This window comes from Kocuria sp., assembly GCF_030530945.1.
GTDB lineage: Bacteria > Actinomycetota > Actinomycetes > Actinomycetales > Micrococcaceae > Kocuria.
Window position 1 is genome coordinate 1 of record NZ_JAUMTZ010000003.1, and the last position, 56380, is coordinate 56380.

Below are 56380 nucleotides of genomic sequence, written 5' to 3' on the forward strand. Positions count from 1 at the left end.
ACCTCAACGCCAACGACATCGACGCCGCCGCGAAGATCATCGCCGGCACCGCCCGCTCCATGGGCATCGAGGTCAACTGAACCCTCCCGGGTTCACCCGCACGACATTCACCGTGGCAGGGCCGAGCGCGGTCCGCTGACCACAACTGCACAAGGAGAAGAAGCAGATGGCAAAGCGCAGCAAGGCATACCGGGCGGCTGCCGAGAAGATCGAGGCGGGCAGGTTCTACGCTCCCGCCGAGGCAGTGGCCCTGGCGAAGGAACTGGCCGAGGGCAGCAAGTCCGACCCCACCGTGGAGGTCTCCATGCGTCTCGGCGTGGATCCCCGCAAGGCGGACCAGATGGTCCGCGGCACCGTGAACCTGCCCAACGGCACCGGCAAGACCGCCCGCGTGGTCGTCTTCGCCGTGGGTGACAAGGCCGCCGCGGCCGAGGCCGCCGGCGCCGACTTCGTGGGCTCCGACGACCTGATCGCCAAGATCCAGGGCGGCTGGACCGACTTCGACGCCGCCGTGGCCACCCCGGACATGATGGGCAAGGTCGGTCGCCTGGGCAAGATCCTGGGCCCCCGCAACCTCATGCCGAACCCGAAGACCGGCACGGTGACCATGGACGTCACCAAGGCCGTGAACGACATCAAGGGCGGCAAGATCGACTTCCGCGTGGACAAGCACTCCAACCTGCACTTCATCATCGGCAAGGCGTCCTTCGACGCCCAGAAGCTTGCCGAGAACTACGGTGCAGCGCTGGAGGAGGTGCTTCGTCTGAAGCCCTCCGCGTCCAAGGGCCGCTACGTCACCAAGGCCACCGTGGCCACCACGTTCGGCCCGGGCATCCCCGTGGACCCGAACGCCACCGAGGTCGTGCCCCAGGCGTGATCCGGAGCTCTCACGGCGACCCCCGGGTCCCGTGAGCCCGTGGACGAGGAAGAGGGTCCGTGCCGTGCAGGCCGGGCCCTCTTCCCGTGTCCGGAACCGGAGCACGTCCGGGCATCCGTGGTGTACTGGACGCCGGACCCCGGTGCGGGTCCCTCGACGCGGTGCCGCCCGGGCTGAGGGCGGCACGGAAGGAGAGCACTGTGACGCAGTCGTCACCGGTACGGATCCAGCTGCTGCGCATCCCGGAAGCGTTCGACGAGCACGCCCAGCGCGTTCTCGGGGGCGTGGCGGACGTGGTGAAGGCCTCGCGGCGCCACGTGTGGGGCACGGACCAGCTCAGCAACGAGGCGGACGACATCTTCCGCGACCTGAAGGACCCGTACGAGCGCGTCAACATCCTGTGCGCGAGCGTGGACGGGCGCGTGGTGGGTCGCGCCGAGGTGCGCATGCCTCTGCTCGCGGACACCGACGCCGCCCAGGTGCTGGTGCACGTGGCGCCCGCGGAGACCTCCGAGGGCATTGGCCGCTCCCTGCTGGAGGCCGCCGAGCAGCTCGCCCACGGGGAGTCCCGCCGGTTCCTGCGGCTCGTCACGGAGCACCCGGCCTCCGAGGCGCGGGATCCCTCGGGGCCCGGCGACGGCAGCGTGGACGGCAGCGGCGGTGCCGCCGCGCCGGTGCAGTGGCTGGACGCCTCGGACGGCTCCGGTCGTCTTCCCGCGAGCCATCGGCAGACCCGTTTCGCGCAGCACGCGGGGTACTCGCTGCGAACGGTGAGCAGCTTCGCGCTGCTGCCCGTACCCCTGGATCCCGAGCGCAGGGAGCGGATCGAGGAGTCTCTGGCCGCCACCCCCTTCGCGGAGCACTACCGGATGCACACCTGGGTGGGGGAGGCGCCCGGGGAGCTGCTGGAACCGCTGGCGCGGCTGCACTCCAAGCTGCCCACGGACTCCTTCGTGCGCCCCGCCGTGACGGATCCCGACCCGTGGGACGGTGCGCGGGTGCGCCGCACGGAGCAGCTGCGCCAGGAGGACGGCGACCGCTCCCTCATGGCGGTGGTCCAGGACGTCCGTACGGGGGAGCTCGTGGGTATGACAGAACTGATCGTCGCGCAGCACCGCGCCACGCTCGCCCTGCAGGACGAGACACTGGTGGTGCGGGAGCACCGCGGCCACAGGCTGGGCATGCGGCTGAAACTCGCCAACCTGGACCAGCTGGCGCGGGAGGTGCCGGAGGCGCACACGGTCTACTCGTGGACCCACAGCGGCAACGACCGGATGAACTGGGTCAACGCGCGGCTGGGCTTCCGGGACGCGGGACAGTCCGCCATCTGGGAGCAGGACTTCAGCACGCCCTGACCCGGTGGTCCTCGCGGAAACGGCCTGGCGCCCCCCCCCGGCCGCAGAGACCATTCCCACGGGGGGTCTCCGCGCCGGGGCTTCCCGGTCACCAGGGCAGCGCGAGGACCACCGAGCTCTCCCCGGCCCTCAGCCCGGCGGGCGGGACCGCCAGCAGGGCATCCGCGGCAGTGAGCCCGCGCAGCATGTTGGAGCCCACCGCTCGGCACGGCTGCCACAGCCCGTCGTGCCGCCGCGCCGGGACCAGCCGCTCGGCACGTCCACCGGCCACGTCCGCGCCGAGAACGGCCGGGCGGAACGGGGCGGGGGCCAGGCCCAGGAACCCTGCCGTGAACGCCCCGCCGAGCAGTATCAGGGCCACCACGGCACCCAGCGGGTTTCCGGGCAGCGCCAGTACCGCGCCCTGCTCGCCCGCCCCGAGCAGCGTGGGGTGCCCCGGCTGCAGGTCCAGCTGGTCCACCAGCAGCCGGGTGCGCCGGTGCACGAGGGGACGCACGAGGTCCGCCCGGGAGCGCGCGGTGCCCCCCGTGGTGAGCACGAGGTCGTGCTCCGTGGCGGCCTCCTCGAAGGCGTCGCGCAGGGACCGCGCGTGGTCGGGGACCCGGCGCACGGTGCCCACACTCCCGCCCTGGGCCGTGACCACGTGGGGCAGGGACATGCTGAACGCGTCCCGCACCCGACCCGGCCCGGGGATCCCCTCGGTGAGCACCTCGGAACCGGTCAGCAGGACCGCGACGCGCGGGGCGCGGCGCACCGCCAGGACGTCTGCCCCCGCGACCGCGGCGAAGGCCGCACCGGCGGGGGAGACCACGGTCCCGGAGGGGAGCAGCACCTCACCGGCGGCACACTCGGTTCCGGCGGGTCGGATGTGGCGCCCGGCCAGCTCCGTGCGGGGTGCACCGGCGGCGAGCTCCACCAGATCCCCGCAGCGCGCGGCGAACTCCTCGCGGACCACGGTGGTCGTGCCCCGGGGGATCACACCTCCGGTGACCACGGGGACAGCCGTTCCGGGGGCCAGGGGCACGTCCGATGCCGTGCTGGGCAGGTCGTCGGCGGCTGCGTCTCCCGGGGACAGCCGCCACGGTCCGGGCCCGCTGACCGCGTAGCCGTCCATGGCGCTGGAGGCGTAGTGCGGAACGGCGCACGCGGCCTGCACGTCCCGGGCGGTGACCCTGCCCACCGCGGCGGTGAGGGAGACCTCCTGGCAGGTGTCGCCGCGCGCGGCCGCAAGGGCGGATCCCGCGCGGTGGGCGAGCTCCACGGCCCGTCCACGGGGGACGTGCTCCTCCCCGGGCAGCTCCCGTGCCCAGCCCGGTCCGGCTGCGGGGAAGATCCGCTCTCCCACCTCAGCCGCCCGCGAACGGGGGCAGGACGTCCACAGTGGCACCCGGCGCGAGCGGCGCCGAGGGATCCCGTGTGGCTACGCCGTCCACCAGCAGGGAGCACTGCGGCAGCACCTGCGCGAGCGTCCTCTCGCCCGCGGGGGCCACGGGGTGCCGGGTGACGAGCAGCTGCTCGAGGTCGGTGCGGGTCACCACGGTGGTGGTCTCCACGTGCTCCTCGTCGATCCCGGTGGCGGCCGCGGCGGCCGCGAAGTACCTCACGAGCACCGTCTCAGCCTCCGATCGCGCTCATGCTGCGGTCCGGCTGGACGTAGTCCCCGGAGTCCAGGCCCGTGTGCTCCATCCCGTGGGCGCGTGGCTTGACCCACATGGCGTCCCGCCAGCGCTGCGCGACGTCCTCGTCCGAGGCCCCCGAGCGCAGCAGGTGCATGAGATCGGTCTCGTGGTGGGAGAACAGGCACGAGCGCACGTGGCCCTCGGCGGTGATGCGGGTGCGGGTGCAGTCCTCGCAGAACGGTTCGGTGACCGAGGCGATGATGCCCACGGTGCCGAGCACGCGGTGCTCCCCGCGCTCGCGCACGAGGTACTTCTCGGCCGGCGCTCCGGCACGGGGCGCGGCGTCCGGGGTGATGTCGAAGTGCTGGGAGAGGCTGGCCCGGATGTCCTGGGCGGTCACCATGTTCTCGCGGGTCCACCCGTGGTCCGCGTCCAGGGGCATCTGCTCGATGAAGCGCAGGTCGCACCCGTTCTCCAGGGACCAGCGCAGCAGCTGAGGGGCCTCGTGGTCGTTCACGCCCCGCATCAGCACGGCGTTGAGCTTCACGGGGCTCATGCCCACCCGCTGCGCGGCCGCCACGCCCTCCAGCGCCTGTCCGAGCCGCCCGCGCCGGGCCAGGCGGGCGTAGGTCTCCGCGCACAGCGTGTCCAGGGAGATGTTCACGCGGGTCATCCCAGCGTCCTTCAGCCCCTGGGCGCGCGCCGCGAGCCCGATCCCGTTGCTGGTCATGGACACGGGGATCCCGGGCAGCCGCGTGCTCAGCTCGGACACGAGCTCCTCCAGGTCCGGGCGGATCAGCGGTTCACCGCCCGTGAGCCGGACCTCCCGCACCCCGAAGTCCGTGACCGCGATCCGCGCCAGGCGCACGATCTCGGCGACGCTCAGCAGGGACTCGCGGGGCAGCCACTGCATCCCCTCCGCGGGCATGCAGTACGTGCAGCGCAGGTTGCACTTGTCGGTGAGGGAGATCCGCAGGTCCGTGGCGGTGCGCCCGAAACGGTCCGTCAGCGGACCCTGGGTGGGGGCTCCCCGCGCGGGGAGCACCTGGGGATTACCGAGGAAGACGGGCATGGCACCCACTCTAGGCCCGATCTCCGACGCCCTCCCGGCTCCGGTGCGGTGGCTACCCTGGACGCATGTCCCGCAGCATCGAGGCCCACGTCCGCGCGCTCCGCGAGCTGCTCCGCGCCCACCGTCCGGACGACGCCGCCCGCGCCCTCCCGCTGTCCCGTGCCGGTGGCCGGGTGCTCGCGCGGGACGTGGTGGCACCGCTGGACCTGCCCCCCGAGACGAACTCCCAGATGGACGGCTTCGCCGTGCGCGCGGTGGACCTCGAGCCCGCGCTCACCCACGGCGCGGTCGAGCTGCCCGTCGCGGCCACCCGGGCCGCGGGCTCAGTCCCCTCCCGCCACGAACCGGGCACCGCCACGGCCGTGATGACCGGAGCCGCGCTGCCCGCGGGCGCGGACACCGTGGTCCCCGTGGAGCGTGTGCTCCCCGCCCGCTTCGACACCCCCGCGGTCACCGTGGCCGCAGAGACGGCCCGTGCGCACCCCGCGGGGACATTCGTGCGGGAGGCCGGCAGCGACGTCGCCCGCGGAGCGGTGGCCCTGCCGGCCGGGACCGTGCTGGGCCCCGCGGCTGTCGGGGCCTGCGCGGCCCTGGGGCTGCCGCCCGAGCACGAGGTGACCGTGCACCGGGGACCGCGGGTGCTCGTGGTCAGTGGAGGGGACGAGGTCCTGCCCGCGGGCGAGCCGCTGCGGCCCGGGACCGTGCACGACGCCAACGCCCCGCTGCTGCACGAGTGGCTGGTGGGCGCCGGGGCCGAGCGGGTGACGCACCTGCGCGTGGACGACGACCCACGGGCGTTCGTGCGCGGCCTCGGCGCGGCCGTGGAGCGCGACCGCCCGGAGCTGGTGCTCACGAGCGGCGGGATCAGCGCCGGGGCGTTCGAGGTGGTGCGCCAGGGCCTGGGGGCCGCGGGGACGGCCACGTGGTTCGGCCACGTGGCGATGCAGCCGGGCGGGCCCCAGGGGTGCGGTACAGTCCAGGGCGTTCCGGTGGTGTGCCTGCCGGGCAACCCCGTGAGCACCTGGGTCTCGTGCGAGGTGCTCGTGCGCCCCGCGCTCGCCGCGGTCTGGGGGTGCTGCGCGCCGCCGCGGCGGCTCACCGCCGTGCTGGTCCGGACCGCGACGCCCCTCGCGGACCGCACGCAGCTGCGCCGGGGTGCGCTGGCGGGGCAGGACACGGCCGCGCCGCGGGTGGTACTGGTGGGCGGGGCTTCCTCGCACCTGCTCACCGCCGCGGCTGGAGCGGATGTCCTGGTGGTGATCCCACCGGGGGAACGGCCCCTGGCGGCGGGCACGCCCGTCACGGTGCTGCCCGTGGCGGGGGGAGTGCTCACACCGCGTGCCGGTGAGGCCCCCGGGTGAGGGGCCCGGCAAACGCCGAACAGGCCGTCGCGCGGCGACCCACGAGCACGCCACGCAGCAACCGACGGACCGCGGGTCCGCGGACCAGGCAAGCAGACCAGGCAAGGAGAACCACGGTGACCCACGACCAGGACGAGCCCGCACCGCAGCGGCTCACGCACGTGCGCGAGGACGGCACCGCCCACATGGTGGACGTCAGCGAGAAGGCGGTGACGTCCCGCGAGGCCACCGCGGAGTCGGTGCTGCTCACCCGCCCGGACGTCATCGCGATGCTGAGCACCGGGGACCTGCCCAAGGGGGATGCCCTGGCGGTCGCGCGCGTGGCCGGGATCATGGCCGCCAAGCGCACCCCCGACCTCGTGCCGCTGTGCCACCCGCTGCCCCTCAGCAAGGTCAGCGTGGACCTCACGCCGCAGCAGGACCGCGTGGTCGTCCGGGCCACCGTCCGCACCCGCGGTGTGACGGGCGTGGAGATGGAGGCCCTGACGGCGGCGAGCGTGGCGGCGCTGACCCTCTACGACATGATCAAGGCCGTGGACAAGGCGGCCACCATCGAGCGGACGCGGGTGCTGGCCAAGTCCGGCGGCAAGAGCGGGGAGTGGAGCAGGCCATGACGCAGGGCACGCACAGGCACGCGGGCACCGAGCGCCCGCCCCACCGGGACGAGGTGGGGGACTACCACCTGACGAACCGCCGGGCGGAGGTCGTGGTCGTCTCCAGCTCCGCCGCACGGGGCGAGGCCGAGGACCGGTGCGGGCCCCTGCTGCGCGAGTGGCTCGAGCGCCGCGGAATGCGTGTCACGGTCCGCGTGGTCCCGGACGGGCCCGAGGTGCTCACGCTGCTGCGCGAGCTCACCGCGGACGCGGAGCGCGAGAGCGCCCCGCGCTTCGTGGTCACCTCCGGCGGCACGGGCCTGAACTCGGACGACGTGACCCCCGAGTCCACCGCCCGGGTGGTCGCGCGCGAGGCCCCGGGCATCATGCACGCGCTCTGGGCCACGGGCCTGGAGAAGACCCCCACGGCCGTGATGAGCCGCGGGGTGGCAGGTCACGTGGGCCGCACGTTCCTGGTGAACCTCCCCGGCTCCCGCGGGGGCGTCAAGGACGGCATCGCCGTGCTGGATCCGCTGCTGGACCACATCAGCGCGCAGCTCGAGGACGTCCACGGCCACGGCGAGGACCGCTCCGTGACACGCTCCGGGGAAGAGACGGTCCCCGCGGGTGGCACCCCGGCCGACGCCGCCGGGCCACCCCGGGCGGGCCCGGCGGCGTCGTCCGGGGGAGGAGAGGCGGCGCACGCGGGGCGCGAAAGCCCCGGTGAGGTCCTGCACGCCGGGACCACTGAGGGCCCCCTGGACGCCGCGCGGGCGCGGCTCGCGGTCTCCCACCCGAGCTGCGGTGCGGTGGTGGGGTTCAGCGGCGTGATCCGCGACCACGACGGCGGGAGGGAGGGTGTCACCGCCCTGGAGTACTCCGCGCACCCGAGCGCCGGGCAGGTGCTGGCGGACGTGGCGCAGGAGGTGGCCCGTGAGCACCCCGGCACGCGACTGTGGGCGGCGCACCGCACCGGCGCGCTCGCCGTGGGAGACAGCGCCCTGGAGGTGGCCGTGGCGGCCGCACACCGCCGGGAGGCGTTCGAGGCGTGCGCGCTGCTCGTGGACCGGATCAAGGAGCGGGTGCCCATCTGGAAGCGCGAGAGCTTCGACGACGGCGGCCACACCTGGGTGGGGCTGGACGCCTGAGATGCCCGCACGGATCATCGTTCCCGCGCGCGTGCGCACCTTCGACGCCCACGGCGAGGTGCGGGCCGGCCCGGACCGGCTCGCGGGGGAGGAGCCCCTGGAGATCCGCCTGGACGGCCAGCAGTTCACCGTGACCATGCGCACCCCGGGGGACGACTTCGAGCTCGTGACCGGCCTTCTGCTGAGCGAGGCCGTGATCACGGAGGTCTCCCACGTGGTGAAGATGGACTACCGCTCCGGCGTGGACCGGGACGGCCACCGCACCTACAACGTGGTGGACGTCCGCCTGGCGCCCGGCGCCCCCGGCCCCGACCGCGGCGCGCAGCGGCAGGTCTTCACCTCGTCCTCGTGCGGGGTGTGCGGCACCCCATCCCTGGACGCGGTCGTGAAGCCCTCCGCCCACCCGGTGGCACCGCCGCGTCCCCTGGTGCCGGCCGCGCGGCTGGTGGCGCTGCCGGACGAGCTGCGCGGGCACCAGCGGGTCTTCGACGCCACGGGCGGGGTCCACGCCGCGGCCCTCTTCCCGGTGGGCAGCGCGGAGCCGCTCGTGGTGCGCGAGGACGTGGGCCGGCACAACGCCGTGGACAAGGTGGTGGGCTGGGCCGTGCAGCGTGGGCTGCTGCCGCTGCACGAGGTGGTCCTCCAGGTCTCTGCACGCGCATCGTTCGAACTGGTGAACAAGGCCGCGATGGCCGGGATCCCCGTCCTCTCCGCGGTCAGCGCCCCCTCTGCCCTGGCCGTGACCCGCGGTCGGGAGAGCGGCGTGACCGTGGTGGGCTTCAACCGCCGGGGCCGGTGCAACGTCTACACCCACCCGGAGCGGATCACCGCGTAGCGGGTACCGCCACCGGTCCGGCCGGCGGGTCGGCCCCGCCGGACGGGACGGCCACCCCCACGGGCTCCACTGAGGAGGGGATTTGGCGTGCCGCGGCGGTCCGGGGTACGGTGTGATCACCAAAGACCGCCGGTCATCATGCGCGCCCCGGTGCGCGTGGTCGAAGAGGTCCTCGGAAACGAGGGCCGTCCAGCGCAGGTGAACCAGCACGAATCCTTCCCTCGGGAGCACGCACCTCGGTGCAACTCTCCCGTGGTGGTCGAGCCCCGGGCATCTGCGCGGGGCTTTTGTCGTTTCTCCTCGCGGGGACGCGGAGCCGGCATCCACATGTAAGGAAGGAGCACCATGGCGAATCCTGAAAAGGCTGCCGCGGTCGCGGAGTTGAAGGACTTGTTCTCCAACTCGCACGCTGCTGTCCTGACGGAGTACCGCGGGCTCACCGTGGCTCAGCTGAAGACGCTGCGCCGCACGCTGGGTGAGAACGCCGAATACGCCGTGGTGAAGAACACGCTCACCGCCATTGCGGCGCGCGAATCCGGCATCGACGCGTTCGAGGGGCAGCTCCAGGGCCCCTCCGCCATCGCGTTCGTCTCCGGTGACGCCGTTGCGACGGCCAAGACCCTGCGTGACTTCGCCAAGGACAACCCCCAGCTGATCGTCAAGGGCGGTTACCTGGACGGCGTCGCGATGGACGAGGCCGAGATCAAGAAGCTCGCGGACCTCGAGTCCCGCGAGGTTCTGCTGGCCAAGGTTGCCGGCGCCGCCAAGGCGTCGCTCTCCAAGGCCGCCGCGCTGTTCCAGGCCCCGCTGTCCAAGACCGTGCGCACCGCGGACGCGCTGCGCGCCAAGCTGGACGAGCAGGGCGAGAGCGCAGCCTGATCCCTTCCCGGGGCATCCCGGGTCGCGGGTGGTCGTTCCGCTCGTCGGAACCGCACCCGTGTTCTTCTCACCACGCACACCTCGCCGGAGCCACCCGCACCGGCGCCACGTAGAAGTAAGGAGCCAACACCATGGCTAAGCTGACCACCGAAGAGCTCATCGAGGCCTTCAAGGAACTGTCCCTCATCGAGCTCTCCGAGTTCGTGAAGGCGTTCGAGGAGACCTTCGACGTCACCGCTGCCGCCCCCGTGGCCGTGGCCGGTGCCGCCCCCGCCGGCGGCGACGCCGGTGCCGCCGAGGAGGAGAAGACGGAGTTCGACGTCGTCCTCGAGTCCGCCGGTGACAAGAAGATCCAGGTCATCAAGGAGGTCCGCGGTCTGACCTCGCTGGGTCTGAAGGAGGCCAAGGACCTCGTGGACAGCGCCCCCAAGGCCGTCCTGGAAGGCGCCACCAAGGAAGCCGCTGACAAGGCGAAGGAAGCCCTCGAGGGCGCCGGCGCCACCGTCACCGTCAAGTGACTCCGGGCGCCTCGCGCGCCCCCGGCTCCGCGTGAGCGTCCCCGGACGCCACGCGCGGGTTGCCACCGCAGGACCCCGCACCGCCAGGTGCGGGGTCCTGCGCGTTCCCGGGGACGGCGGCGCCATCAGTCCGGCTCTGCGGCCGGGGGCGTTCACGGTGTCAGTGTGATGTGCGAAACTATGAGCGACCATCTGGCCGCCACGGTGCGGCGGGAGAGCATGGCGGGTTCAGGAGCACGTGCCGGACCGCGTCATCGCCGAAGGAGCAAACCCTCCCCGGGAACCTCTCAGGCACCCGTACCGCCGCACCAGGCCACTCTGGAGAGTTCCCCGTCCGCGCGGCGGGAAACACCGTCGGGGCAGGTCGGGAGGCGCGAGCTGCTGCGCCCACCGGCGAAATCTCTCAGGTTCGGAACAGAGCGGGGAGGACACACCGGGCCCTCACGCGCCCACAAGCAGCCCAGGAGACCCTCGCATGTCCTTCCTGTCCCGACACATCGGCCCGGACGCCGATGAGATCGCCACCATGCTCAGCGCCGTGGGCGCCGAGAGCCTGGACGCGCTCATCGACCGGGCCGTCCCGGAGAGCATCCGCCTCCGCGGCACCCTCGATCTCCCAGAGCCGCTGGACGAGCCGGAGGCGCTGTCCACACTGCGCCGGATCGCATCACGCAACACGGTGATGCGCCAGATGATCGGCCAGGGGTACCACGAGACCGTCACGCCCGCCGCCATCCGACGCAACATCCTGGAGAACCCCGGCTTCTACACCTCCTACACGCCGTACCAGCCGGAGATCTCCCAGGGGCGGCTCGAGCTGCTGCTCACGTTCCAGAACGCGGTGATCGACCTCACCGGCCTGGAGGTCGCGAACGCGTCCCTGCTGGACGAGTCCTCCGCCGTGGCCGAGGCCGTGCTGATGATGCGCCGCGCCAACCGCCGGTCCAAGAGCACCCGGGTGCTCGTGGACAGCCGCAGCCTGCCGCAGACCCTCGCCGTGCTCACCGGGCGCACCCGTGCCGCGGGCATCGAGCTGGTCCTCGCCGACCTCGGCGACCCAGAGACCGCCGCGAAGGCGGTCGCGGACGGCGACTACTACGGCGTCGTGGTGGCGCAGATCGGCGCGGACGGGGACGTGACGGATCCCACCGCGGTGATCGACGCCGCCCACGAGTCCGGTGCCCTGGTGACCGTGAGCACCGACCTGCTCGCGCTGACCCTGCTGCGCAGCCCGGGTGAGATGGGCGCGGACATCGCCGTGGGCTCCGCCCAGCGCTTTGGCGTGCCCCTGTTCTTCGGCGGCCCGCACGCGGCGTTCATGGCGTCCCGCAAGGGCACCGAGCGCTCCCTGCCCGGGCGCATCGTGGGCGTGTCCACGGACTCCTCCGGGGCTCCCGCCTACCGACTGGCCCTGCAGACGCGCGAGCAGCACATCCGCCGCGAGAAGGCCACCTCCAACATCTGCACCGCCCAGGCGCTGCTGGCGATCGTCGCCGCCGCGTACGCGGTGCACCACGGCCCTGCGGCACTGCGCGCGCTGGCCGAGCGGCTGCACGGGCTCGCCGCCGAGTTCGCCGTCGGGCTGCGCGCCCGCGGCATCGAGGTGGCCCACGAGCGCTTCTTCGACACGGTGACCTTCACGGTCCCGGGCCGGGCCGACGCCGTCGTGGCGGCCGCCGCCGACCGCGGGATCAACCTGCGCCGCGTGGACGCGGACACCGTGGGCGCGAGCTTCGGCGAGCCGCACACCGAGCGCGACGTCGCCGAGGTCCTCACGGCCGTCGGCGAGGCGTGCGACGCCGCGGAGTCCGGGACCGCCGCGGACGCCTCGGTGTTCGAGCTGCCGCAGGACGCGCTGCGCACCGACGAGTACATGACCCACCCGGTGTTCCACACGCACCGCTCCGAGACCTCCCTCATGCGGTGGCTGCGCGAGCTCTCCGACAAGGACCTCGCCCTGGACCGCACCATGATCCCGCTGGGCTCGTGCACCATGAAGCTCAACGCCGCCGCGGAGATGGAGCCCATCTCCTGGCCGGAGTTCGCGAGCATCCACCCCCTGGCCCCCGAGGACCAGACCCGCGGCTGGCTCGAGCTGATCGAGCAGCTGCAGCAGTGGCTCGCCGAGATCACCGGCTACGCTGCCGTGTCCCTGCAGCCCAACGCGGGCTCCCAGGGCGAGCTGGCCGGGCTGCTGGCCATCCGGCGCTACCAGATGGACCGCGGGGAGTCCCAGCGCAAGACCATCCTGATCCCGTCCTCCGCCCACGGCACCAACGCGGCGTCGGCCGTGCTCGCGGACCTGAAGGTCGTGGTGGTGGCCACCGCCCAGGACGGCACGATCGACCAGGAGGACCTCGCGGCCAAGATCGAGACCGTGGGGGACGAGCTCGCGGGCATCATGGTCACCTACCCCTCCACCCACGGCGTGTACGACACCGACATCACGCAGGTCTGCGCGGCGGTGCACGACGCCGGCGGGCAGGTCTACGTGGACGGCGCCAACCTGAACGCGCTCATGGGCCTGGCCCGGCCCGGCCGCTTCGGCGGGGACGTCTCCCACCTGAACCTGCACAAGACGTTCTGCATCCCCCACGGCGGCGGCGGGCCCGGTGTGGGCCCCGTGGCCGTGGCGGAGCACCTCGCCCCGTACCTGCCCGGCAACCCGGTCACCGCTGACCTCGAGGAGAGCGGCGCGGGCTTCCCCGTGGCCGAGGCCCCGCACGGCTCCGCCGGGGTGCTGCCCATCACGTGGATGTACATCGCGATGACCGGCGCGCAGGGGCTCACCGAGTCCTCCCGCACCGCGGTGCTCGGCGCCAACTACATCTCCCGGCAGCTCTCCGACGTGTTCCCCACGCTCTACACCGGGGACGGCGGCCTGGTGGCGCACGAGTGCATCCTGGACCTGCGCCCCATGACCAAGGCGTCCGGGGTCACCGCGGAAGACGTCTGCAAGCGTCTCGTGGACTACGGCTTCCACGCGCCCACGCTCGCGTTCCCCGTGGCCGGCACCCTCATGGTGGAGCCCACGGAGTCCGAGGGGCTCCAGGAGCTGGACCGTTTCATCGAGGCCATGCGCACCATCCACGCGGAGATGCAGGAGATCGCGGACGGCACGGTGGCCCTCGAGGACTCCGTGATCCGCCACGCCCCGCACACCGCACAGGTGCTCACCGCGGACCAGTGGGACCGCTCCTACGCCCGCTCCCAGGCCGGCTATCCCGTGGCCACGCTGCGCCGCGTCAAGTACTGGCCGCCGGTGGGCCGCGTGGACAACGCCGCCGGTGACCGCAACCTGGTGTGCGAGTGCCCGCCGATCGAGGCGTTCGACGCCGCGTACTCCGCTGCCGCGGGGGAGGAGAACTGATGAGCGAGAAGCAGACCGCACTGCACGGGGCGCACGAGAAGCTCGGCGCCCGCTTCACGGACTTCGGCGGCTGGTCGATGCCCGTGCGCTACGACAGCGACACCGCCGAGCACCACGCCGTGCGCCGGGGAGCGGGGATCTTCGACCTCTCCCACATGGGCGAGGTGGAGGTCACCGGGGCCCAGGCCGGGGCGTTCCTGGACCACGCGCTCGTGGGCGTGCTGTCCTCGATCGGCGTGGGCCGTGCCAAGTACTCGGTGATCGTGGACGAGCAGGCACGCGTCCTGGACGACCTCATCACCTACCGCCTCGCGGAGGACCGCTACCTCGTGGTGCCCAACGCGGGCAACCAGGAGACCGTGGTCCGGGCCCTGCAGGAGCGCGCCGAGGGCTTCGACGTCACGGTCACGGACCGGGGCGCGGAGACCTCGCTGATCGCCGTGCAGGGGCCCCGCGCGCTCGAGGTCCTGGAGGCCACGGGACTGGAACCGGCCGAGGACGTCGCGGGCCTGAAGTACTACGCCTGCACCCCCGCCCGCTGCGGCGGCGTGGACGTGCTCGCGGCACGCACCGGGTACACCGGCGAGGACGGTTTCGAGCTCTACTGCCCCAACGGGGACGCCGTGCGGCTGTGGGACGCCCTGCTCGCCACCGCGGCGGAGCTCGGCACGGAGGACGCCCCGGTGCGGCCCGCGGGCCTGGCGGCCCGCGACTCCCTCCGTCTGGAGGCCGGCATGCCCCTCTACGGCCACGAGCTCTCCACGGAGATCACCCCCGCGGAGGCCGGGCTCGGCAAGCTCGTGGAGGTGGCCCTGCGCAAGAAGGACGAGGCGGGCACCCGCACGGTGGGCCACGACGCGCTCGCGGCGCTGCTGCGTGAGGAGCCGCGACGCACCCTGATCGGCCTGCAGGGGCTCGGACGCAAGCCGGTGCGCGCGGGCTACACCGTGCTGGTGGGCGAGCGTCCCGTCGGCGAGGTCACGAGCGGTCTGCCCTCCCCGACCCTGGGCAAGCCCGTGGCCATGGCCCTCGTGGCCACGGACGCCCTCGAGGAGATCGCCGCCGGCAACGTGGGCGTCCAGGACCCCCGCGGCCGCGGCGTGGAGGTCGCCCAGACCCCCATGCCGTTCTACAAGCGGGGCTGAGCGCCCCGGGAACGACCCCCAGGGGTGGTGCCGAGAGCGGACCTGCCGGACGTATTCTTCCGGCAGGCCCGCTCTTTCGTGTCCTGGCCGGGACCCGGCAGACCGCGCGGGCCCGCCGGGACCCGGGCCACGGGTGCCGGGCCCGGTCCGAGAAGGAGAGAGCCGTGTTCCTGCGAGATGTCGCCCCCGGGATCCACATGATCCAGAGCCACGGGGTGAACTGCTACCTGCTCGAGGGCCGGGAGGGTCTCACGCTCGTGGACGCGGGGCTGCCACGGGCGTGGAACGAGCTGGGGTGGGCGGTCCGCGAGCTGGGCCGCACCCCGCAGGACCTCAAGGCCCTCGTGCTGACCCACGCGCACTTCGACCACGTGGGGGTCGCCGCGAAGCTGGTGACCCGGCTGGGCCTGCCGGTGTACGCGCACCGCAGCGAGCGCCACCTGGCCGCCCACCCGTACAGCTACGCCCACGAGAACCCCGCGGCGCTCTATCCCCTGCGCCACCCCCGGGCGGTCCCCGTGCTTGCGGCCATGCTCGCCGGCGGCGCAGCCGCGGTGCGCGGCGTGAGCGTGACCCGGGAGCTCGTGGCGGGGGAGACGGTGCCGGTGCCCGGAGCGCCCCGCGTGGTGTTCACCGCGGGCCACACGTGGGGCCACTGCGCGCTGCACGTCCCGGCCGCCGACGCCGTGCTGTCCGGGGACGCGCTCGTCACCCTCGACCCCTACACCGGTCTGACCGGCCCGCGCATCGTGGCCGGTGCGGCCACCGCCGATGCCCAGATGGCGGTGGCCTCGCTGGACGCGATCGCCGCCACCGGGGCCACCACCGTCCTGCCGGGCCACGGGGACCCCTGGCGGCTGGGAGCCGAGCGGGCGGCGTCGCGAGCCCGGGTGAACGGGGTCGCCTGAGCGGCGGACGCGCATATTACGTCGCGGACGGGGATTCGTCCAGCACAGGTGTGGACAACGGGGCAGATCTGGCCTAAGCTAGTGCTTTGCGTTGTCCCTTATGCATGCGTGCCTTCATATAGCGGTGGGCGCCGCAGGGGCGGTCGGCGAGTCTCCTCGTGACCGGCCCCTTTTTCTCTCCCCGGGAACCTCGCGTATTCACTGCATGTCTGTGGAAGGATCACATCTTGGTCGCCTCGAGCACCGATACGAACGTCTCCGCCAACCACCCCACCAGCGACAACATCCCTCGCCGCGTCTCCTTCGCGAAGATCCACGAGCCGCTGGACGTCCCCAACCTGCTGGCCCTGCAGACCGACAGCTTCGACCGCCTGGTGGGCAACGAGCGCTGGCAGGCCCGCGTGGTCGAGGCCCAGGAGACCGGGGACACGAGCGTGTCCACCACGTCCGGGCTCTCCGACATCTTCGAGGAGATCTCCCCGATCGAGGACTTCCAGGGGACCATGTCCCTCTCGTTCTCCGAGCCGGAGTTCTACGACCCCAAGTACACGACGGACGAGTGCAAGGACCGTGACGCCACCTACTCGGCGCCGCTGTACGTCAAGGCCGAGTTCATGAACAACAACACGGGGGAGATCAAGCAGCAGACCGTGTTCATGGGTGACTTCCCGCTGATGACCGACAAGGGCACGTTCGTGATCAACGGGTCCGAGCGCGTCGTCGTCTCCCAGCTCGTGCGTTCCCCCGGTGCCTACTTCGAGAAGGGCCAGGACCGGACCTCCGACAAGGACATCTACTCCGCCAAGATCATCCCCTCGCGCGGTGCGTGGTTCGAGCTGGAGATCGACAAGCGCGACCAGGTGGGCGTGCGTCTGGACCGCAAGCGCAAGCAGTCCGTGACGGTCCTGCTCAAGGCGCTGGGCTGGTCCGAGGCCAAGATCCTCGAGGAGTTCGGCGAGTTCGACTCCATCCGCGCCACCCTGGAGAAGGACGGCACGGAGACCCGCGAGGAGGCGCTGCTGGACATCTACCGCAAGCTGCGCCCGGGGGAGCCCCCCACGGTGGATGCCGCCCAGTCCCTGCTGGACAACATGTACTTCAACCCCAAGCGCTACGACCTCGCCAAGGTGGGCCGCTACAAGCTCAACCGCAAGCTGGGTCTGGACAAGCCGTTCACGGACCCGGACGCCTCCGTGCTGTCCCTGGACGACATCGTGGCCATGATCCGCTACCTCGTCACCCTGCACGACGGCGGCTCCACCATGCCCGGCATCCGGGACGGCCAGGAGCGCGAGATCCACGTGGCCGTGGACGACATCGACCACTTCGGCAACCGTCGCATCCGCGCCGTGGGCGAGCTGATCGAGAACCAGATCCGCACGGGTCTCTCCCGCATGGAGCGCGTGGTCCGCGAGCGGATGACCACCCAGGACGTCGAGGCGATCACGCCCCAGACCCTGATCAACATCCGTCCCGTGGTCGCCGCGATCAAGGAGTTCTTCGGAACGTCCCAGCTCTCGCAGTTCATGGACCAGAACAACCCGCTCGCGGGCCTGACCCACAAGCGCCGCCTGTCCGCGCTGGGCCCCGGCGGCCTGTCCCGTGACCGCGCGGGCATGGAGGTCCGTGACGTCCACCCGTCGCACTACGGCCGCATGTGCCCCATCGAGACCCCCGAGGGCTCGAACATCGGCCTGATCGGCTCGCTCGCCACGTACGCGCGCATCAACCCGTTCGGGTTCATCGAGACGCCCTACCGCAAGGTCGTGGACGGCACCGTCACCGACGACGTCGTCTACCTCACCGCGGACGACGAGCGCGGGCTCACCATCGCCCAGGCCAACGCGCCGCTGACCGACGACGGCCACTTCGCCGAGGACGCCGTGCTGGCCCGTGCCTCCGACGGCTCCGGCGAGGCCGTGCTCGTGGCCCCCACGGACATCGAGTTCATGGACGTCTCCCCGCGCCAGATGGTGTCGGTGGCCACGGCCCTGATCCCGTACCTCGAGCACGACGACGCCAACCGCGCGCTCATGGGTGCGAACATGCAGCGTCAGGCCGTGCCGCTGCTGACCTCCGAGGCCCCTCTCGTGGGCACCGGCATGGAGCGCTACGCCGCCCTGGACGCCGGCGACTCCGTCCTGGCCACCAAGCCGGGCGTGGTCGAGGAGGTCTCCGCGGACCTCGTCTCCGTGCTCAACGACGACGGCACCACCACGCTCTACCCGATCAACAAGTTCGTGCGCTCCAACCCGGGCAACACGTACAACCAGCGCGTGATCGTGTCCGAGGGCCAGCGCGTCGAGCCCCGCACCGTGATCGCCGACGGCCCCTCCACGGACCACGGCGAGCTGGCGCTGGGCAAGAACCTGCTGATCGCCTACATGTCCTGGGAGGGCCTCAACTACGAGGACGCCATCATTCTCTCCCAGCGCATGGTCTCGGAGGATGTCCTGACGTCCATCCACATCGAGGAGCACGAGATCGACGCCCGCGACACCAAGCTCGGTGCCGAGGAGATCACGCGCGACATCCCGAACGTGTCCGAGGAGGTGCTCTCCGCCCTAGACGAGCGCGGCATCATCCACATCGGTGCCGAGGTCCAGGCGGGCGACATCCTGGTGGGCAAGGTCACGCCCAAGGGCGAGACCGAGCTGACCCCGGAGGAGCGCCTGCTGCGCGCCATCTTCGGCGAGAAGTCCCGCGAGGTGCGCGACACCTCCCTGAAGGTGCCCCACGGAGAGTCCGGCACCGTGATCGGCGTGCGCGTGTTCGACCGCGAGGACGAGGACGACGACCTTCCCGCCGGTGTGAACCAGGTGGTGCGCGTGTACGTGGCGCAGAAGCGCAAGATCACGGACGGCGACAAGCTCGCCGGCCGCCACGGCAACAAGGGTGTCATCTCCAAGATCCTGCCCATCGAGGACATGCCGTTCATGGAGGACGGCACCCCAGTGGACGTGATCCTGAACCCGCTGGGTGTGCCCGGCCGCATGAACCTGGGCCAGGTGCTCGAGGTCCACACCGGCTGGCTCGCCAAGCAGGGCTGGAACATCGAGGGCGACCCCGAGTGGCTGCACGGGCTGAGCAACTTCCCGAAGAGCACCGGCCCCACGAACGTGGCCACCCCGGTGTTCGACGGCGCCCGCGAGGACGAGATCTTCGACCTGCTGGACCACACCAACCCCACCCGGGACGGCGACCGCCTGATCGGGCGCTCCGGCAAGGCCAAGCTGTACGACGGCCGCTCCGGCCAGCCGTTCCCGGACCCGGTGTCCGTGGGCTACCAGTACATCCTGAAGCTCCACCACCTCGTGGACGACAAGATCCACGCGCGCTCCACCGGACCGTACTCCATGATCACCCAGCAGCCGCTGGGCGGTAAGGCGCAGTTCGGCGGCCAGCGCTTCGGTGAGATGGAGGTGTGGGCGCTGGAGGCGTACGGCGCCGCGTACACCCTCCAGGAGCTGCTCACGGTGAAGTCCGACGACGTCCACGGCCGCGTGAAGGTGTACGAGGCCATCGTCAAGGGCGAGAACATCCCCGAGCCGGGGGTGCCCGAGTCCTTCAAGGTGCTCATCAAGGAGATGCAGTCCCTGTGCCTGAACGTGGAGGTCCTCTCCGCGGACGGCAACACGGTGGAGATGCGTGACTCCGAGGACGACAGCTTCCGGGCTGCCGACGAGCTCGGCATCGACCTCTCCCACTCCGAGCCCAGCTCGGTCGAAGAGGTCTGAGACCGCTCTCGTTCCCAGTTCAGCCCGTCAGATTTCAGGATTTTACGAAAGAGGGACAGGACCTTATGTCCAACGATTCTTCATTGGGCCTCATGCGCATCGGCCTCGCCACCGCGGATCAGATCCGCGGCTGGTCCTACGGTGAGGTCAAGAAGCCGGAAACCATCAACTACCGCACGCTCAAGCCCGAGAAGGACGGCTTGTTCTGCGAGAAGATCTTCGGTCCCACCCGGGACTGGGAGTGCTACTGCGGCAAGTACAAGCGCGTGCGCTACAAGGGCATCATCTGCGAGCGCTGCGGCGTGGAGGTCACCCGCGCCAAGGTGCGCCGTGAGCGGATGGGCCACATCGAGCTCGCCGCTCCCGTGACCCACATCTGGTACTTCAAGGGCGTCCCCTCGCGCTTGGGCTACCTGCTGGACCTCGCCCCGAAGGACCTCGAGAAGGTCATCTACTTCGCGGCGTACATGATCACGTCCGTGGACGAGCAGGCCCGTCACGACGACCTGCCCAACCTGCAGGCCGCGATCGACCGTGAGAAGAAGCAGCTCGAGGACACCCGGGACGCGGACATCAACGCGATCGCCCGTGACCTCGAGAACGACCTGGCCCGCGTGGAGGAGGAGGGCGGCAAGGCCGCCGAGAAGCGCAAGCTGCGTGACTCCGCCGACCGCCAGATGGCGAACGTGCGCAAGCGCGCGGACCGCGAGATCGACTACCTGGAGAAGGTCTGGGACCGCTTCAAGAACCTCAAGGTCAACGACCTCGAGGGTGACGAGGCCCTGTACCGCCAGATGGTGGACCGCTACGGGATGTACTTCGAGGGCTCCATGGGCGCGGAGTCCATCAAGAAGCGTCTGGAGACCTTCGACCTCGCGGCCGAGGCCGAGGCGCTGCGCGAGACCATCGCCACGGGCAAGGGCCAGCGCAAGACCCGCGCCCTGAAGCGGCTGAAGGTGGTCAACGCGTTCCTGACCACCGACAACTCGCCGCTGGGCATGGTCCTGGACGCCGTGCCGGTGATCCCGCCGGAGCTGCGTCCCATGGTGCAGCTGGACGGTGGGCGCTTCGCGACCTCTGACCTCAACGACCTCTACCGTCGTGTGATCAACCGCAACAACCGCCTGAAGCGCCTGCTGGACCTCGGTGCCCCCGAGATCATCGTGAACAACGAGAAGCGCATGCTGCAGGAGGCCGTGGACTCCCTGTTCGACAACGGCCGTCGTGGCCGTCCGGTCACGGGTCCGGGCAACCGCGCCCTGAAGTCCCTCTCGGACATGCTCAAGGGCAAGCAGGGCCGCTTCCGCCAGAACCTGCTGGGCAAGCGTGTGGACTACTCCGGTCGTTCCGTGATCGTGGTGGGCCCGCAGCTGAAGCTGCACCAGTGCGGTCTGCCCAAGCAGATGGCCCTGGAGCTGTTCAAGCCGTTCGTGATGAAGCGCCTGGTGGACCTGAACCACGCGCAGAACATCAAGTCCGCCAAGCGCATGGTGGAGCGCTACCGCCCGCAGGTGTGGGACGTCCTGGAAGAGGTCATCACCGAGCACCCGGTGCTGCTGAACCGTGCCCCCACCCTGCACCGCCTGGGCATCCAGGCGTTCGAGCCGCAGCTCGTGGAGGGCAAGGCCATCCAGCTGCACCCGCTGGTGTGCGGTGCGTTCAACGCCGACTTCGACGGTGACCAGATGGCGGTGCACCTGCCGCTGTCGCCGGAGGCCCAGGCCGAGGCGCGCGTGCTGATGCTGTCCTCGAACAACATCCTCAAGCCCTCGGACGGCAAGCCGATCGCCCTGCCCTCGCAGGACATGATCATCGGCCTGTTCCACCTCACCACCGTGCGTGAGGGCTGGGCCGGGGAGGGCAACAGCTACTCGTCCGTGGCCGAGGCCATCATGGCCAACGACTCCGGCGAGCTGCACCTGAACGCCAAGTGCAAGATCCGCCTCGAGGACTTCGTGCCGTACGCCGGCTGGGAGGCTCCCGAGGGCTGGGAGCTGGGTCAGCCCGCCGTCGTGGAGACCACCCTGGGTCGCGTGCTGTTCAACGAGACCCTGCCCGAGGACTACCCGTGGGACGAGAACGTCGCGGACAAGAAGCACCTGTCCGCGCTCGTGAACGACCTCGCGGAGCGCTACCCCATGACCCGGGTGGCCCGGACCCTGGACAACCTCAAGGACGCCGGCTTCCACTGGGCCTCGCGCTCGGGCGTCACGGTGGCCATCTCGGACATCGCGACCCCGCCGGAGAAGCCCGCCATCATGGAGGGCTACGAGGCGCAGGCCGCGCGCATCCAGGGCCAGTACGACAAGGGTCTGATCGACGACGACGAGCGCCGCTCGGAGCTCATCGACATCTGGTCCAAGGCCACGGACGAGGTGGCGCAGGCCATGCGCGACAACCTCGCACCCACGAACACCATCAACCGCATGGTGTCCTCCGGTGCCCGAGGCAACTGGATGCAGGTCCGTCAGATCGCGGGCATCCGCGGTCTCGTGGCGAACCCCAAGGGCGAGATCATGCCCCGCCCCATCAAGTCCTCCTACCGTGAGGGCCTGTCGGTGCTGGAGTACTTCATCGCCACCCACGGTGCCCGCAAGGGTCTCGCGGACACCGCGCTGCGTACGGCCAACTCGGGCTACCTGACCCGTCGTCTGGTGGACGTCTCGCAGGACGTGATCGTGCGCGAGTCCGACTGCCAGACCGTGCGCGGTCTGACCCTCCCGCTCGCGGACGTCACCGACACCGGTGTGCGCACGCTGCAGGAGGACGTGGAGAACACGGTGCACGGCCGCGTGCTGGCCAGTGCCGTGGCGGATGAGAACGGCGAGGTGCTGGCCGAGGCCGGTGCGGACATGTCCGACGCCATGATCGAGAAGCTCTACGCCGCGGGTGTGGACCAGGTGCGTGTGCGCTCGGTGCTCACGTGCGAGTCCGCCGTGGGCGTGTGCGCCGCGTGCTACGGCCGCTCCCTGGCCACCAACCAGCTGGTGGACATCGGCGAGGCCGTGGGCATCGTGGCCGCGCAGTCCATCGGCGAGCCCGGCACGCAGCTGACCATGCGCACGTTCCACACCGGTGGTGTCGCGTCCTCGGACGGTGACATCACGCAGGGTCTGCCCCGTATCCAGGAGCTCTTCGAGGCCCGCACCCCCAAGGGTGTGGCCCCGATCTCCGAGGTGGCCGGCCGGGTCCGCATCGAGGACACGGACAAGTCCCTCAAGATCGTCGTGGTCCCGGACAACGGCGACGAGGAGTTCGCGTACCCCGTGCTGCGGCGCGCCAAGCTGCTCGTGGCGGACGGCGACCACGTGGACGTGGGACAGCAGCTCGTCACCGGTGCGGTGGACCCCAAGGAGGTGCTGCGCATCCGCGGTCCCCGCGAGGCGCAGAAGCACCTCGTGGACGAGGTCCAGGGCGTGTACCGCTCGCAGGGCGTGGGCATCCACGACAAGCACGTGGAGGTCATCGTCCGGCAGATGCTGCGTCGCGTGACCATCATCGAGTCCGGCGACACCGCGCTGCTGCCGGGTGAGCTGGTGGACAACGTGCGCTTCCTCGAGGCCAACCGCGGTGCGGTGGCCGAGGGCAAGCGTCCTGCCGCCGGTCGTCCGGAGCTCATGGGCATCACCAAGGCCTCGCTCGCCACGGACTCGTGGCTGTCCGCCGCGTCCTTCCAGGAGACCACGCGTGTTCTCACGCAGGCCGCCATGGAGGGCAAGTCGGACCCGCTGCTGGGCCTGAAGGAGAACGTCATCATCGGCAAGCTCATCCCCGCGGGCACCGGTCTGGACCGGTACAACAGCGTGGACGTGGAGCCCACCGAGGAGGCGAAGGCCCAGATGTTCACGGATCCGTCCGCGTTCGCCGACTTCAGCTACGCCGAGGAGAACGCCGGCGGACTCGGTTCCGAGTTCCAGGCGATTCCGCTCGACGACTACGACTTCGGCGGCAACTGAGTCGTTGTGGTTGACCTCTCACCGCAGGGGCCGGACCCGGCGTCCGGGCCCCGCGGTGAGCGCTGAGTGACCCCCGGAGCCCGGGCGCGTCCTCCCCTCGGGGGACCACGCCCGGGCTCCGTCTCGTCCGGCCCGGCCCGCTACGACGACGTCGTCGGGCCCGGTCAGCGGGTCCGTCTTCACGTGCGGGTCCACAGCTGATATGCTGGGGCAGAATTGCTCGATTCCGGGCAGTTTGCAACGAGATGGCAAATCGGACTCCGTCCTGTGGTACGCACCTTGTACCTAGATGCCATCTTTAGTCATGCTCTGCACCAGGTTCTGCGTCACCCGCCGTCCTGGAGCTCCCGGGATCACCGTTCCGTCATCGGCGGGGTCGGCATCCACCGGCCGCCGCCCCAACAGGAGGCACCGTGCCAACTATCCAGCAACTGGTCCGCAAGGGCCGGCACTCCAAGGTCGTGAAGACCAAGGCTCCCGCGCTCAAGGGCAACCCCATGAAGCGCGGCGTCTGCACCCGCGTGTTCACCACCACCCCCAAGAAGCCGAACTCGGCGCTGCGCAAGGTTGCCCGCGTGAAGCTCAACGGTGGCGTGGAGGTTACGGCCTACATCCCCGGCGAGGGCCACAACCTCCAGGAGCACTCCATCGTGCTCGTGCGCGGCGGTCGCGTGAAAGACCTGCCGGGTGTCCGCTACAAGATCGTGCGCGGCGCCCTCGACACCCAGGGTGTCAAGGGCCGCCAGCAGGCCCGCTCCCGCTACGGCGCCAAGAAGGAGAAGAAGTAATGCCTCGTAAAGGTCCCGCTCCCAAGCGCCCCCTGGTCGTCGATCCCGTCTACGGCTCGCCCGTGGTCACGCAGCTGATCAACAAGGTCCTGCAGGACGGCAAGAAGTCCACCGCCGAGCGCATCGTCTACGGTGCTCTCGAGGGTGTGCGCAACAAGACCAACTCCGATCCCGTGGCCACCCTGAAGAAGGCCCTCGAGAACGTGAAGCCGGCCCTCGAGGTCCGCTCCCGTCGCGTGGGCGGTGCCACCTACCAGGTGCCGGTCGAGGTCAAGGCCGGTCGCGCGCAGGCCCTGTCCCTGCGCTGGCTCGTGGGCTACTCCAAGGCCCGCCGTGAGAACACCATGACCGAGCGTCTGCAGAACGAGATCCTGGACGCGTCCAACGGTCTCGGTGCCGCTGTGAAGCGCCGCGAGGACACTCACAAGATGGCCGAATCCAACAAGGCCTTCGCCCACTACCGCTGGTAAAATTGGGCAGCCCCGTCGGCCCCGCCCAGAGCGGGGCCGACACCGGGCCCGGCACCACCTTTTACGAAGGGAACCATCGTGGCACTCGACGTGCTTACCGACCTCAAGAAGGTCCGCAACATCGGCATCATGGCTCACATCGATGCCGGTAAGACCACGACCACCGAACGAATCCTGTTCTACACGGGCATCAACCACAAGCTCGGCGAGACGCACGACGGTGCCTCCACGATGGACTGGATGGCGCAGGAGCAGGAACGCGGCATCACCATCACCTCCGCCGCGACCTCGTGCTACTGGCACGACTACCAGATCAACATCATCGACACCCCGGGCCACGTGGACTTCACGGTCGAGGTCGAGCGCTCCCTGCGCGTGCTCGACGGCGCCGTGGCGGTCTTCGACGGCAAGGAGGGCGTGGAGCCCCAGTCCGAGACAGTGTGGCGTCAGGCGGACAAGTACGAGGTCCCCCGCATCTGCTTCGTCAACAAGATGGACAAGCTCGGCGCGGACTTCTACTTCACCGTGGACACCATCAAGTCCCGTCTGGGTGCCACCCCGCTGGTTCTGCAGCTGCCCATCGGTGCCGAGAACGACTTCGTGGGCGTCATCGACCTGGTCACCATGAAGGCACTGGTCTGGGAGGGCGACTCCAAGGGCGACGTCTCCCTGGGTGCCAAGTACGAGACCCGCGAGATCCCCGAGGACCTCCAGGACCGCGCCGCGGAGTACCGCAACCAGCTGGTCGAGGCCGTCGCCGAGTCCGACGACGACCTCATGGAGAAGTACCTCGGCGGCGAAGAGCTCACCGAGGACGAGATCAAGATGGGCGTGCGCAAGCTCACCATCTCCTCGGCCGCGTACCCCGTGCTGTGCGGCTCCGCGTTCAAGAACCGCGGTGTGCAGCCCATGCTCGACGCCGTGGTGGACTACCTGCCCTCCCCGCTGGACGTGGAGGACGTGCAGGGCCACTCCGTCAACGACGAGGAAGAGGTGCTCACCCGCACCGCCGACGCCAACGGCCCCTTCGCGGCCCTGGCGTTCAAGGTCGCGGCGCACCCGTTCTACGGCCAGCTGACCTACATCCGCGTGTACTCCGGCAAGGCCAAGGCCGGCGAGCAGGTGCTGAACTCCACCAAGGGCAAGCGCGAGCGCATCGGCAAGCTCTTCCAGATGCACTCCAACAAGGAGAACCCGGTGGAGGAGATCTCCGCCGGTCACATCTACGCCGCGATCGGGCTCAAGGACACCACCACGGGCGACACCCTGTGCGATCCCTCGAACCCCATCGTGCTGGAGTCCATGAGCTTCCCGAAGCCCGTGATCTTCGTGGCCATCGAGCCCAAGACCAAGGGTGACCAGGAGAAGCTCTCCACCGCCATCCAGAAGCTCTCCGCCGAGGACCCCACCTTCACGGTGTCCCTGAACGACGAGACCGGCCAGACCGAGATCGGCGGCATGGGCGAGCTGCACCTGGACATCCTGGTGGACCGCATGAAGCGCGAGTTCAAGGTCGAGGCCAACGTGGGCAAGCCCCAGGTGGCCTACCGCGAGACGATCAAGAAGGCCGTCGAGAAGGTCGACTACACCCACAAGAAGCAGACCGGCGGTTCCGGCCAGTTCGCCAAGGTGCAGGTCTCCTTCGAGCCGCTGCCCCTGGACGCCGAGGAGCTGTACGAGTTCGACAACGCCGTGACCGGTGGTCGCGTGCCGCGCGAGTACATCCCCTCCGTGGACCACGGCATCCAGGACGCCATGCAGCTGGGCATCCTCGCCGGGTACCCGGTGGTGGGCGTGAAGGCCACCCTGATCGACGGTGCGTACCACGACGTCGACTCCTCGGAGATGGCGTTCAAGATCGCCGGCTCCATGGTGTTCAAGGAGGGCGCGCGCCGCGCGAACCCGGTGCTGCTCGAGCCGCTCATGGCGGTCGAGGTGCGCACGCCGGAGGAGTACATGGGCGACGTCATCGGCGACCTGAACTCCCGTCGCGGCCAGATCCAGTCCATGGAGGACGTCACGGGCGTGAAGCTCGTGCAGGCGCTGGTGCCCCTGTCCGAGATGTTCGGCTACATCGGCGACCTGCGTTCCAAGACCCAGGGACGTGCCGTGTACTCGATGCAGTTCGACAGCTACTCGGAGGTCCCCAAGGCCGTGGCCGAGGAGATCATCCAGAAGAACCGCGGCGAGTGAGCCCCCGGGGTTCGCCCCGGAATTTCAGTAAATTCGTAATCCAGAAGTAGACTTGCACAGGTTTCGACACGCTCAGCGCCGACGCGCTGCGGTCCCCAGGCTCCGTGGTCCGGAGCAGTCGAGCAAGTCTCACCTCAATGTTCTAGGAGGAACACACCATGGCGAAGGCCAAGTTCGAGCGCACCAAGCCGCACCTCAACATCGGCACCATCGGCCACGTTGACCACGGCAAGACCACGCTCACCGCTGCAATCTCCAAGGTCCTGGCCGACAAGTACCCGGACGTCAACGAGCAGCGCGACTTCGGTGCCATCGACTCCGCCCCGGAGGAGAAGCAGCGCGGCATCACGATCAACATCGCGCACATCGAGTACCAGACCGACAAGCGCCACTACGCCCACGTGGACGCCCCCGGTCACGCCGACTACGTGAAGAACATGATCACCGGTGCGGCGCAGATGGACGGCGCCATCCTCGTGGTCGCCGCCACGGACGGCCCCATGGCCCAGACCCGCGAGCACGTGCTGCTCGCCCGCCAGGTGGGCGTGCCCTACCTGCTGGTGGCCCTGAACAAGTCCGACATGGTGGACGACGAGGAGCTCCTCGACCTGGTCGAGATGGAGGTCCGCGAGCTGCTGTCGGACCAGGGCTTCGACGGTGACAACGCCCCCGTGGTGCGCGTCTCCGCTCTGAAGGCCCTCGAGGGAGACCCCGAGTGGGTCAAGTCCGTCGAGGAGCTCATGGAGGCCGTGGACGAGAACGTGCCGGACCCCGTCCGTGACACCGACAAGCCCTTCCTCATGCCCATCGAGGACGTCTTCACCATCACCGGTCGCGGCACCGTGGTGACCGGCCGCGCCGAGCGCGGCACCCTGCCGATCAACTCCGAGGTCGAGATCGTGGGCATCCGCCCCGTGCAGAAGACCACGGTGACCGGCATCGAGATGTTCCACAAGCAGATGGACGAGGCCATGGCGGGCGAGAACTGCGGCCTGCTGCTGCGCGGTCTCAAGCGCGACGACGTCGAGCGCGGCCAGGTGGTGTGCAAGCCGGGTTCCATCACCCCGCACACCGACTTCGAGGCGAACGTGTACATCCTCTCCAAGGAGGAGGGTGGACGTCACAACCCGTTCTACTCGAACTACCGTCCGCAGTTCTACTTCCGCACCACGGACGTCACCGGCGTCATCACGCTGCCCGAGGGCACCGAGATGGTCATGCCCGGTGACAACACCGAGATGACGGTCGAGCTCATCCAGCCGATCGCCATGGAGGAGGGCCTCGGCTTCGCCATCCGCGAGGGCGGCCGCACCGTGGGCTCCGGACGAGTCACCAAGATCATCAAGTAAGTGCCGATGATCCGGTGAGGCGTTGAGCCTCGCCGCATCGAAGCCCCGCGCGTCCACTGTGGCGTGCGGGGCTTCGTCGTACCCGGCGTGCACCACGACTCGGAGGGCCGGCGCGGTGGGGGAGGACTCCCGCCCTGTTTGCACCCTGGTGCATCCTCTGGCAGAATGGTCGCTGTTGTTCGCTCGGCGGTGCGAGAAATCGCGCCCCCAGGACGGACGTCGGAACCACGGCGAGAACCGGGTGCAGAGCAGGTGCGCAGCCGAAGCAAGCGCCATGGGCTCCGCACGGCGCGACCGCACCGCGGACAACCACTTTCACCGGCACCGGGTCACTGTGTGGACTCGGCCGCGTCGCCACTGCGCGACACGCCCGAGTTCGGGTGCCGGAGCCCCGGCAGGGTGAGGAACCCGGAACACCTCCGGATTCAGCCTGTGCGAGGTGGCGTGGACCACGCCGAACACAAGGAGTCACGGACTCCATACAGGGAAGTACTTGAAGAAAGAGAGTCACGACGCCATGGCGGGACAAAAAATCCGCATCCGGCTGAAGTCCTATGACCACGAGGTCATCGACGTCTCGGCCCGGAAGATCGTTGAGACGGTGACGCGCGCAGGTGCCACGGTGGTGGGACCCGTTCCGCTGCCCACCGAGAAGAATGTGTACTGCGTGATCCGCTCGCCGCACAAGTACAAGGACAGCCGTGAGCACTTCGAGATGCGCACGCACAAGCGGCTGATCGACATCATCGACCCCACGCCCAAGGCCGTCGACTCGCTCATGCGTCTCGACCTGCCCGCTGACGTGAACATCGAAATCAAGCTGTAAAAAGGATCGCACCCCAATGACTACCACTTTCGAACGCCAGGTGAAGGGCCTGCTGGGCACCAAGCTCGGCATGACCCAGGTCTGGGACGAGAACGGGAAGTTCGTGCCGGTGACCGTGGTCAAGGCCGACTCCAACGTCGTGACGCAGCTGCGCAACGAGGACAAGGACGGCTACAACGCCGTGCAGATCGGCTTCGGTGCGATCGATCCCCGCAAGGTGACCAAGCCCCTGGCCGGTCACTTCGCCGCTGCCGGCGTGACGCCCCGCCGCCACGTCGTCGAACTGCGTACTTCCGACGCCGCCGCCTACGAGCTCGGGCAGGAACTGTCCGTCGAGCTCTTCGAGGCTGGCTCCAAGGTCGACGTGGTCGGCACCACCAAGGGCAAGGGCACCGCCGGTGTCATGAAGCGTCACGGCTTCTCCGGCGTGGGCGCCTCCCACGGTGCGCACAAGAACCACCGCAAGCCGGGTTCCATCGGCGGCGCGTCGTACCCCGCTCGCGTGTTCAAGGGCATGCGCATGGCCGGTCGGATGGGCAACGCCCGTCACACCACCATGAACCTGACCGTGCACGCGGTTGACGCCGAGAACTCCCTGCTGCTCATCAAGGGTGCCCTGCCGGGCCCCAAGGGTTCGGTCGTCCTCGTCCGTTCCACCGTGAAGGGAGCTTGATACCCATGGCAACTGAAACCGTCAACGTCGAGCTGCCCGCTGAGATCTTCGACGCGCAGACCAATGTGGCGCTGCTGCACCAGGTCGTCGTCGCGCAGCTGGCCGCCGCCCGTCAGGGCACGCACAAGACCAAGACCCGCGCCGAGGTCTCCGGCGCCGGCCGCAAGCCGTTCAAGCAGAAGGGCACCGGCCGGGCTCGTCAGGGCTCCATCCGCGCCCCTCACATGACCGGTGGTGGCGTGGTGCACGGCCCCACGCCGCGTGACTACTCCCAGCGCACGCCCAAGAAGATGAAGGCGGCTGCCCTGCGCGGTGCCCTCTCCGACCGGGCCCGCAACGGCCGCATCCACGTGGTCGCCGAGCTGGGTGGCTCGCAGCCGTCCACCAAGGCCGCCAAGGAGGCGCTGCGCTCGATCTCCGAGCGCAAGAACCTGCTGGTCGTGCTGGGCCGCGGCGAGGACAACGCCGCGCTGTCCGTGCGCAACCTGGTGAACGTGCACGCGGTGTACGCCGATCAGCTCAACACGTACGACGTGCTGGTCTCGGACGACGTGGTCTTCACCAAGGCCGCCTACGACTCGTTCGTCGCAGCCGCGTCCGGTAGCAAGCAGGAGGACGCCAAGTGAGCGCCATCTACAACAAGGACCCGCGCGACGTCATCATCCGTCCCGTGGTCTCCGAGAAGTCCTACGGCCTGATCGACGAGGGCAAATACACCTTCCAGGTGGACCCCTCGGCGAACAAGACCGAGATCAAGTACGCGATCGAGCAGATCTTCGGCGTGAAGGTCGCGTCCATCAACACTCTCAACCGACCCGGCAAGCGCAAGCGCACTCGCTTCGGCTGGGGACAGCGGAAGGCCACCAAGCGTGCCGTCGTGTCCCTTCGGGAAGGCTCCATCGACATCTTCGGCGGTCCGCTCTCCTGAGCGGAGACCACTTTAACGAGGAACTCAAAACATGGCTATCCGTAAGCACAAGCCGACAACCCCGGGCCGTCGTGGCTCGTCGGTTGCGGACTTCGTAGAAATCACGCGCACCACACCCGAGAAGTCCCTGGTGCGTCCGCTGCCCAAGAAGGGCGGGCGCAACAACACGGGCCGCATCACCACCCGTCACAAGGGCGGTGGGCACAAGCGCCAGTACCGCGTGATCGACTTCCGTCGTCACGACAAGGACGGTGTGGACGCCAAGGTCGCGCACATCGAGTACGACCCGAACCGCACCGCGCGCATCGCGCTGCTGCACTACGTGGACGGCACCAAGCGCTACATCATCGCGCCCAACCGCCTGAAGCAGGGCGACGTGGTGGAGTCCGGCCCCAACGCGGACATCAAGCCGGGCAACAACCTCCCGCTGCGCAACATCCCCGTGGGCACCGTGCTCCACGCCGTGGAGCTGCGCCCGGGCGGCGGCGCCAAGCTCGCCCGTTCCGCCGGTGCCTCCGTGCAGCTGGTGGCCCGCGAGGGCAAGTACGGCCAGCTGCGCCTGCCCTCCGGTGAGATCCGCAACGTGGACGTGCGCTGCCGCGCGACCATCGGCGAGGTCGGCAACGCCGAGCAGTCGAACATCAACTGGGGCAAGGCCGGCCGCAACCGCTGGAAGGGCATCCGCCCGACCGTCCGCGGCGTCGTGATGAACCCGGTGGACCACCCCCACGGTGGTGGTGAGGGCAAGACCTCCGGTGGACGTCACCCGGTCAACCCCAATGGCAAGCCCGAGGGACGCACCCGTCGCCCCAACAAGGAAAGCGACAAGCTCATCGTGCGTCGTCGCCGTACCGGCAAGAACAAGCGCTAAGGAGCCTGACTAATGCCACGCAGCCTCAAGAAGGGCCCTTTCGTTGATCAGCACCTCTTCGTGAAGGTCGCCAGGGAGAACGAGAAGGGCACCAAGAACGTCATCAAGACGTGGTCCCGCCGCTCGATGATCATCCCCGACATGCTCGGCCACACGATCGCCGTGCACGACGGACGCAAGCACGTTCCGGTCTTCATCACGGAGTCGATGGTCGGCCACAAGCTCGGCGAATTCGCTCCCACCCGCACGTTCCGCGGCCATGTGAAGGACGACAAGAAGGGCAAGCGTCGCTGACCCCACGGGGTGAGCACGTTGCACTTCTTCGACAAGACGAGAGAAGGAAAGCAATGGAAGCCAAGGCATCTGCGCGCTACATCCGCGTGACGCCTATGAAGGCCCGGCGCGTCGTCAACCTGATTCGTGGCCAGCAGGCGAATGAGGCATTGGCGATTCTGAAGTTTGCCCCCCAGGCAGCTTCGGAGCCGGTGTTCAAGGTTCTCGAATCCGCCGTGGCCAACGCCCGGCAGAAGGCCGATCGTGACGGCCTCGCGTTCAAGCCGGAGGACCTCGTGGTCTCTGCGGCCTTCGTGGACGAGGGACCCACCATGAAGCGGTTCCAGCCGCGTGCCCAGGGCCGTGCGTACCGCATCAACAAGCGCACGAGCCACGTGACCGTGGTCGTGGCGACCCCGGAGAAGGAGGAGGTCCGCTAAGTGGGACAGAAAATCAACCCCAACGGATTCCGTCTGGGCATCACCACCGACCACGTCTCGCACTGGTACTCCGACTCGCACCAGAAGGGTCAGCAGTACAAGGACTACATCCGCGAGGACGTGAAGATCCGCGAGCTCATGTCCAAGGGCATGGACCGCGCCGGCATCTCCAAGGTCGAGATCGAGCGCACCCGTGACCGTGTCCGCGTGGACATCCACACGGCGCGTCCGGGCATCGTCATCGGTCGCCGCGGCGCCGAGGCCGACCGCATCCGCGGTGAGCTCGAAAAGCTCACCGGCAAGCAGATCCAGCTGAACATCCTCGAGGTCAAGAACCCCGAGATCGACGCTCAGCTGGTGGCGCAGGGTGTCGCCGAGCAGCTCGCCTCCCGCGTGGCGTTCCGCCGCGCCATGAAGAAGGCCATCCAGTCCGCGCAGCGCGCGGGCGCCAAGGGCATCCGCATCCAGTGCGCCGGCCGCCTGGGCGGCGCCGAGATGTCCCGCTCGGAGTTCTACCGCGAAGGCCGTGTGCCCCTGCACACCCTGCGCGCGAACATCGACTACGGCTTCTTCGAGGCGAAGACCACCTTCGGCCGCATCGGTGTGAAGGTCTGGGTCTACAAGGGCGATCTCACCGACAAGGAACTGGCCGCCCAGCAGGCCGCTGCTCCGTCCTCGCGCGGGCGCAACGACCGTCGCGGTGGCGGCGGAGGCGGCGAGCGTCGTCGTCGCCCGAATGATCGTAACGACCGTGGCGGACGCCGTGAGCGCGACTCCGCCGCTGCCCCGCAGCAGAGCACCGCTGCGGAGGCGACCAACGCAGAGGGTGGTAAGTAATGCTCATCCCACGTCGTGTGAAGTTCCGCAAGCAGCACCACCCGCGCCGTCGGGGACAGGCCAAGGGCGGAACCCAGGTCACGTTCGGTGAGTGGGGCATCCAGGCGCTGAGCCCGGCCTACGTCACGAACCGTCAGATCGAGGCCGCGCGTATCGCCATGACCCGTCACATCAAGCGTGGCGGCAAGGTCTGGATCAACATCTACCCGGACCGTCCCCTGACCAAGAAGCCCGCCGAGACCCGCATGGGTTCCGGTAAGGGTTCCCCCGAGTGGTGGATCGCCAACGTCAAGCCCGGACGCATCATGTTCGAGATCTCCGGCGTGAGCGAGGAAGTGGCGCGTGAGGCGCTGCGTCTGGCAATCCACAAGCTCCCGATGAAGGCACGCATCGTGCGTCGCGAAGGCGGTGAATGATCAATGGCTATTGGATCCAAGGATCTGAACATGGACAACCTCGCGGCTCTTGACACCGGTGCCCTCACCGACCAGCTGCGCAAGTCCAAGGAAGAGCTGTTCAACCTGCGCTTCCAGGCCGCGACCGGTCAGCTCGAGAGCAACGGGCGTCTCAAGTCCGTCAAGCGGGACATCGCCCGGATCTACACCGTTCTGCGTGAGCGCGAGCTGGGGATCCGCGAGGACGTGGCGCCGGCTGCCGGGACGACCGAGAAGAAGGCCTCGAAGAAGGCTGCCAAGTCTGAGGATGATGCCAAGTGAGCGAGCAGGTCAACAACGAAGCGGCCGCGGCCGAGCGCGGTGACCGCAAGTCCCGCCAGGGCTACGTGGTCTCCGACAAGATGGACAAGACCGTGGTGGTCCAGGTCGAGGATCGCGTGAAGCACGCGCTCTACGGCAAGGTGCTGCGCAAGTCCAAGCGGGTGAAGGCCCACGACGAGCAGAACTCCTGCGGCGTCGGGGACCTCGTGCGGATCGTCGAGACCCGCCCCCTGTCCGCCAACAAGACCTGGCGGATCGTGGAGATCGTGGAGAAGGCCAAGTAGGCCCCATCCAGTGATCCTGTGACGAGGGCCCTGATCCGGTGCAGCCGGGTCGGGGCCCTTCGTCGTCCCCGAAGGCGGTTCCGTGTGCGGAGCCCCGCCAGTTTTCGAGAGCAGGGAGGACGTCCCGTGACCGCCACACCCGAGCAGCGCCGGCCCCCGAAGGTTCCGCGCCCCACGCCGGTGCCCCGCGTGACCGGCCCGACCGTGCGCGGCTGGGAGCGCGCCCTGGCCGCGGGCGGCGCGGAGGCCCGCGCGGTGCGGGACGAGATCGCCGCGGTCCTGGCCGGGGGCACTCCGCTGTGCGAGCACGAGGACGTCCCCGCCGGAGAGCCCTCTCGGCGCATTGTCACGTTCCTGTTCGAGGACCCGCACGCCACCGACGTCCTGCTCTTCGCCAACCGCCTCACGGACGAGTCCTCGCTCTCCGAGTGCCTGATGCGGCGGCTGCCGGGCACGAACGTGTGGCACGTCGGGTTCCGGATGCGCGCCTCCTGGCGGGCGTCCTACTGCTTCCTGCCCGTGCGTCCCGGGCAGCCCGCGCCGTGGGAGGTGGGCGGGGACCACGTGCGGCTGCGCGCGGCGCTGGACCGCGGCGTCGTCGACCCCCGCAACCCGCACACCTGCCCCACCCAGCTCGGACGGGAGATGAGCGTGGTCGCCCTGGACCGGGCCCCGTGCTCGCCGTGGCCGGTGCGCCCGGACCCCGCGGCCGCGACGCCGCGGTGGGAGACGGCGGACGGCGGGCTGCGCGTGACGGTCCAGCCCGTGCGGGCGCCGGGTGCGGCGGGGGAGCGGGAGGCGGCCACGGTGCTCGTGCTCGACGGCCAGGTGTGGCTCGCCCAGGGTCTCGTGGCCGCGGTGCGCTCCGCCGTCGCGGACGGTGCCCTGCGGCCCGTCACGCTCGTGCTCGTGGACTCCGGTGGTCGGGACCGCCGCTGGGCCGAGCTGGACGGGACCTCGGGCTTCGAGGACCGCCTCGCGGACCGGTTCCTGCCGTGGCTCGCCGCGCACCACGGGGTGTCCCGCGATCCGCGGCGCGTGGCCGTGGTGGGTCAGAGCCTCGGGGGTCTCACCGCGCTGCTGTGCGCGCTGCGGCGCCCGGACGCGGTGGGCCGGGCCGTCTCCCAGTCCGCCTCGCTGTGGCAGCGTGCCCCCTTCGACGCGGTGCGCGCCGCCCTCGCCGCGGACGACGCCGCCGGGCTGGCGGACACGCGCATCGTCGCCGAGGTGGGGGAGCATGAGTGGGTTCTCACCGGCCCGCACGACGAGTTCGCCCGGGTGCTGGCCGAGACCCCGGCCCGGCTGGGCCTGCGGCGCTACGACGGCGGTCACGACTGGGCCTGCTGGCGCGAGTCGCTCGTGCCGGCCCTCGTGGAGCTCTTCTCGGGCGAGGGACACGCAGCTGCCGCCGAGTGCCGCGCGTAGTGGGCGGGGAGCGCCGGTGGCCCGCCGAGGGAGCGTCCACGGTGGCAACGGGGAGGCAAGGCAGTCCGACGGGCCAGGACTGGAGTTCCGGGTTCCCACGCGGTAGAGTAGGCCGGTACGCGTGTCGACGCACGTGTGCCCTTCTCTGGCTTCGACCCTGCTGAGTCAGAATCCTCGCGCCGATCCGTCCGTGCAAGCACGGACCAGGACCGGCCGCAAGCCCCCGCACACGCGTGCGGGCGTGGCAGCGCACCGTCCTCGACGGTGCGCACGCTGCGAGAACTTGCCCGTTGATTCTGCGCTCAGACACGAATCCGGGCAGGGCAGCAGGGCGGATTGCTCCGCCCCTCACGTGCGGTCTCCGCGTACGAACTCCGCGCAGTGCCTCGGGCCCCTCCTACGGCTTCGGGGAGGACCACGGCGTGGAGCGTTCACACGACCACCGTTCCGCAAGGCTCGACATTCAGTGGGTTTGGATGAGAACCGGCGCGACGACAGGAGTATTCAGTGATTCAGCAGGAATCGCGGCTGCGGGTTGCCGACAACACGGGTGCGAAGGAAATTCTCACCATCCGTGTGCTCGGCGGATCCGGACGCCGCTACGCAGGCATCGGTGACGTCATCGTCGCCACCGTCAAGGACGCCATCCCCGGCGGCAACGTCAAGAAGGGCGACGTGGTCAAGGCGGTTGTGGTGCGTACCAAGAAGCAGAGGCGCCGTCCCGACGGTTCCTACATCCGTTTTGACGAGAACGCCGCAGTGATCTTGAAGAACGACGGGGACCCCCGCGGCACGCGCATCTTCGGCCCCGTGGGCCGTGAGCTGCGCGACAAGAAGTTCATGAAGATCGTCTCGCTGGCTCCGGAGGTGCTCTGACATGGCGAAATTCAAGATCAAGACCGGTGACCTCGTGCAGGTCATCACCGGCAAGAACAAGGGCGAGCAGGGCAAGGTTCTGCGCGTGATCACCGAGACCTCCCGCGTGGTGGTCGAGGGCGTCAACGTGGTGACCAAGCACAAGCGCGCCAATGCCCAGGGCGAAGCCGGCGGCCTCGTCAAGTCCGAGGCTCCGATCCACATCTCGAACGTGATGCTCGTGGATCCCGAGACCGGCAAGCCGACCCGTGTGGGCTACCGCACCGAGACCGTGGAGCGTGACGGCAAGCAGAAGACCGTCCGCGTCCGCGTGTCCAAGAGCACCGGCAAGGATCTGTGATGAGCGAAACGACCGAAACCAACTTCACCCCCCGGTTCAAGACCAAGTACCAGGAGACCGTTGCCCCGGCGCTGCAGGAGCAGTTCGGCTACGCGAACGTCATGGAGATGCCGCGCGTGGTCAAGGTCGTGGTCAACATGGGTCTGGGCGAGGCGGCCAAGGACTCCAAGCTGGTGGACAACGCCATCAAGGACCTCACCGCCATCACGGGTCAGAAGCCCGTGGTCAACCGCGCCAAGAAGTCCATCGCGCAGTTCAAGCTGCGTGAGGGCATGCCCATCGGCGCGCACGTGACCATGCGCGGTGACCGCATGTGGGAGTTCCTGGACCGTCTTGTCACGCTCGCGCTGCCGCGCATCCGTGACTTCCGTGGTCTGTCCGACCGCCACTTCGACGGCAACGGCAACTACACCTTCGGCCTGACGGAGCAGTCCATGTTCCACGAGATCGACCAGGACAAGATCGATCGCGTGCGCGGCATGGACATCACCGTGGTGACCTCCGCCAAGACCGACGACGAGGGTCGTGCGCTGCTGAAGGCGCTCGGCTTCCCGTTCAAGACCAACTGATTCATCGACGCCAGAAGGTCCCTGCGGGCTGCAACCGGCAGGGAAACCGTGGTGAGGAAGGGCTGAAGCCCACATGACAATGACAGATCCTGTCGCAGACATGCTGACGCGTCTGCGCAACGCGAACTCCGCCTATCACGACACCGTGAGCATGCCGTACTCCAAGCTGAAGGCTCGGATCGCGGACATCCTCAAGGTCGAGGGCTACATCGCGGACTGGACCGAGGAGCCCGCACGGGTCGGCAAGACGCTCACCCTGAAGCTCAAGTTCGGCTCCAACCGTGAGCGCTCGATCGCCGGTGTTCGCCGCATCTCCAAGCCGGGACTGCGCGTCTACGCCAAGTCCACCAACCTCCCTCGGGTGTTCGGTGGCCTCGGTATCGCGATCCTGTCCACCTCCTCCGGGCTGCTGACTGACAAGCAGGCCGGCAAGAAGGGCGTGGGCGGGGAAGTCCTCGCGTACGTCTGGTAATCGGTAGCACAGAAGAAGAAAGGAAGAAGACATGTCACGTATTGGACGTCTCCCGATCTCTGTGCCCGCCGGTGTGGAGGTTTCCGTGGACGGTTCCGCGGTGTCGGTCAAGGGCCCCAAGGGCACGCTGACCCACACGGTCGCGGCACCCATCACGGTGGTCGTGGAGGACGGCACCGTTCAGGTGTCCCGCCCCAACGACGAGCGCGAGTCCCGCTCGCTGCACGGTCTCACGCGTTCCCTGATCGCCAACATGGTCCAGGGTGTGTCCGAGGGATACACCAAGCAGCTGGAGATCGTGGGCACCGGTTACCGCGTGCAGGCCAAGGGCGCCGACCTCGAGTTCGCTCTGGGCTACAGCCACCCGGTTCCCTTCAGCGCGCCGGAGGGCATCACGCTCTCGGTCGAGGGGAACAACAAGGTCGCCGTGTCCGGCATCGACAAGCAGCAGGTTGGCCAGGTCGCCGCGAAGATCCGCTCCCTGCGTCTGCCCGATCCCTACAAGGGCAAGGGTGTTCGTTACGCCGGCGAGCAGATCCGCCGCAAGGCCGGAAAGGCTGGTAAGTAATCATGGCTCTCGTAATCAAGGGCAAGTCGAAGGCTGCTCAGCGGGCTCGGCGTCACCGCCGCGTTCGCAAGCACATCGCCGGAACCGCGCTGCGCCCCCGCCTGGTGGTCACGCGTTCCACCCGCCACATGGTCGCCCAGGTGATCGACGACGACAAGGGCCACACCCTCGTCTCGGCCTCCACCATGGAGAACGACCTGCGTGCGTCGTCCGACGACAAGACCGCCAAGGCCAAGCGCATCGGTGAGCTGATCGCCGAGCGCGCCAAGGCCGCGGGGATCGAGACCGTCGTGTTCGACCGCGGCGGCAACAAGTACCACGGCCGCGTGGCCGCGGTGGCCGAGGGTGCCCGTGAAGGAGGTCTGGCGCTGTGAGCGAGCAGAAGAACGAGAAGGAAACTCAGGTGAGCGAAGCCACCAACGGTTCCAACGAGACGACCGGGGCTGCCTCGGAGCGTCAGGGGACTGACGAGAACCGCGGCGGACGCGGCGGTCGCAAGGAGCGCGCCGGACGCGGGAAGCTCCGCGGGGGGGGTGTCACCGTCACTCGAGGCCCCGGCGGTCGTGGCGGCCGCGACGACGACAAGGACAAGTTCCTCGAGCGCGTCGTGACCATCAACCGCGTGTCCAAGGTGGTCAAGGGCGGTCGTCGCTTCAGCTTCACCGCCCTCGTGGTCGTCGGTGACGGCAACGGCATGGTCGGCGTGGGCTACGGCAAGGCCAAGGAGGTCCCCGCCGCTATCTCCAAGGGTGTGGAGGAGGCGAAGAAGAACTTCTTCCGCGTGCCCCGCATCGAGGACCGCACTATCCCGCACCGCGTGCAGGGCGAGGCCGCTGCCGGTGTCGTCATGCTCCGCCCGGCAACCCCGGGTACCGGTGTGATCGCCGGTGGTCCGGTGCGCGCCGTGCTGGAGTGCGCCGGGATCCACGACGTGCTGTCCAAGTCCCTGGGCTCGTCCAACCAGATCAACATCGTGCACGCGACCATCCAGGCGCTGCGTGAGCTCGAGGAGCCCGCGTCCGTGGCCGCCCGTCGTGGGCTGCCCATGGACGAGGTCGTCCCGGCGCCGCTGCTGCGTGACATCCAGAAGGCAGGTGCCTGATGAACGGAAAGCGCATCCAGGCCACCGGCGCGTCCCTGCGCGTGAAGCAGGTCCGCTCCGTGGTCGGTCAGAAGCAGAACATGCGCGACACCCTGCGCTCGCTCGGTCTCAAGCGTCCGGGCCAGGTCGTGGAGCGCAAGGCCGATGCGGCCACCGCGGGCATGATCAACACGGTGTCGCATCTCGTCGAGGTTGAGGAGGCTTGAGCATGGCTGAGAACACCCAGAACAAGAGCCACGCTCTGAAGGTTCACCACCTGCGTCCGGCCCCCGGATCGCACCAGGCCAAGACCCGTCTTGGCCGTGGTGAGGCCTCCAAGGGCAAGACGTCCGGTCGCGGTACCAAGGGCACCAAGGCGCGCTACCAGGTCAAGGCCGGGTTCGCCGGCGGCCAGCTGCCGCTGTACATGCGGCTGCCCAAGCTGCGCGGGTTCAAGAACCCGTTCCGCGTGGAGTACCAGGTCGTGAACCTGGACCGCCTGGGCGAGCTGTTCCCCGAGGGTGGCACCGTCACCGTCGCGGACCTCGTCGCCAAGGGCGCCGTGCGCAAGAACCAGCCGGTCAAGGTGCTGGGCAGCGGAGAGATCTCCGTGGCCCTGAACATCACCGCGGACAAGTTCTCGGCCTCCGCGGCCGAGAAGATCTCCGCGGCGGGTGGTTCCACGCAGAACGCGTGAACGCTGCAGTTGTAGGGTGAGACCCTGAACTGGAACGGGCCCCGTGCCGGATTGCCGGCACGGGGCCCGTTGCTTTTCCCAGGGTGTCCGCACCGCTGCCCGAAGGGGCTCCCGGACATCCTTCGCTAGACTTGCCCGGGGTCGGAACCGACCGGGCCACCACGTTCTTGGAGGAGGACCTGTGCTCAGTGCTTTCGCGCGGGCGTTTACCACGCCGGAGCTGCGCAACAAGCTGCTGTTCACACTGGGGATCATCGTGATCTATCGGCTGGGGACGTTCATCCCGGCCCCGGGTGTGGACTACGGCAACGTCCAGCAGTGCCTGGCCATGGGGAACACCACGGGCGGCGCGTACGACCTGGTCAACCTGTTCAGCGGCGGCGCCCTGCTGCAGCTGTCCATCTTCGCCCTCGGCGTGATGCCCTACATCACCGCCAGCATCATCGTGCAGCTGCTTCGGGTGGTCATCCCACGCTTCCAGGAGCTCCACGAGGAGGGCGCCCAGGGGCAGACGAAGCTGACGCAGTACACGCGGTACCTGACCATCGGGCTCGCGGCGCTGAACGCCACCACGGTGATCTCGCTGGCCCGTTCGGGGAACCTGCTGGGCAACTGCTCCCTGCCGATCATCCCCGACGACTCCCTGCTGGTCCTGGTGGTCATGATCATCACCATGACCGCGGGCACCACGGTCATCATGTGGCTGGGCGAGCGGATCACCGACCGCGGCGTGGGCAACGGCATGTCCCTGCTGATCTTCACGTCCATCGCAGCCACCTTCCCGTCCGCGCTCGGCGAGATCCTGCGCACCCGCGGGTGGGGGATCTTCCTGGGCGTGTGCGCGATCGGGCTCGTGGTCATCACCTGCGTGGTCTTCGTGGAGCAGTCCCAGCGCCGCATCCCCGTGCAGTACGCCAAGCGCATGGTGGGCCGGCGCACGATCGGCGGCACGAGCACGTACATCCCGCTCAAGGTCAACATGGCCGGCGTGATTCCCATCATCTTCGCCTCCTCCATGCTCATGCTGCCCACCATGGTCGCCCAGTTCGCCATGCCCGACGACGGCAGTCCCGTCCCGGGGTGGGTCACCTGGGTGAACACCTACCTGGCGCGCGGGGACCACCCCGTGTACATGACGGTGTACTTCCTGCTGATCGTGGCCTTCACGTACTTCTACGTGTCCATCACGTTCAACCCGGAGGAGGTCTCCGACAACATGAAGCGCTACGGGGGTTTCATCCCGGGCATCCGCGCCGGGCGACCCACGGAGAACTACCTGCGCTACGTGCTGGCCCGCATCACGCTGCCGGGCGCCCTCTACCTGGGCATCATCTCGATGATCCCGCTGGTCGCGCTGGTGCTCTTCGACGCCAACCAGAACTTCCCGTTCGGCGGTCCGTCGCTGCTGATCATGGTGGGCGTGGGCCTGGACACGGTCAAGCAGATCGACGCCCAGCTGCAGCAGCGCCACTACGAGGGTCTGCTGCGCGTCTGAGACCGGCCCCGGCGGCGTCGGGAGGGGGCACGCGTCCCCGGACCACGACGCCGCCCGCACCCCCGGGCGACTCCGCCCGCGCCTCGCGCGGGCCAGCCCGCGTTCTGCGGCCCCGCTAGAGTGGGGCCACGTATCCGCTCACGCAAGGAGAGATCATGACCCGCATGCTGATCATCGGACCGCCAGGCGCAGGCAAGGGCACCCAGGCCGCCCGGATCTGCGATCGGCTGGGCGTCCCGGCCATCTCCACCGGGGACATCTTCCGCGCGAACATCAAGGAGCAGACCGAGCTGGGCCGCGAGGCGCAGCGCTACACCGACGCGGGGAACCTGGTGCCGGACTCGGTGACCAACGAGATGGTCCGTGACCGGCTCTCCCACGGGGACGTGACCGGCGGCTTCCTGCTGGACGGCTACCCGCGCACCGTGGCCCAGGTCGAGGAGCTGGACCGAATCCTCGAGGCGAACGGGGTGGGCCTGGACGTGGTCCTCCTGCTCACCGCCGACAACGACGAGCTGGTGGCACGTCTGCTCGGACGTGCCCAGGAGCAGGGGCGCACCGACGACACCGAGGACGTGATCCGCCACCGTCTGGACGTGTACGACGAGCAGACGGCGCCGGTGGTCGGCGTCTACGAGGACCGCGGCATCGTGGTGCGCGTGGACGGTCTCGGCAGCATCGACCAGGTCACCGAGCGCATCATGGCGGCACTGGGCCGCTGAGCCGAGGCACTGCGCGCCACGCGCGCTCTGCAGAACGGGTGAGCCCCCGGGACGTCTGCGCGCGACCCGGGGGCTCACCCCCGCAAGCACCAAGGCTCCTCCGAGAGCCGCTGAGGGAAGGACCGGGAACCGTGTTCGGACGCCGCAAGATCCAAGTCAAGTCGGACGCCGAGCTGGCCGCCATGGCCCGCGCGGGGGTGGTGACCTCGCGTGCGCTGGACGCCGCCGTCGCCGCCGCCCGCCCGGGTGCCACCACCGCGGACCTGGACAGGGCCTTCCGTGCCGTGCTCGACGAGTACGACGCCGGGTCCAACTTCCTGGGCTACTACGGCTACCCGGCCACCGTCTGCGCCTCCGTGAACGAGGAGGTGGTCCACGGCATTCCCGGGGACCGCGTGCTGGCGGACGGGGACATCGTCTCGATCGACGGCGGTGCCGTCGTGGCCGGGTGGCACGGGGACTCCGCCCGCACCGTGCTCGTGGGGGAGCACCACGACCCCGCGGACCAGGAGCTCTCCGACGTCACCCGTGCCGCCATGTGGTGCGGCATCGCCGCGATGGCCACGGGCACGCACGTGGGGGACATCGGCCTCGCCGTGGAGAACCACGTGCGCGAGAGCGTGGGTACGCGCCTCGGGATCCTCGAGGACTACGTGGGCCACGGGATCGGCACGGAGATGCACATGGACCCCGACGTCCCGAACTTCGCGAGCCGCCAGCGTGGCCCCAAGCTCGTCACCGGCATGGCCCTGGCCATCGAGCCCATGCTGGTGCGCGGCGGCATCGAGACCCGCGTCCTCGCGGACGACTGGACGGTCGTCACCGTGGACGGCTCCCGCGCCAGCCAGTGGGAGCACAGCGTCTGCCTGCACAGCGAAGGGGTCTGGGTGCTGACGGCCGAGGACGGCGGGGCCTCCGGGCTCGTGCCCCTGGGCGTGACGCCCGTGCCGATCCCCGGCTCCTGACCCCCGGCCCCACCTCACCCCGAAAGGGAGGACCACCATGACGGCCCAGCCCGTGGAAATCACCCCTCGGCCCAAGACCGGCCAGCTCGTCTTCACCCCCGCCCGCCGGGGCAAGCCCCCGCTGCACATCGCGGACTTCGACATGGCGGGACGCAAGGAGTTCCTGCGCGAGGCGGGCTACCCGGCGTTCCGGGCCTCGCAGCTGTCCACCCACTACTTCGAGCGCTTCGAGGCAGACCCGGCGGTCATGACCGACCTGCCCGCCGCCCAGCGCGAGGAGCTCGTGGCACGGGCGATGCCCCCGCTGCTCACCACGGTTCGCCAGCTGCGCGCGGACCAGGGCATGACCGTGAAGTCCGTGCACCGGCTCTTCGACAACGCCATGGTGGAGTCGGTGCTCATGCGCTACGACAAGCGCGTGACCATGTGCATCTCCTCCCAGGCGGGCTGCGGGATGAACTGCCCGTTCTGCGCCACGGGGCAGTCGGGGCTCACGCGCAACCTTTCCGCGGCGGAGATCGTGGACCAGGTGGTCCAGGGCGTCCGCGCTCTGCGCGACGGTGCGGTGGGGGACCCCGAGGAGGCTCCCCAGCGCGTCTCCAACATCGTGTTCATGGGCATGGGGGAGGCCCTCGCGAACTACAAGGCCACCATGGGCGCGGTCCACCGGATCATCGACCCCTCGCCGGAGGGGCTGGGTATCTCTGCACGCGGACTCACCATGTCCACCGTGGGCCTGGTGCCGGGGATCCGGAAGTTCACCCAGGAGAAGCTGCCCATCACCCTGGCCCTGTCCCTGCACGCCCCGGACGACGAGCTGCGCGACGAGCTGATCCCCATCAACACACGCTGGAAGGTGGACGAGGCGCTGGACGCCGCCCGCGACTACTACGACGTCACCGGGCGCCGCGTCTCCATCGAGTACGCCCTGATCCGGGACATCAACGACCAGGGCTGGCGGGCGGACCTGCTGGGGGAGAAGCTCAACAGGCGAGGTGCTGGGTGGGTGCACGTGAATCCCATCCCGCTGAACCCCACACCGGGTTCCAAGTGGACGGCCTCCCGCCCGGGTGTGGAGCAGAACTTCGTGGAGCGGCTGCGCGCCCACGGAATCCCCACCACGGTGCGCGACACCCGCGGCTCCGACATCGACGGCGCCTGCGGGCAGCTCGCCACCGAGGCCTGACGGGGCTTCGCCGGGTGGCGGCTGGCCTTGCAAAATCGGCCGCAGCAACGTACTGTCGTGCGTTGGTTGTTTGTGCTCACAGACCGAGCCACGCCCCCACCACCTCCGACCCCCCGCTGCGGCTCGCGGCGCGGGGTTGTTCGTCTGGGGGTCGCGAGGTCCGGGCACCGCCGTCCGGATAGACAACCGGACCCCTCGAGAAGTTAGCGGAGGATATGGCCAAGAAAGACGGAGTCATCGAGATCGAAGGCACTGTGGTCGAGGCACTGCCCAACGCGTCGTTCCGTGTTGAGCTGACCAACGGTCACAAGGTGCTCGCCCACATCTCGGGCAAGATGCGCCAGCACTACATCCGGATCCTCCCCGAGGACCGCGTGGTGGTGGAGCTCAGTCCCTATGACCTCTCCCGAGGCCGGATCGTCTACCGCTACAAGTAGCATCCACGGCCGCCGCACCCGGACGGGACCCCGTCCTTCGCGAGCGGCCCAGGTGCACACGCCATTACGAGTACGCGAAGGAATGCGATGAAGGTCCAACCGAGCGTCAAGCAGATCTGCGACAAGTGCAAGGTGATCCGCCGCAACGGGCGGGTCATGGTGATCTGCGAGAACCCGCGCCACAAGCAGCGCCAGGGCTGACGGAGACGCACCCGCCCACAGACGTGGATTGACAAGAACGGACACCGCAGCCGCCGCCCCAGGGCGCGGCAACCCCCGGCACGGAGGCCGGAGACCGATCGCAGAGCGTTCGGGACGCGGTGTTCAAGACCTCCGGAACATCAAGGAGAACCGCCACCATGGCTCGTCTCGCAGGCGTCGATCTTCCCCGTGAAAAGCGGCTGGAAGTTGCGCTGACCTACATCTACGGCGTGGGCCGTACCCGCGCACTGGAAACCCTGGAGGCCACGGGCATCTCCGGGGACGTGCGCGTCAAGGATCTCACCGATCCGCAGCTCGTGGAGCTGCGCGACTACATCGAGGGCAACTACAAGGTCGAAGGCGATCTGCGCCGTGAGGTGGCCGCTGACATCCGCCGCAAGGTGGAGATCGGCAGCTACCAGGGCCTGCGCCACCGCCGCGGCCTGCCGGTCCACGGCCAGCGCACCAAGACCAACGCTCGCACCCGCAAGGGTCCCAAGCGCACGGTCGCCGGTAAGAAGAAGTAATCGTGGTCGCCATCCAGGGGATGGCTGATCAACGTCGAAGATCTTTGTAGGAGAACTCATGGCCCAGAAGACTCGCGCCACGGCCGCTCGCAAGCCGCGCCGCAAGGTGAACAAGAATGTGACCCAAGGTCAGGCTCACATCAAGTCCACGTTCAACAACACCATCGTTTCCATCACCGACCCCTCGGGTGCGGTCCTGTCGTGGGCCTCGGCCGGCGGCATGGGCTTCAAGGGCTCGCGCAAGTCCACCCCGTTCGCCGCGCAGCAGGCCGCCGAGGCCGCCGCGAAGGGTGCTCAGGAGCACGGCATGCGCAAGGTGGATGTGTTCGTCAAGGGACCGGGCTCGGGACGCGAGACCGCGATCCGCGCCCTGCAGGCGACCGGTCTGGAGGTCGGCTCCATCCAGGACGTCACCCCGTCCGCGCACAACGGCTGCCGTCCCCCCAAGCGCCGCCGCGTCTGATCCGTGTCACGCGGTCGTCCGGACCCACGGTCCCGGACGGCCGCGTCTCGACGCGGTGTCCTCGCCTGCTCACCGCGGCATCCACCCATCTTGTTTTCCACCACCTGCGTGCGTCATATGGCGGAGGCACGCTGAAAGGAAACATCAGTGCTGATTGCACAGCGTCCCACCCTCACGGAAGAGGCTGTGGCCGAGAACCGCTCCCGGTTCGTGATCGAACCGCTGGAGCCGGGCTTCGGCTACACCCTCGGCAACTCCCTGCGCCGCACGCTCCTGTCCTCCATTCCCGGTGCCTCCGTGACCAGCATTCGCATCGACGGCGTGCTGCACGAGTTCTCCACCGTGGAGGGTGTCAAGGAGGACGTCACCGAGCTCATCCTGAACATCAAGCAGCTCTCGCTGTCCTCCGAGGAGGACGAGCCGGTCACCGCCTGGCTGCGAAAGCAGGGCCCGGGTGAGGTCACCGCGGCGGACATCTCGGCTCCGGCGGGTGTGGAGGTCCACAACCCCGAGCTGCACATCGCGACCCTCAACTCGAAGGGCCAGCTGGAGATCGAGCTGACCATCGAGCGCGGCCGCGGCTACGTCTCGGCGTCGCAGAACAAGTCCGGTGACGCCGAGGTCGGTCGGATCCCCGTGGACTCCATCTACTCGCCCGTGCTCAAGGTGACCTTCCGCGTGGAGGCCACCCGTGTCGAGCAGCGCACGGACTTCGACAAGCTCATCCTCGACGTGGAGACCAAGGAGGCCATCTCCCCGCGTGACGCGGTGGCCTCTGCGGGCACCACGCTGGTGGAGCTTTTCGGTCTGGCGCGCGAGCTGAACTCCGCGGCCGAGGGCATCGAGATCGGGCCGTCCCCCACGGACGCGGCTGCCGCCGCGGACATGGCGTTGCCCATCGAGGACCTGGAGCTGTCCGTCCGCTCGTACAACTGCCTCAAGCGCGAGGGCATCCACAGCGTGGGTGAGCTCGTGGGCCGTTCCGAGGCGGACCTCATGGACATCCGCAACTTCGGTGCCAAGTCGATCGACGAGGTCAAGGACAAGCTCGGTGAGCTCGGTCTGGCCCTGAAGGACTCCCCTCCGGGCTACGACCTCGCCGCCCACGCGGCGTCCCTCGAGGACGAGGACGACAACAACAACCCGTTCGACGTCGACCTCGACTGACGCCCACACCACTTCCCGTGCCCCGCGGCGGCTGAGCCGGCCGCGCGGGCCCGACCACCAGGAGATCTACTATGCCTACCCCTACCAAGGGACCCCGTCTCGGCGCCGGGCCGACCCACGAGCGCATGATCCTCTCGAACATGTCCCAGCAGCTGTTCGAGCACAAGCGCATCACCACCACTGTGACCAAGGCCAAGCGCCTGCGTCCCGTGGCCGAGCGCCTGATCACCTTCGCCAAGCGCGGTGACCTGGCCTCCCGCCGTCGCGTCATGCGTCAGCTGACCGACAAGTCCGTGGTGCACGAGCTGTTCACCAGCATCGCCTCCGCCATGGAGGGCCGCGAGGGCGGCTACACCCGCATCACCAAGATCGGCAACCGCAAGGGCGACAACGCCCCCATGGCCGTGATCGAGCTGGTCATGGAGCCCGTGGCCAAGCGCGAGACCGTCGCCGAGGCCGAGCGGGCCACCGCCAAGGCCGCCCCGGCCCCGGCTGCTCCGGTGGACACCCCCGCTGGCTCCTCGACCGCGGACGTCAAGGCCGAGGAGATCCCCGCCGAGGAGCAGGCTCCGGCCGTGGGCTCCGAGGAGGCCGCCGAGGTCGCCGCCGAGAACAAGGACGCCGAGTTCCCGGGCTCGCACGCCCCGCTCGAGTCCGGTGAGGCCCCCGAGGGCTTCGCCGTCAAGGGCAACCGCAACTCCATGAAGTACCACGTGCCCGGTTCGCGCTGGTACTCCGGGACCACCGCGGAGATCTGGTTCGACTCCCCGGCCAACGCCGAGGCGGCTGGCTTCCAGCCCGCCGGCGGCGCGGCCGCCCAGAAGATCTCCGAGTAGTCGAGAAGTTCCCCGGTCGCGCACGCACCGGTGACGACGCCGCCGCAGGACGCCTGCGGCGGCGTCGTCGTGTCCGGGCACGGCCCCGGGGATGAGCGGGGGAGAGGAGCACGAGGTGCTGGACGAGACCACACGGCTGCGGATCGAGCTGGCCTACGACGGCGCGCCCTTCAGGGGATGGGCGCGCCAGCCTGGGCTTCCCAGTGTGCAGGCCGCGCTCGAGGACGCCCTCGAGCTGGTCGTCCGCGCGCCGTGCCGCACGGTGGTTGCCGGGCGCACGGACACCGGGGTGCACGCGCGGAACCAGACCGTGCACGTGGACGTGCCGGTGACCCGTTGGCGCGAGCTGAGCGCCCCGCGCGGAGGCGGGGAATCGGGGCCCGCCCGTTCCGCCACCCCCGCGGGCCGGGGTGGGGCTGCGGACGGCTCGCCGGGTGCGGGGAGCGGCGTGGGAGGCCTCGCCGCCGGCTCCGTCCCCGCGATCACCCGTCGGCTCAACGGGGCACTGGCCCGCGTGCTGGGGAGGGAACGGGAGGCCCACGGCTGGGAACCGGCCGTGGGAGCGGTGGTCGTGCACGACGTCGCCGTGGCCCCGGCAGGCTTCGACGCGCGCTTCTCCGCGCTGTCCCGCGGGTACCTGTACCGCGTGGCGGACACCGTCACCGGCCACGACCCCCTCACACGCACGTGGGCGTGGTGGCTGAACTCCGAGCTGGACGTGGCCGCGATGGACCGGGCGGTGCACGAGCTGCTGGGGCTGCACGACTTCCTGAGCTTCTGCAAGCCCCGGGAGGGTGCGACCACGGTGCGGGAGCTGCAGGGCGCGGGCGTGGAGCGCGACGCCGCAGGGACGGTCCTCGTGCGCCTCACCGCGGACGCCTTCTGCCACCACATGGTCCGCTCGGTGGTGGGGGCCGTGGCCCGCGTGGGGGAAGGACGCCGGGACGCCTCGTGGCCGGGGGAACGGCTGCGGGCCGCGAACCGGGATGCCTCCGTGCCCATGGCACCCGCCCACGGTCTCGTGCTGGAGGCCGTGAACTACCCGTCACCGGAGCGGCTGGCGGAGCGGGCGCTGCTCACGAGGGCCCGGCGAGACGCTTCCTGACGCCGGTTCCGCATCCGCGAAGTGGCGGGGTGAACGGGGATCCGGTATCATGGAATGCTGTTGTGCGTGTTCTGCCCCGGTTCACGTGTACCCGCCTCGGTCGCTCATGTTGCAGAGCGCACGGCCGAGCGGTGCACCGGGTTGCGGACGCACGGATGCCGCCCGGATCTCACCCGGGCCCCGAAGCACAGCGGAACAGATCGACACGAGTAATCGTGTCTTCACCAGACAAACGAAGGCAGATCAACGTGCGTACGTACACTCCGAAGCCCGGTGACGTCCAGCGTCAGTGGCACGTCATCGATGCCACCGACGTCGTCCTGGGTCGTCTTGCCAGCCAGACCGCAACGCTGCTGCGCGGGAAGCACAAGCCGACCTTCGCGCCCCACGTGGACACCGGCGACTTCGTCATCATCATCAACGCGGACAAGGTGGCCCTCACCGGCGCCAAGCTGCAGAAGAAGCGCGCCTACCGCCACTCCGGCTACCCGGGCGGTCTGAAGTCCACCAGCTACGAAGAGCTGCTGGCCAAGAACCCCACCCGCGCCGTGGAGAAGGCCGTCAAGGGCATGCTCCCCAAGAACAAGCTGGCGGCTCAGCAGCTGACCAAGCTGAAGGTTTACGCGGGCGCCGAGCACCCGCACCAGGCCCAGCAGCCCAAGCCCTACGAATTCACGCAGGTCGCCCAGTAATTCGGGCCAACGAAGAACACTTAAAGGAGAATCGTGGCTCAGAACACTGAAGAGCAGATGACCGAGGACGTGGAGCTGACCAGCTACACCTCCGAATCCACCGACTCCGCCGTCGGCGGCGCCGCACTGTCCGAGCGCCCCGCTCTGACCGTTCCCGGTCAGGCCGTGGGCCGCCGCAAGCAGGCCATCGCCCGCGTGCGCCTCGTGCCCGGCTCCGGGAAGTGGACCGTCAACGGCCGCACCCTGGAGGAGTACTTCCCCAACAAGCTGCACCAGCAGGAGGTCAACGACCCCTTCACGCTGCTGGAGCTGCAGGGCGGCTACGACGTGATCGCCCGCATCAGCGGCGGCGGCCCCTCCGGCCAGGCCGGTGCCCTCCGCCTGGGTGTGGCCCGTGCGCTGAACGAGATCGACGCCGAGCACAACCGTCCGGCTCTGAAGAAGGCTGGCTTCCTGACCCGTGACGCCCGCGTCATCGAGCGCAAGAAGGCCGGTCTGAAGAAGGCCCGCAAGGCCCCGCAGTACTCCAAGCGCTGATCGCCGACGCTCCGGTTCCCACCGGGCGTTCCCCGCAGGGCCCCGTTTTCCGGTTTCGACCGGAAAACGGGGCCCTGCGCCGTAGTCCTCGGTGTTGCGCGGGCGAACGGGTCGTGACGCGCGCGTAAAGTGTGAGGCGGAGCACCGTCGCTCCCACCGCACCGTCACGAGAGGGCCCGCATGAGCAAGCAACCGGACCACCAGCAGGAGAAGGCCGCCACGGAGAAGGCCGGAGGCAAGGTCGCCGAGGCCGCCCGCGTCGGTGCCGCCCAGAAGACCGCGCCCACGGAGGTGCTGCCCACGGGGCCGCACCGGGCCTCGGTGGTGCAGGACTACGCCGCGGAGCTGGACGAGCTCTCCGAGCTGGACAGGAAGCTGCACGGGCAGGCGGACGCGGAGTCGTCCAAGGCGTGGAAGATCGGCTACCCCTACGACCAGAAGCTCTCCCGCAAGGAGTACGAGCACACGAAGCGGGCTCTGCAGATCGAGCTGCTGAAGCTGCAGCTGTGGATCAAGGAGACCGGGCAGAAGCTGCTCATCATCTTCGAGGGCCGCGACGCCGCGGGCAAGGGTGGAGCCATCAAGCGCTTCACCGAGCACCTGAACCCCCGCGGCGCGCGGGTGGTGGCGCTGGAGAAGCCCACCAGCATCGAGGAGACGCAGTGGTACTTCCAGCGCTACGTGGCGCACCTGCCCTCCGGCGGGGAGATCGTCCTCATGGACCGCTCGTGGTACAACCGCGCCGGGGTGGAGCGCGTCATGGGCTACTGCACCTCGCAGGAGTACTACGAGTTCATGCGCCAGGCGCCCGAGTTCGAGCGCATGCTGGTCAACTCCGGCACCCACCTGATCAAGTTCTGGTTCTCCGTGACCCGCGCAGAGCAGCTCGCGCGGTTCCAGTCCCGCCGCACGGACCCCGTGCGGCAGTGGAAGCTGTCTCCCACCGACGTGGCGTCCCTGGACAAGTGGGACGACTACACGGAGGCCAAGGAGGCCATGTTCTTCTACACGGACACGGGGGACGCTCCTTGGACGGTGATCAAGTCCAACGACAAGAAGCGGGCACGGCTGGAGGCCATGCGCTACGTGCTCGCGCAGTTCGACTACCCGGACAAGGACCACGAGCTCGTGGGCACCGTGGACTCCAAGATCGTGGGCGGAGCCACGGACTTCACCGACGACAACGGCTCCAACCCCGACGGGTTCCCGGTGGTGCGTCCGGGGAAGGACTGATCCGGATGCGCGGCGGTTGCCCGGTCGATGGTCGTAGGATGATCTGCGATGTCTAGAATCTTTGGAACGGACGGCGTGCGCGGTCTCGCGAACGGCCTCCTCACAGCTGAACTCGCCATGGAACTGTCGCAGGCCGCGGCCATCGTCCTGGGTCACCGCCACGCCGGAGAAGGGAAGCGCCCCACGGCCGTGGTGGCCCGTGACGGCCGCGCGAGCGGTGAGTTCCTGGGCGCGGCGGTCACCGCCGGGCTCGCCAGCTCCGGCGTGGACGTGTACGACGCCGGGGTGCTGCCCACCCCTGCCGCGGCCTACCTGGTGGGGGACATCGACGCCGACTTCGGTGTGATGATCTCCGCGTCCCACAACCCCGCCCCGGACAACGGGATCAAGTTCCTGGCACACGGGGGCAAGAAGCTGCCGGATGCCGTGGAGGACACCATCCAGCAGGTCTACGAGGCGCGCGACTTCGTGCGCCCCACCGGCGCGGACGTGGGTCGCGTGACCCGGCTCTCCGACGCCGAGGACCGGTACATCCTCCACCTGGTGGGGGCCATCCCGCACCGCCTGGACGGACTGTCCATCGTGCTGGACTGCGCCCACGGCGCGGCCTCCGGCACCTCCCCGGACGCCTTCCGGGACGCCGGGGCCACCGTCCACGTGATCGGTGCGGAGCCGGACGGGCTGAACATCAACGACGGCGTGGGCTCCACCCACCTGGGTCCGCTGAAGCAGGCCGTCCGCGAGTTCGGTGCGGACATGGGGATCGCCCACGACGGCGACGCCGACCGCTGCCTCGCGGTGGACCACACCGGCACGGAGGTGGACGGGGACCAGATCATGTGCATCCTGGCGCTGGCCATGAAGGATGCCGGAGCCCTGAACAGCAACACCCTGGTGGCCACCGTGATGAGCAACCTGGGACTGCAGCTGGCCCTGGAGGACGCGGGCATCGAGCTGGTGCGCACCTCCGTGGGGGACCGGTACGTGCTGGAGTCCATGGTGGCCAACGGCTACAACCTGGGCGGTGAGCAGTCGGGCCACGTGATCATGGCGGACTTCGCCACCACCGGCGACGGCCTGCTGACCGGGCTGATGCTCGCCTCGCGCGTGGCCCAGACCGGGATGCCGCTCCAGGAGCTGGCCACGGCCATGACCCGCATGCCGCAGGTGATGATCAACGTGAAGAATGTGGACCGGGCCGCCGCGGGCAGCAACCCCGCCGTGCAGGATGCAGTGGCCCGCACCGAGGAGCGGCTGGGGGAGACTGGACGCGTGCTGCTGCGGCCCTCCGGCACTGAGCCCGTGGTGCGCGTGATGGTGGAGGCGGCCACCCACGAGGACGCCCAGCACGAGGCCGAGGCCCTGGTGGCGGTGGTGCAGGAGAACCTGAGCCTGCAGGGCTGAGCGCACCCTTCCATGAACGAGGGCCCCGCATCCGGAAGGATGCGGGGCCCTCGTTGCGTGACGGGGTGGACGGGTGGGTCAGGCGGTGGGGCCGGAGTGCCGGCCCTCGGCCGGGGTGGTGGTGCCCCGGTCGATGAGGGCGTCGCGGATCTCGGTGAGCAGCACCGTCTGGGGGTCGGCGGGCTCCTCGGTGGGAGTGATGCCCATGCGCCGGTTGCGCCGCTCGATCATCTTGTTCATGGGCAGCACGATGCAGAAGTAAACGGCCGCGGCGATGAGCAGGAAGTTCACGACTGCGGTGAGCAGCACACCGAACTTGAGATCGTTGCCGCGCAGGGAGACCACGGCGAAGGTGTCGAAGTTGGGAGATCCCACGACGGCGGAGATGGCGGGCATGAGCACGTTCTCCACGAGGGCGTTGACGATCTTGGAGAAGGCGGCGCCGATGATGACGGCAACGGCCAGGTCCATCACGTTGCCCTTCATGATGAATTCCTTGAAACCACTGAGCATGACGTCCACAGTACGGGGCGTGTGCATGGAAGGCGTGCCGAAGCGCCCACACGGGGGTCGTGTCGCCGCCGGCGGGTCAGTTCTTGCGCAGCAGCACGCGGCGGATCTTGTGGTCGTGGTCCTTGGAGAGGATGAGACGGGCGCGGCCGCGGGTGGGGCGGACGTTCTGCACCAGGTTGGGCTCGTTGATCCTGCGCCAGATGTCGGTGGCCAGCTCCCGCGCCTCGGCGTCCGTGAGGCCCGCGTAGCGGTGGAAGTAGGACTCCGGGTCGGAGAACGCGGAGGAGCGCAGGGCCTGGAAACGCTCCACGTACCAGCGCTCGATGTCCTGGGTGCGGGCGTCCACGTAGATGGTGAAGTCGAAGAAGTCGCTCAGGGCCAGTGCAGCGGGCCTGCCGCTCTCCAGCTTGGCCGGTGCCAGGACGTTGAGCCCCTCCACGATCACCACGTCCGGGCGGGTCACCACCACCTCCTCGTCCGGGAGGATGTCGTAGGTGACGTGGGAGTACCTGGGGGCGCGGACCTCGGCGGCCCCGGACTTGATCTCCGAGACGAAGCGCAGCAGCGCCCGGCGGTCGTAGGACTCGGGGAAGCCCTTGCGGTCCATGAGCCCGCGCCGTCGCAGCTCGGCGTTGGGGTACAGGAACCCGTCCGTGGTCACGAGCTGCACGTTGGGGGTGGAGGGCCACCGGGCGAGCATCTCCCGCAGCAGGCGGGCCGTGGTGGACTTGCCCGCGGCCACGGACCCGGCGATCCCGATCACGAAGGGGGTGCGCGCGTGGTGCTCGCCCAGGAACGAGTTGGTGGCGGCGTTGAGCTGCGTGGAGGACGTGTCGTAGAGGGTGAGCAGCCGAGAGAGGGGGAGGTAGACCTCGCGCACCTCGTCCACGTCCAGGCGGTCGCCGAGACCGCGCAGGTTCTCGATCTCCTGCGCGGTGAGCGGGACGTCGATCTCGTGCGAGAGCCGGGACCAGGTCTGGCGGTCCAGCTCCACGAACGGCGTGGCGCGGTGGGTGAGGGGCTGTGTGCTCATGCTCGGACCAGTGTAGGCCCGGGGCGCGGACGCGGAGGTCAGTCGGTGACCCGTTTCCGGTACAGTGCTTTGCATGTGTGGAATTGTGGGATATGTGGGCTCAGAGCGTGCTGACGGGCGGAAGCACACTGCACTGGACGTGATTCTGGAGGGCCTCCGCCGCCTGGAGTACCGCGGGTACGACTCCGCCGGCGTGGCGGTCATCGCGGAGGGTGAGGTGGAGTACCGCAAGAAGGCGGGCAAGCTCAGCAACCTCGTGGCGGAGCTGGAGGAGCACCCCCTCCCGGACTCGAACATCGGCATCGGCCACACCCGGTGGGCGACCCACGGCGGACCCTCGGACGTCAACGCCCACCCGCACGTGGTGGACGGCGGCAAGCTGGCCATGATCCACAACGGCATCATCGAGAACTTCAGCGAGATCAAGCGCGAGCTGGCCGCCGAGGGCGAGAGCTTCGTGTCCGAGACGGACACCGAGGTGGCCGCCGTGCTCCTGGCGCGCACCTACAACGCCCAGCCTGCGGATGCCAAGGACCTCACCGTGGCCATGCAGGACACGTGCCGCCGGCTCGAGGGCGCGTTCACCCTGCTGGCCGTCCACGCGGATGTCCCGGACCGTGTGGTGGCGGCTCGGCGCAACTCCCCCCTGGTGATCGGGCTGGGCGAGGGCGAGAACTTCCTGGGTTCGGACGTCTCCGGATTCATCGACTACACCAAGCACGCCGTGGAGATGGGACAGGACCAGATCGTCACCATCACCGCGGACGACTACACGATCGTGGACTTCGACGGCAACCCCGCCGAGGGCAAGCCCTTCGACATCGAGTGGGACGCCGCCGCCGCGGAGAAGGACGGGTACCCCTCCTTCATGGAGAAGGAGATCCACGACCAGCCGGCGGCCGTGGGGGACACCCTGCTGGGGCGGCTGGACGAGAGCGGCCGCCTCACCCTGGACGAGCTGAAGATCGACGAGTCCGTGCTGCGCTCCATCGACAAGATCGTGGTGATCGCGTGCGGCACCGCGGCGTACGCCGGCCAGGTGGCCCGCTACGCCATCGAGCACTGGTGCCGGATCCCCACCGAGGTGGAGCTGGCCCACGAGTTCCGCTACCGGGACCCGATCGTGAACGAGAAGACCCTCGTGGTGGCCGTCTCCCAGTCCGGGGAGACCATGGACACTCTGATGGCGGTGCGCCACGCGCAGGAGCAGGGCGCGAAGGTGGTGGCCATCTGCAACACCAACGGCTCCACGATCCCGCGCGAGGCCGACGCGGTGCTGTACACGCACGCCGGCCCGGAGATCGCTGTGGCCTCCACCAAGGCGTTCCTGGCCCAGATCACCGCCGCGTACCTCCTGGGCCTGTACCTGGCGCAGCTGCGCGGCAACAAGTTCAAGGACGAGATCGCCACGCTGCTCTCGGAGCTCGACGCCATGCCCGCCAAGATTCAGCGCGTGCTGGACGAGGTGGAGCCCCAGGTCAAGGAGCTCGCCTCGGACATGAAGGACGCCGGCTCGGTCCTGTTCCTGGGTCGCCACGTGGGCTTCCCCGTGGCCATGGAGGGTGCTCTGAAGCTCAAGGAGATCGCCTACATCCACGCCGAGGGCTTTGCGGCGGGGGAGCTCAAGCACGGCCCCATAGCCCTGATCGACCAGGGCCAGCCGGTGATCGTGATCGTGCCCTCGCCCAACGGGCGGGACTCGCTGCACGCCAAGGTGGTCTCCAACATCCAGGAGATCCGCGCGCGCGGTGCCGAGACCATCGTGATCGCGGAGGAGGGGGACGAGGCGGTGCGCGAGTTCGCCAACCACGTCTT

59 protein-coding genes, 1 pseudogene and 1 riboswitch (1 of these 61 cut by a window edge) are annotated in these 56380 nt (G+C 69.3%); of the genes and pseudogenes, 55 read left to right on the forward strand and 5 right to left on the reverse strand.

All coding sequences use genetic code 11. The features are described 5' to 3' along the window. The 3 genes and pseudogenes from Q4A22_RS03905 to Q4A22_RS03915 all read left to right on the forward strand — a co-directional run. Positions 1 to 80 (forward strand): annotated as a pseudogene (locus Q4A22_RS03905) (50S ribosomal protein L11); the annotation flags it as partial. Between the two features lie 86 nt (positions 81 to 166). Beyond that, positions 167 to 877, forward strand: a complete 711-nt coding sequence (gene rplA, locus Q4A22_RS03910) for a 50S ribosomal protein L1 (RefSeq protein ID WP_303177407.1) — start codon at positions 167 to 169, stop codon at positions 875 to 877. A gap of 200 nt (positions 878 to 1077) precedes the next feature. Then, positions 1078 to 2232, forward strand: coding sequence for a GNAT family N-acetyltransferase (locus Q4A22_RS03915; RefSeq protein ID WP_303177409.1), 1155 nt, complete (start codon positions 1078 to 1080; stop codon positions 2230 to 2232). Between the two features lie 88 nt (positions 2233 to 2320). Here the strand turns inward: Q4A22_RS03915 and Q4A22_RS03920 are convergent, their stop codons facing one another. The 3 genes from Q4A22_RS03920 to moaA are packed head-to-tail and all read right to left on the reverse strand — an operon-like array spanning position 2321 to position 4923. Beyond that, complete coding sequence (locus Q4A22_RS03920) at positions 2321 to 3577, reverse strand: molybdopterin molybdotransferase MoeA (RefSeq protein ID WP_303177410.1); 1257 nt, start codon at positions 3575 to 3577, stop codon at positions 2321 to 2323. Position 3578: 1 nt separating this feature from the next. Continuing rightward, on the reverse strand, positions 3579 to 3836 hold the full coding sequence (locus Q4A22_RS03925; protein ID WP_368410544.1) for a MoaD/ThiS family protein: 258 nt from the start codon (positions 3834 to 3836) through the stop codon (positions 3579 to 3581). Between the two features lie 10 nt (positions 3837 to 3846). Then, entirely contained in the window at positions 3847 to 4923 is a 1077-nt protein-coding gene (moaA, locus tag Q4A22_RS03930; RefSeq protein WP_303177414.1) for a GTP 3',8-cyclase MoaA, read from the reverse strand. Positions 4924 to 4988: 65 nt separating this feature from the next. Here moaA and glp point away from each other — a divergent pair, with 65 nt between their 5' ends. The 51 genes from glp (at position 4989) to glmM (ending at position 53019) form a co-directional block, all read left to right on the forward strand. Then, entirely contained in the window at positions 4989 to 6284 is a 1296-nt protein-coding gene (gene glp, locus Q4A22_RS03935; protein WP_303177416.1) for a gephyrin-like molybdotransferase Glp, read from the forward strand. A 116-nt stretch (positions 6285 to 6400) separates the two neighbouring features. Continuing rightward, positions 6401 to 6898 carry a cyclic pyranopterin monophosphate synthase MoaC gene (moaC, locus tag Q4A22_RS03940; protein ID WP_303177418.1) on the forward strand — a complete coding sequence of 166 codons (498 nt, stop codon included), beginning with the start codon at positions 6401 to 6403 and terminating at the stop codon, positions 6896 to 6898. Further along, entirely contained in the window at positions 6895 to 8025 is a 1131-nt protein-coding gene (locus tag Q4A22_RS03945; protein ID WP_303177421.1) for a molybdenum cofactor biosynthesis protein MoaE, read from the forward strand. The genes moaC and Q4A22_RS03945 overlap by 4 nt, the downstream gene beginning before the upstream one ends. 1 nt (position 8026) lies before the next feature. Then, positions 8027 to 8860 (forward strand): formate dehydrogenase accessory sulfurtransferase FdhD, encoded by an 834-nt coding sequence (gene fdhD / locus Q4A22_RS03950; protein ID WP_303177423.1) that lies wholly within the window; start codon positions 8027 to 8029, stop codon positions 8858 to 8860. Between the two features lie 345 nt (positions 8861 to 9205). Continuing rightward, positions 9206 to 9739, forward strand: coding sequence for a 50S ribosomal protein L10 (rplJ, locus tag Q4A22_RS03955; RefSeq protein WP_303177425.1), 534 nt, complete (start codon positions 9206 to 9208; stop codon positions 9737 to 9739). Between the two features lie 131 nt (positions 9740 to 9870). Next, complete coding sequence (rplL, locus tag Q4A22_RS03960; protein ID WP_303177427.1) at positions 9871 to 10257, forward strand: 50S ribosomal protein L7/L12; 387 nt, start codon at positions 9871 to 9873, stop codon at positions 10255 to 10257. Positions 10258 to 10457: 200 nt separating this feature from the next. Beyond that, a riboswitch (glycine riboswitch) is annotated at positions 10458 to 10570 on the forward strand. 162 nt (positions 10571 to 10732) lie between these two features. Continuing rightward, positions 10733 to 13627 (forward strand): aminomethyl-transferring glycine dehydrogenase, encoded by a 2895-nt coding sequence (gcvP, locus tag Q4A22_RS03965; RefSeq protein WP_303177429.1) that lies wholly within the window; start codon positions 10733 to 10735, stop codon positions 13625 to 13627. After that, positions 13627 to 14772, forward strand: a complete 1146-nt coding sequence (gene gcvT, locus Q4A22_RS03970) for a glycine cleavage system aminomethyltransferase GcvT (RefSeq protein ID WP_303177430.1) — start codon at positions 13627 to 13629, stop codon at positions 14770 to 14772. Before gcvP ends, gcvT begins: the two co-directional genes overlap by 1 nt. Before the next feature lie 164 nt (positions 14773 to 14936). Next, positions 14937 to 15680, forward strand: coding sequence for an MBL fold metallo-hydrolase (locus tag Q4A22_RS03975; protein WP_303177431.1), 744 nt, complete (start codon positions 14937 to 14939; stop codon positions 15678 to 15680). A gap of 227 nt (positions 15681 to 15907) precedes the next feature. After that, on the forward strand, positions 15908 to 19417 hold the full coding sequence (rpoB, locus tag Q4A22_RS03980; protein ID WP_303177432.1) for a DNA-directed RNA polymerase subunit beta: 3510 nt from the start codon (positions 15908 to 15910) through the stop codon (positions 19415 to 19417). 65 nt (positions 19418 to 19482) lie between these two features. Beyond that, positions 19483 to 23373 carry a DNA-directed RNA polymerase subunit beta' gene (locus Q4A22_RS03985; protein WP_303177434.1) on the forward strand — a complete coding sequence of 1297 codons (3891 nt, stop codon included), beginning with the start codon at positions 19483 to 19485 and terminating at the stop codon, positions 23371 to 23373. A gap of 413 nt (positions 23374 to 23786) precedes the next feature. Beyond that, positions 23787 to 24161 (forward strand): 30S ribosomal protein S12, encoded by a 375-nt coding sequence (gene rpsL / locus Q4A22_RS03990; RefSeq protein ID WP_012397684.1) that lies wholly within the window; start codon positions 23787 to 23789, stop codon positions 24159 to 24161. Continuing rightward, on the forward strand, positions 24161 to 24631 hold the full coding sequence (gene rpsG, locus Q4A22_RS03995; RefSeq protein ID WP_012397685.1) for a 30S ribosomal protein S7: 471 nt from the start codon (positions 24161 to 24163) through the stop codon (positions 24629 to 24631). The genes rpsL and rpsG overlap by 1 nt, the downstream gene beginning before the upstream one ends. 78 nt (positions 24632 to 24709) lie before the next feature. Then, a complete protein-coding gene (gene fusA, locus Q4A22_RS04000) occupies positions 24710 to 26824 on the forward strand; it encodes an elongation factor G (RefSeq protein WP_303177437.1) in 2115 nt (704 codons plus the stop codon). 158 nt (positions 26825 to 26982) lie between these two features. Next, the gene (gene tuf, locus Q4A22_RS04005; RefSeq protein WP_303177438.1) at positions 26983 to 28173 is read left to right on the forward strand and encodes an elongation factor Tu; all 1191 of its coding nucleotides are present in this window, start codon (positions 26983 to 26985) and stop codon (positions 28171 to 28173) included. 517 nt (positions 28174 to 28690) lie between these two features. After that, complete coding sequence (gene rpsJ, locus Q4A22_RS04010; protein WP_003803825.1) at positions 28691 to 28999, forward strand: 30S ribosomal protein S10; 309 nt, start codon at positions 28691 to 28693, stop codon at positions 28997 to 28999. A 16-nt stretch (positions 29000 to 29015) separates the two neighbouring features. Next, positions 29016 to 29672 carry a 50S ribosomal protein L3 gene (rplC, locus tag Q4A22_RS04015; protein WP_303177439.1) on the forward strand — a complete coding sequence of 219 codons (657 nt, stop codon included), beginning with the start codon at positions 29016 to 29018 and terminating at the stop codon, positions 29670 to 29672. A gap of 5 nt (positions 29673 to 29677) precedes the next feature. Further along, positions 29678 to 30298 (forward strand): 50S ribosomal protein L4, encoded by a 621-nt coding sequence (gene rplD, locus Q4A22_RS04020; protein ID WP_303177441.1) that lies wholly within the window; start codon positions 29678 to 29680, stop codon positions 30296 to 30298. Continuing rightward, a complete protein-coding gene (gene rplW / locus Q4A22_RS04025; protein ID WP_019309648.1) occupies positions 30295 to 30600 on the forward strand; it encodes a 50S ribosomal protein L23 in 306 nt (101 codons plus the stop codon). Before rplD ends, rplW begins: the two co-directional genes overlap by 4 nt. Positions 30601 to 30631: 31 nt before the next feature. After that, complete coding sequence (rplB, locus tag Q4A22_RS04030) at positions 30632 to 31471, forward strand: 50S ribosomal protein L2 (protein ID WP_047979388.1); 840 nt, start codon at positions 30632 to 30634, stop codon at positions 31469 to 31471. A 12-nt stretch (positions 31472 to 31483) separates the two neighbouring features. Next, the gene (gene rpsS, locus Q4A22_RS04035) at positions 31484 to 31765 is read left to right on the forward strand and encodes a 30S ribosomal protein S19 (protein ID WP_303177446.1); all 282 of its coding nucleotides are present in this window, start codon (positions 31484 to 31486) and stop codon (positions 31763 to 31765) included. Between the two features lie 53 nt (positions 31766 to 31818). After that, positions 31819 to 32184, forward strand: coding sequence for a 50S ribosomal protein L22 (gene rplV, locus Q4A22_RS04040; protein WP_303177447.1), 366 nt, complete (start codon positions 31819 to 31821; stop codon positions 32182 to 32184). Continuing rightward, positions 32185 to 33021 carry a 30S ribosomal protein S3 gene (gene rpsC, locus Q4A22_RS04045; RefSeq protein ID WP_303177448.1) on the forward strand — a complete coding sequence of 279 codons (837 nt, stop codon included), beginning with the start codon at positions 32185 to 32187 and terminating at the stop codon, positions 33019 to 33021. It abuts the gene before it with no gap. Continuing rightward, on the forward strand, positions 33021 to 33437 hold the full coding sequence (gene rplP / locus Q4A22_RS04050; RefSeq protein ID WP_303177452.1) for a 50S ribosomal protein L16: 417 nt from the start codon (positions 33021 to 33023) through the stop codon (positions 33435 to 33437). The genes rpsC and rplP overlap by 1 nt, the downstream gene beginning before the upstream one ends. 3 nt (positions 33438 to 33440) lie before the next feature. After that, positions 33441 to 33737: a 50S ribosomal protein L29 gene (gene rpmC, locus Q4A22_RS04055; RefSeq protein ID WP_303177454.1), complete on the forward strand. Its 297-nt coding sequence runs from the start codon at positions 33441 to 33443 to the stop codon at positions 33735 to 33737. Next, positions 33734 to 34021, forward strand: coding sequence for a 30S ribosomal protein S17 (rpsQ, locus tag Q4A22_RS04060; protein ID WP_303177456.1), 288 nt, complete (start codon positions 33734 to 33736; stop codon positions 34019 to 34021). The genes rpmC and rpsQ overlap by 4 nt, the downstream gene beginning before the upstream one ends. A 126-nt stretch (positions 34022 to 34147) precedes the next feature. After that, on the forward strand, positions 34148 to 35446 hold the full coding sequence (locus tag Q4A22_RS04065) for an alpha/beta hydrolase-fold protein (RefSeq protein ID WP_303177459.1): 1299 nt from the start codon (positions 34148 to 34150) through the stop codon (positions 35444 to 35446). Positions 35447 to 35953: 507 nt separating this feature from the next. Continuing rightward, on the forward strand, positions 35954 to 36322 hold the full coding sequence (gene rplN, locus Q4A22_RS04070; protein WP_012397698.1) for a 50S ribosomal protein L14: 369 nt from the start codon (positions 35954 to 35956) through the stop codon (positions 36320 to 36322). Position 36323: 1 nt separating this feature from the next. Further along, on the forward strand, positions 36324 to 36662 hold the full coding sequence (rplX, locus tag Q4A22_RS04075; RefSeq protein WP_019309641.1) for a 50S ribosomal protein L24: 339 nt from the start codon (positions 36324 to 36326) through the stop codon (positions 36660 to 36662). Continuing rightward, positions 36662 to 37231, forward strand: coding sequence for a 50S ribosomal protein L5 (gene rplE, locus Q4A22_RS04080; RefSeq protein ID WP_303177462.1), 570 nt, complete (start codon positions 36662 to 36664; stop codon positions 37229 to 37231). Before rplX ends, rplE begins: the two co-directional genes overlap by 1 nt. Before the next feature lie 73 nt (positions 37232 to 37304). Next, entirely contained in the window at positions 37305 to 37703 is a 399-nt protein-coding gene (gene rpsH / locus Q4A22_RS04085) for a 30S ribosomal protein S8 (protein ID WP_303177463.1), read from the forward strand. Between the two features lie 31 nt (positions 37704 to 37734). Beyond that, positions 37735 to 38271, forward strand: a complete 537-nt coding sequence (gene rplF, locus Q4A22_RS04090) for a 50S ribosomal protein L6 (protein ID WP_303177464.1) — start codon at positions 37735 to 37737, stop codon at positions 38269 to 38271. A gap of 2 nt (positions 38272 to 38273) precedes the next feature. Further along, positions 38274 to 38645 carry a 50S ribosomal protein L18 gene (gene rplR / locus Q4A22_RS04095; RefSeq protein ID WP_303177465.1) on the forward strand — a complete coding sequence of 124 codons (372 nt, stop codon included), beginning with the start codon at positions 38274 to 38276 and terminating at the stop codon, positions 38643 to 38645. Next, the gene (gene rpsE / locus Q4A22_RS04100) at positions 38642 to 39373 is read left to right on the forward strand and encodes a 30S ribosomal protein S5 (protein WP_303177466.1); all 732 of its coding nucleotides are present in this window, start codon (positions 38642 to 38644) and stop codon (positions 39371 to 39373) included. The genes rplR and rpsE overlap by 4 nt, the downstream gene beginning before the upstream one ends. Beyond that, on the forward strand, positions 39373 to 39579 hold the full coding sequence (gene rpmD, locus Q4A22_RS04105) for a 50S ribosomal protein L30 (protein WP_303177467.1): 207 nt from the start codon (positions 39373 to 39375) through the stop codon (positions 39577 to 39579). Before rpsE ends, rpmD begins: the two co-directional genes overlap by 1 nt. Positions 39580 to 39581: 2 nt before the next feature. Further along, entirely contained in the window at positions 39582 to 40049 is a 468-nt protein-coding gene (rplO, locus tag Q4A22_RS04110; RefSeq protein ID WP_303177468.1) for a 50S ribosomal protein L15, read from the forward strand. Positions 40050 to 40230: 181 nt separating this feature from the next. Beyond that, positions 40231 to 41544 (forward strand): preprotein translocase subunit SecY, encoded by a 1314-nt coding sequence (secY, locus tag Q4A22_RS04115; protein WP_303177469.1) that lies wholly within the window; start codon positions 40231 to 40233, stop codon positions 41542 to 41544. A gap of 155 nt (positions 41545 to 41699) precedes the next feature. After that, complete coding sequence (locus tag Q4A22_RS04120; protein ID WP_303177470.1) at positions 41700 to 42266, forward strand: adenylate kinase; 567 nt, start codon at positions 41700 to 41702, stop codon at positions 42264 to 42266. Positions 42267 to 42397: 131 nt separating this feature from the next. Next, the gene (gene map, locus Q4A22_RS04125; RefSeq protein WP_303177471.1) at positions 42398 to 43231 is read left to right on the forward strand and encodes a type I methionyl aminopeptidase; all 834 of its coding nucleotides are present in this window, start codon (positions 42398 to 42400) and stop codon (positions 43229 to 43231) included. A 37-nt stretch (positions 43232 to 43268) separates the two neighbouring features. Continuing rightward, the gene (rlmN, locus tag Q4A22_RS04130; protein WP_303177472.1) at positions 43269 to 44417 is read left to right on the forward strand and encodes a 23S rRNA (adenine(2503)-C(2))-methyltransferase RlmN; all 1149 of its coding nucleotides are present in this window, start codon (positions 43269 to 43271) and stop codon (positions 44415 to 44417) included. A gap of 215 nt (positions 44418 to 44632) precedes the next feature. Further along, positions 44633 to 44854, forward strand: coding sequence for a translation initiation factor IF-1 (gene infA / locus Q4A22_RS04135; RefSeq protein WP_012397711.1), 222 nt, complete (start codon positions 44633 to 44635; stop codon positions 44852 to 44854). A gap of 87 nt (positions 44855 to 44941) precedes the next feature. Further along, complete coding sequence (gene rpmJ, locus Q4A22_RS04140) at positions 44942 to 45055, forward strand: 50S ribosomal protein L36 (RefSeq protein WP_012397712.1); 114 nt, start codon at positions 44942 to 44944, stop codon at positions 45053 to 45055. Between the two features lie 158 nt (positions 45056 to 45213). After that, positions 45214 to 45582 (forward strand): 30S ribosomal protein S13, encoded by a 369-nt coding sequence (gene rpsM, locus Q4A22_RS04145; RefSeq protein WP_012397713.1) that lies wholly within the window; start codon positions 45214 to 45216, stop codon positions 45580 to 45582. A 58-nt stretch (positions 45583 to 45640) separates the two neighbouring features. Then, positions 45641 to 46045, forward strand: a complete 405-nt coding sequence (rpsK, locus tag Q4A22_RS04150) for a 30S ribosomal protein S11 (protein WP_012397714.1) — start codon at positions 45641 to 45643, stop codon at positions 46043 to 46045. A gap of 147 nt (positions 46046 to 46192) precedes the next feature. Next, a complete protein-coding gene (locus Q4A22_RS04155; protein WP_303177473.1) occupies positions 46193 to 47212 on the forward strand; it encodes a DNA-directed RNA polymerase subunit alpha in 1020 nt (339 codons plus the stop codon). 71 nt (positions 47213 to 47283) lie between these two features. Further along, positions 47284 to 48048 (forward strand): 50S ribosomal protein L17, encoded by a 765-nt coding sequence (gene rplQ, locus Q4A22_RS04160; RefSeq protein WP_303177474.1) that lies wholly within the window; start codon positions 47284 to 47286, stop codon positions 48046 to 48048. Between the two features lie 91 nt (positions 48049 to 48139). Further along, positions 48140 to 49153 carry a tRNA pseudouridine(38-40) synthase TruA gene (locus Q4A22_RS04165; RefSeq protein WP_303177475.1) on the forward strand — a complete coding sequence of 338 codons (1014 nt, stop codon included), beginning with the start codon at positions 48140 to 48142 and terminating at the stop codon, positions 49151 to 49153. A gap of 248 nt (positions 49154 to 49401) precedes the next feature. Continuing rightward, entirely contained in the window at positions 49402 to 49845 is a 444-nt protein-coding gene (gene rplM / locus Q4A22_RS04170) for a 50S ribosomal protein L13 (protein WP_303177655.1), read from the forward strand. Between the two features lie 33 nt (positions 49846 to 49878). Then, complete coding sequence (gene rpsI, locus Q4A22_RS04175) at positions 49879 to 50382, forward strand: 30S ribosomal protein S9 (RefSeq protein WP_303177476.1); 504 nt, start codon at positions 49879 to 49881, stop codon at positions 50380 to 50382. 180 nt (positions 50383 to 50562) lie between these two features. After that, positions 50563 to 51615 carry a polyphosphate kinase 2 gene (gene ppk2, locus Q4A22_RS04180; RefSeq protein ID WP_303177477.1) on the forward strand — a complete coding sequence of 351 codons (1053 nt, stop codon included), beginning with the start codon at positions 50563 to 50565 and terminating at the stop codon, positions 51613 to 51615. Between the two features lie 48 nt (positions 51616 to 51663). Further along, positions 51664 to 53019 carry a phosphoglucosamine mutase gene (glmM, locus tag Q4A22_RS04185; protein ID WP_303177478.1) on the forward strand — a complete coding sequence of 452 codons (1356 nt, stop codon included), beginning with the start codon at positions 51664 to 51666 and terminating at the stop codon, positions 53017 to 53019. A 78-nt stretch (positions 53020 to 53097) separates the two neighbouring features. Here glmM and mscL read toward each other — a convergent pair whose 3' ends face one another. After that, positions 53098 to 53532 (reverse strand): large conductance mechanosensitive channel protein MscL, encoded by a 435-nt coding sequence (mscL, locus tag Q4A22_RS04190; protein ID WP_303177479.1) that lies wholly within the window; start codon positions 53530 to 53532, stop codon positions 53098 to 53100. A gap of 76 nt (positions 53533 to 53608) precedes the next feature. Then, complete coding sequence (coaA, locus tag Q4A22_RS04195; RefSeq protein ID WP_303177480.1) at positions 53609 to 54565, reverse strand: type I pantothenate kinase; 957 nt, start codon at positions 54563 to 54565, stop codon at positions 53609 to 53611. Between the two features lie 73 nt (positions 54566 to 54638). Between coaA and glmS the strand changes: the two genes are divergently transcribed. Further along, on the forward strand, positions 54639 to 56380 hold the 5' portion of the coding sequence (gene glmS, locus Q4A22_RS04200) for a glutamine--fructose-6-phosphate transaminase (isomerizing) (RefSeq protein ID WP_303177481.1). Its footprint extends 142 nt past the window's final position; only the first 1742 of its 1884 coding nucleotides appear in the window; it begins with the start codon at positions 54639 to 54641; its stop codon lies beyond the right edge, outside the window.

Bases quoted from the DNA above. Each gene is read 5' to 3' on its own strand.
- rpsJ (WP_003803825.1), top strand. From the start codon at position 28,691: ATGGCGGGACAAAAAATCCGCATCCGGCTGAAGTCCTATGACCACGAG.
- rplO (WP_303177468.1), top strand. From the start codon at position 39,582: ATGGCTGAGAACACCCAGAACAAGAGCCACGCTCTGAAGGTTCACCAC.
- rlmN (WP_303177472.1), top strand. From the start codon at position 43,269: ATGACGGCCCAGCCCGTGGAAATCACCCCTCGGCCCAAGACCGGCCAG.
- rplE (WP_303177462.1), top strand. From the start codon at position 36,662: ATGAGCGAAACGACCGAAACCAACTTCACCCCCCGGTTCAAGACCAAG.
- mscL (WP_303177479.1), bottom strand. From the start codon at position 53,532: ATGCTCAGTGGTTTCAAGGAATTCATCATGAAGGGCAACGTGATGGAC.
- rplQ (WP_303177474.1), top strand. From the start codon at position 47,284: ATGCCTACCCCTACCAAGGGACCCCGTCTCGGCGCCGGGCCGACCCAC.
- gcvT (WP_303177430.1), top strand. From the start codon at position 13,627: ATGAGCGAGAAGCAGACCGCACTGCACGGGGCGCACGAGAAGCTCGGC.
- rplP (WP_303177452.1), top strand. From the start codon at position 33,021: ATGCTCATCCCACGTCGTGTGAAGTTCCGCAAGCAGCACCACCCGCGC.
- rpsM (WP_012397713.1), top strand. From the start codon at position 45,214: ATGGCTCGTCTCGCAGGCGTCGATCTTCCCCGTGAAAAGCGGCTGGAA.
- rpsS (WP_303177446.1), top strand. From the start codon at position 31,484: ATGCCACGCAGCCTCAAGAAGGGCCCTTTCGTTGATCAGCACCTCTTC.
- glmM (WP_303177478.1), top strand. From the start codon at position 51,664: ATGTCTAGAATCTTTGGAACGGACGGCGTGCGCGGTCTCGCGAACGGC.
- fdhD (WP_303177423.1), top strand. From the start codon at position 8,027: ATGCCCGCACGGATCATCGTTCCCGCGCGCGTGCGCACCTTCGACGCC.
- gcvP (WP_303177429.1), top strand. From the start codon at position 10,733: ATGTCCTTCCTGTCCCGACACATCGGCCCGGACGCCGATGAGATCGCC.
- rpmJ (WP_012397712.1), top strand. From the start codon at position 44,942: ATGAAGGTCCAACCGAGCGTCAAGCAGATCTGCGACAAGTGCAAGGTG.
- moaA (WP_303177414.1), bottom strand. From the start codon at position 4,923: ATGCCCGTCTTCCTCGGTAATCCCCAGGTGCTCCCCGCGCGGGGAGCC.
- rplJ (WP_303177425.1), top strand. From the start codon at position 9,206: ATGGCGAATCCTGAAAAGGCTGCCGCGGTCGCGGAGTTGAAGGACTTG.
- infA (WP_012397711.1), top strand. From the start codon at position 44,633: ATGGCCAAGAAAGACGGAGTCATCGAGATCGAAGGCACTGTGGTCGAG.
- rpsH (WP_303177463.1), top strand. From the start codon at position 37,305: ATGACAATGACAGATCCTGTCGCAGACATGCTGACGCGTCTGCGCAAC.
- rplB (WP_047979388.1), top strand. From the start codon at position 30,632: ATGGCTATCCGTAAGCACAAGCCGACAACCCCGGGCCGTCGTGGCTCG.
- coaA (WP_303177480.1), bottom strand. From the start codon at position 54,565: ATGAGCACACAGCCCCTCACCCACCGCGCCACGCCGTTCGTGGAGCTG.
- tuf (WP_303177438.1), top strand. From the start codon at position 26,983: ATGGCGAAGGCCAAGTTCGAGCGCACCAAGCCGCACCTCAACATCGGC.
- rplL (WP_303177427.1), top strand. From the start codon at position 9,871: ATGGCTAAGCTGACCACCGAAGAGCTCATCGAGGCCTTCAAGGAACTG.
- rplD (WP_303177441.1), top strand. From the start codon at position 29,678: ATGGCAACTGAAACCGTCAACGTCGAGCTGCCCGCTGAGATCTTCGAC.
- rplA (WP_303177407.1), top strand. From the start codon at position 167: ATGGCAAAGCGCAGCAAGGCATACCGGGCGGCTGCCGAGAAGATCGAG.
- rplC (WP_303177439.1), top strand. From the start codon at position 29,016: ATGACTACCACTTTCGAACGCCAGGTGAAGGGCCTGCTGGGCACCAAG.
- rplF (WP_303177464.1), top strand. From the start codon at position 37,735: ATGTCACGTATTGGACGTCTCCCGATCTCTGTGCCCGCCGGTGTGGAG.
- glp (WP_303177416.1), top strand. From the start codon at position 4,989: ATGTCCCGCAGCATCGAGGCCCACGTCCGCGCGCTCCGCGAGCTGCTC.
- rplR (WP_303177465.1), top strand. From the start codon at position 38,274: ATGGCTCTCGTAATCAAGGGCAAGTCGAAGGCTGCTCAGCGGGCTCGG.
- ppk2 (WP_303177477.1), top strand. From the start codon at position 50,563: ATGAGCAAGCAACCGGACCACCAGCAGGAGAAGGCCGCCACGGAGAAG.
- rpsK (WP_012397714.1), top strand. From the start codon at position 45,641: ATGGCCCAGAAGACTCGCGCCACGGCCGCTCGCAAGCCGCGCCGCAAG.
- rpmC (WP_303177454.1), top strand. From the start codon at position 33,441: ATGGCTATTGGATCCAAGGATCTGAACATGGACAACCTCGCGGCTCTT.
- rplX (WP_019309641.1), top strand. From the start codon at position 36,324: ATGGCGAAATTCAAGATCAAGACCGGTGACCTCGTGCAGGTCATCACC.
- Q4A22_RS03985 (WP_303177434.1), top strand. From the start codon at position 19,483: ATGTCCAACGATTCTTCATTGGGCCTCATGCGCATCGGCCTCGCCACC.
- rpmD (WP_303177467.1), top strand. From the start codon at position 39,373: ATGAACGGAAAGCGCATCCAGGCCACCGGCGCGTCCCTGCGCGTGAAG.
- Q4A22_RS04165 (WP_303177475.1), top strand. From the start codon at position 48,140: ATGAGCGGGGGAGAGGAGCACGAGGTGCTGGACGAGACCACACGGCTG.
- Q4A22_RS03945 (WP_303177421.1), top strand. From the start codon at position 6,895: ATGACGCAGGGCACGCACAGGCACGCGGGCACCGAGCGCCCGCCCCAC.
- rpsG (WP_012397685.1), top strand. From the start codon at position 24,161: ATGCCTCGTAAAGGTCCCGCTCCCAAGCGCCCCCTGGTCGTCGATCCC.
- Q4A22_RS04120 (WP_303177470.1), top strand. From the start codon at position 41,700: ATGACCCGCATGCTGATCATCGGACCGCCAGGCGCAGGCAAGGGCACC.
- rplV (WP_303177447.1), top strand. From the start codon at position 31,819: ATGGAAGCCAAGGCATCTGCGCGCTACATCCGCGTGACGCCTATGAAG.